Source organism: Natrinema halophilum (assembly GCF_013402815.2).
GTDB classification, from domain to species: Archaea; Halobacteriota; Halobacteria; order Halobacteriales; family Natrialbaceae; genus Natrinema; species Natrinema halophilum.
The window spans coordinates 3,085,910-3,141,364 of record NZ_CP058601.1 but is presented as its reverse complement, the minus strand read 5'-3'; the positions used below and the strand labels follow the sequence as shown (position 1 = coordinate 3,141,364).

The following is a 55,455-nucleotide window of genomic DNA, read 5'->3' as shown; positions in this document are numbered from 1 at the left end:
TCCTCGACCAGTGAGGCGACGTCGGCGAGTGCGCCTTCGGGATCGACGGCGCGAGCGCCACCGATCTTGACCACTGTCGTCATTTCAAGGTGCCCCCACGGGGTGCAGTCCCGTGAACTCGAGGCCGGCCGTCTCCTCGAAGCCGAGCGCGACGTTCGCGGCGTGGACCGCTTGCCCCGCCGAGCCCTTCATCATATTGTCGATGGCGGAGAAGACGACGACGCGCTTGTTCGACGGATCGAGTTCGAAGCCGACCTCGGCGATGTTGGTCCCGGCGACCGCCTTGGGCTCGGGGTAGCGGTAGACGCCGGAGCCGCCGGCAGCCATCCGGACGAACGGCTCGTCCTCGTAGCAGCCGCGGTACGCCTGCCAGAGGTCGCCTTTCGAGACTGGCCCCGATGGGAAGACGTGGTTGGTCGCACTGGCACCGCGAACCATATCGACGGCGTGGCAGGTAAACGACATGCTCGTGCCGAGGAACTGCTCGATCTCCGCCTCGTGGCGGTGTCCGGTCGGCGCGTACGGTCGGACGACGCCCGAGCGCTCGGGGTGACTCGAGGCTTCGCCGCCGCCCGCACCGCCTTCGGAGGAGCCGACTTTCACGTCGACGACGACTTGCTCGCCGCCGTCGAGAACGCCGTGTTCGAACAGCGGGTACAGTCCGAGGATCGTCGCAGTGGCGTTACAGCCGCCGCCCGCGATGAGGTCTGCACCCTCGAGGTTCTCGCGGTTGATTTCGGGAAGCGCGTACTCCGCGCGATCGAGGTACTCGGGCGCGTCGTGGCCGTCGTACCAGTCGTCGTATTGCGCTTCGCTTTCGAGGCGGAAGTCGGCCGAGAGATCCACGACGGTATCTGCGATGTCGAAAAAGTCGTCGATTCGGCCCATGGAGACGCCGTGTGGCGTCGCCGCGAACAACACGTCGACGGACTCGAGATCGTCCGGTTCGGTAAAGCGGAGGTCGGTCCCGCGAAGCGGTGGGTGGACGGAGCCGACGCTCTTGCCGGCCTTCGAGCGACTGGTGACCTGCGCGATCTCGACGTTCGGGTGGCCGGCGAGCAATCGCAGCAGTTCGCCGCCCGTAAAGCCGCTCCCGCCGATAACGGTCGCGGTCACCGTCTCGGCACGTTCGTCCGCGCCGGTTTCGGTGTCGACCGCCATCAGACGGTCACCTCGAGTTCCGGGTCGGCCGCCTCGGCTCTTGCTTCGAGCCAGTCGACGACGGTGGCAGCGACGTCGGTGTCGACGGCCCCGTCGAGCGCTTTGAATTCGACGGTATGGTTGACCTCGTGAACGGTGTAGGAATCACCGGTCTCCATGAGATCAACGCCGAGAAGCCCGCCACCGACGGCGTCGCTGGCCTTCCGGACGAGTTCTCTCGCTTCGTCGTCGACGTCGAAGACGTCCGTCTCGGCGCCCTTTGCTGCGTTCGTAATCCAGTGGTCAGACGAGCGGACCATCGCGGCGATAGGCTCGCCGTCGGTCGCAAGCACGCGGATGTCACGGCCCGGCTTCTCGACGAACTCCTGGACGTAGAACACCTTGTGTTCGTAGTGGCCGAGCGTCGCCTTGTGCTCGAGGATGGCTTCTGCAGCGTCGCGGGAGTCGATTTTGGCCATCAGGCGCCCCCACGAACCGACGACGGGTTTGAGGACGCACGGATAGCCGAAGTCCTCGATGGCTTCCATCGCGGTTTCCTTGGTGAAGGCGACCGTCGTCGCGGGCGTCGGCACGCCCGCAGCCTCGAGCGCGAGGCTGTTTTTCACTTTGTCCGCACAGACGTCCGCCGTTTCGTGGCTGTTGACGACAGGGATTCCGTACGCTTCGAGGAACTGCGTGGCGTACAGGCTCCGACTCGTCGCGAGACAGCGGTCGACGACGATGTCGAGATCGTCGAATTCCGCGGGCGCGCCCGAAATGTCGAACGTCTGCTTGCGGACGTCGATCTTCGTCACCTCGTGATCGCGCTCGCGAAGCTCATTTAAGAGGAGCTTCTCGTCCTTGCGAATCCGTGAATAGAGTATGCCTACGTTCACGCGAGCCACCTCCGGGTGGGTATGAAAGGCCCGTTACGAGCCACTCGAGTCGCGTCCGCAGCGCGGGCCGGTATCGTGCCCGACTGCAAGGTCACTCACCCCAGTCCTCTTCGAGCTCGGGGGCCCGCTCGAGGACTGGCGGCTCGGTGTCGACGACTTCCAGTTCGGCGCCACAGGTCGTACAGTCAACGATCTCTCCGACTTCCAGATCGTCGTGCAGGGACACCTCAGCCCCACACTCGACGCATTCGGTCATTGTATTCGCACGTGGGTGCCGCGCTCCCTTAAAGCCTTCGAACTTAACAGCAAAATTATACTATCTGCACTGCCCTCTAACGGGACGTAGATGCTATCTTACCGCAGTTTTACTTTGACATATCATGAAGTAGGTAATTTTTCCCCTCGCGGGGATCGCCGCCGAACCGTGCGGTAGACGACCCCCAGAAGCGCGGACAGCTCCGTTCTCGCTGATCGAGACACGAGGTCACACATAGTCGTTCACCTCCGACCGAAGCGACTCGTGTGCCGACTCGAGTGTCCCGATCAGTTCGTCGAGCGCGGTTTCATCCGCCACGAGTCGCTCGCGGGCCGGCTCGAGTTGTGCCTCAACCGCCTCGGGGGCGGGACCGCCCCGCGAATCGCGACTCGCCACGCTCCGAGCGGGGTCGAGCGCATCCTCGACGGCGGCGGGATCGACGTGTGCCTCGAGCGATTCGCCGAGTACCTCCTGTGCCGCGGACTCGAGTGCATCGTAATCTGCACCGTTCTCCGCCGCGATGGCGACCAGTTCGTGTGCCGTCCTGAAGGGGAGCCCGTTTGCGGCCAGCAGATCGGCGACGCCGGTCGCCGTCGAGAACCCCTCGCCGGCCTCCGCCGCCATAGTCCCCTCGTTCCAGTCCGCTGTCGCCACCGCTCCCGCCGCGACCTCACTCGCCTCGGTAACCGCATCGACGGTTTCCCAGGCGTGAGTCGTCGCCCGCTGGAGATCCCGGTTGTACGCGCGCGGAAGCCCCTTGAGCGTCGTCGCCAATCCCTGGACGCCGCCGGCCGCATCGCCCGCGACGGCACGGACGAGCTCCAGCGTGTCCGGGTTCTTCTTCTGGGGCATGATTGACGACGTCGAAGAGTAGTCGTCCGAAAGATCGACGAACCCGCGGTTCGCGAAGATGATCACGTCTTCGGCCAACCCGGACAGCGTCGTCGCGTGGATCGAAAGCGCTTGTACCGCCTCGAGCAGGAAATCCCGACCCGAGGAGGCGTCCATCGAGTTTTCCACGACCCCGTCGAAACCCAGCAGGTCGGCGACCTGCTCGCGATCGACGTCGAACGTGGTCCCCGCGAAGGCCGCACCTCCCAGCGGCGACTCGTTGATCCGCGCGTAGGTCTCGAGTAGTCGTTCGGTGTCGCGGCCGACGGCCCCCTCGTACGCTAACGCCCAGTGAGCTACCGTCGTCGGCTGTGCAGGCTGGAGGTGGGTGTAGCCGGGCATGATCGTCTCCGAGTGGTCGGTCGCTACGTCCACGAGCGACTCGCGCAGCGCGAGCGTCGTCTCAATGGCTTCGAGGATGTCCTCGCGCAGTCGGTAGCGGATACAGGCCGCGACCTCGTCGTTGCGCGACCGCGCGGTGTGCATCTTCCCGCCGTCCGCACCAATGCGTTGGATGACGGCCGTCTCGATGGCCTCGTGGACGTCCTCGCCGTCGGGCAGGGAATCGTGGCCGTCGACCTCGGTCGCGTCGAGCGCGGTCAGGATCTGACCGGCCACGTCGTCCGCGATGATACCTTGCTCGGCGAGCATAACCGTGTGTGCGCGGTCGACCGCCAGATCGGCCTCGAAAATGCGGTCGTCGGCCTCGAGCGAGGAGAGGAAGCTCCGAGCCGGGCCGCCGCTGAAGCGGTCCCGGCGGACGACGCTTTCGTCGTCAGCGCCACCGTCAGCGCGGACCGAATTCCCCTCGGCGTCACCGTCGCGAGCGCTCTCCTCGGACATGGTTACTCGTCTACGTCGGAGCGTAGCTCCGACGAGGATCCGCTCGCTTCGCTCGCGTTACCGCCGCTCCCGTCGGTCGCGAGTTCGACTTCCTCGTCCGCGGCGTTCGCGGCGATCGCCTCGTTTGCGAGACGGCGCTGGAACCCGTGATACTTCGCGACGCCGGTCGCGTCCTCCTGTTTGATCTTGCCGACCGTTTCGGTGTCGAACGATGCGTGTTCGGCGGAGTAGGCCGCGAACGAACTATCGCGAGCGACCGGGCGGGCCTGTCCGCCTTCGAAGCGGATCGTCACTGTTCCGGTGACGCGTTTCTGGGTCTCGGCGATGAAGCCCTCGAGTGCGCCCACGAGCGGTGCGTCGATCAGCCCCTCGTAGCCCTTCTGGGCCCACTGTTGATCGATCTGCTGTTTGAACTGGCGCTCCTCCTGAGTGAGGACGAGTCCCTCGAGGGCCTCGTGAGCGTTCAAAAGCGTCGTCGCGCCCGGGTGTTCGTAGTTTTCGCGCACCTTCAGCCCGAGCATGCGATCTTCCATCGTATCCGTCCGACCGACGCCGTATCCGCCCGCCAGGTCGTTCAAGTACTCGATCAGTTCGACCGGATCGTACTCCTCGCCATCGACAGCCACGGGATAACCCTGCTCGAAGGCGATCTCGATTTCCTCGGTCTCGCCGGACGGCTCGTCGGTCCACTCGTAGATGTCCCGCGGCGGGACGTAACTGGGGTCTTCGAGGTCGTCGCCCTCGACCGAGCGGCTCCAGATGTTGGTGTCGATCGACCAGTCGCCGCCGCTGCCGCCCTCGACGGGGAGGTCCTTCTCGTCGGCGTACTCCTGTTCCCACTCGCGGGTGAGACCGAGTTCGCGTACGGGTGCGATTACCTCAAGGTCGGAGTCACGCCAGACGGCCTCGAATCGAAGCTGGTCGTTGCCCTTGCCCGTACAGCCGTGGGCGATGCCGGTACAGTCCTGTTCCTCCGCGACCTCGAGGATCGCCTCGGCGATCACTGGACGGGCCAGCGCCGTTCCCAGCGGGTAGCCCTGGTACGTCGCGTTCGCGCGAACGCTCTCGAGACAGAGTTGCGCGAATTCCGCTCGCGCGTCGACGACGTAGTGGTCGAGGCCGAGTGCCTCAGCAGTCTCTTCAGCCTCGTCGAACTCCGAGGCCGGCTGGCCGACGTCGACGGTGACGCCGATTACGTCGTCGTATCCGTATTCTTCCTCGAGCAACGGAACACAGACAGTCGTGTCCAGGCCGCCCGAGAACGCAAGTGCCACGCGGGTCATATCGTACTCGAGTGAAATCCCAGGACGGACTTAAGCCCGTTGGTTTCATTTTCGAAAATAAGCGAGAGAGCATCTGCTATGTGGAAAAATGCTGTTTCCGAGATGTTGGAACGAACCAGGATCGATGGGTGAAGTAGAATGCGGGCTCAAAAGGCCCGTCGTGGTCGTCGTGGCCGCCGAGTGACGGTCCCGCCGGTAGCGAAATCGGCGAGCGTCGTGCCGACGGAGAGGCCCATTAGCCGAAGTATGTGATATCGCGCTACTAAAGCCTTTCTTAGTGAGATCGCGATAATACGCGGGCGACCCGGCGCAGCGACGAAGCCTGATCAGTTCGGTCGCCGCTCGACGTCACCGCGTCGTCAGTCATTCCTCGTCCGGCAATGCCAGCACGTTCTCCCGACCGATCCGGAAGACGTCGATCTCGTCGTCCTCGCGTAAGTCGCCGACCACCTGGCTCGTCTTCGCTTCCGTCCAGTCGAGTTCGGAGACGACCTCCTGTTGTTTGATCCGGCCGCCCCGATTCTCGAGCAGTCGAAGTACCCGTTCCTCGTTGCTCAACAGTTCCGGCGGTGGCCCGTCCGGCGCGTTCGACATGGTGTCGGCCGAGCCATCGGTCCGTCGCGCCGTTTCGGGTTTCGCACCCGCCCCCACGGCCCCATTTCGCTTGCGTCCGACCAGCCAACCGGCGATTCCGACGACCGCGAGCAGGGAGAGAGTTAGCAGAACGATCGCCCACGGCATCGCCGGCCCCTCGTTCGACGGGGTCGATTTCGCGCCCGTGTCACCGTCTTTGATCAGTTCGATCCGCGGTTGATCGTCGGTGAACGTGGTTTCGGAACCCTTCCAGGTGACCGAATCATCCGCCTCTCCGTCCGGGGATGGATCGATCTGACGTTCGCCGTCGTTCTCGTAGATGGTGTACTCTTCGGGCCAGCGGAGCTGCAGGGTCGTTCCGTCGTCGAGCGTAAACCCGGAGAGTGCAGAGCCCGCATCGATCCGATTCAATTCCACGTGCGCGAACGAAGACCACTGGAACGTGACCTTCGCGTGGCCGATCGGCCGCGGTGCGGAATTTTCTTCCGTCGTGATAGAAAGGTTCGACAGGGTCATGTCGCGGTCGGTCCTGTTTTCGCCCTGCGTGAGCGTCTCGCTCCATTTCGTTCGCTCGCCAGTGACGTATTCATCCGGATTCGACCGGATATCACTCCGCAGCGACTCCCACTGCGCCGCAGACCCGTTCTCGTCGTCGAGATGGAACTGATAGTCGACGGTCATCAGCGCCGTGCCGTTCTCGGCGATGAAGACGTCGACGTGGATCTGATCGGCGTCCTCGAGGCCGATACTCTCGTTTCCGTCCTCCTGTAGCGCCGCTCGTTGGGCCCCGTGGTCCGCCGCCACTGCGGCCGGACCGGGAACGAACGCAATCGTACAGGCAACCACCACGAGCACGCAAACAAGGGCCCGCAGCCCCCTCACGTCCATTATGGGGACATGTTGCGGCCGTCTAAATAGGTCTTTCCGACCGCGGTAGCGCTGCGTTTTTCTAATAGTCATGCAAACATGAACGTATGCGCGACAATAGTGGGGAACTCGAGGTCGAATTGCTGCTGAAGCTCGTCCTCGGACTGATCGCTGTATTACTCGTCCTCGAGATTCTCGAGGCCATACTCGGCAGTATCGCAACCCTCGTCGGCCTGTACACGCCGCTCTTGCAGCTCGCGATTGCCGTCCTGATCGTCCTCTGGCTTCTCGACCGAATCTGACGGGACCGTCCGGGCCCAGAAATCAGCAGACTGATAGCCGGGCCGATCCTACTTCGGGCGAAGTGTACAGCGTCAACGTTCCGGTTCCCGGTCGGGTCCGCCGGCTTGCAGACCGGCTCTATCCCGAGCTGGTCGGGTTCGAAACCGTCCGCGAAGACCACTCGTGCCTGCTCAAGCGCCTGGGCGAGGCAGACCACGTCGCACAGCTCCAGCATCGCGCCCACCGCGCGCTCGAGGGCGCCCCGGCCGTCGAAGCCGAAATCACGGGCATCGACTACTTCGCAGACCCGCCGCTTGGCTCCGCACCGGTCGTCTACCTGGCCGTCGAGAGTCCAGGCCTCGAGGAAATCCACGCTACTCTTACGGACGCCTTCGAGCCCGTCGACGGACTCGAGGGACGAGACTACGTCCCCCACGTGACGCTGGCCCGGGGTGGACACGCCGAGACCGCACAACGGCTCGCCGACCGCGAAATCGAGCCCGTTCGGTGGACCGTCAGCGAACTCGAGTTCTGGGACGGAACGTACAAGCTGCCGGTGAGTCGGATCTCGTTGCCAGCCTGATTTCGAAGGCGGGCCGGGCCCGCCGGCGGGCCCGGAAGCGCGTGCATCACGGGGACGGCGGTTCGCCGTCGTACGCGTCGTGATCGCCGTAAAAATTCATCATCGCGAACTTGAGCTTCTCCGGGTCGATGTCTATCAGCTCCTCGCGTTCTTCGTGGGGAAAGGTACCGTTGACGCTGTACTTGCCGAGGTCGGACTTCGCCCGCCTCGAGTAGCGTCGGTCGAGCAGTGCGCGGACGCCGACGTCGTCCGGTGATCGGATGACCCGGCCGAGCGCTTGCCTGGTCTTTCGGACCGTCGGAATCTCGACGGCGTACCGCCAGCCGGTATCGGTACCATCGAACGCCGTGTCGTAGGCGTCCTGTACCGCCTCCGCCCGGTCGTCCAGATGCGGATACGGAACGCCGACGACCAGCACGGTGTGGGCGTCGTCGCCATCGAAGCTCACCCCTTCCGAAAGGGTCCCCCACAGCGACGTACACAGCACCGCGTCGTCGTCCGCGACGAACTCCCGTCTGAGTTCCTCGACGGACGTGCCCGGCTCGTCGAGGTACACCGTTCGGTCGCCGCGAGCCTCGAGCCGATCTGCATACCGTCCGGCCTCACCGTAGTTGGGGAAGAACGCGAGCGTGTTACCAGGCGTCATGCGGACCGCATCGTGGATCGTTCCCGCCACCTCCTCCTGGACCGCAGGATCGTCGCGGTCCGACGCAAAAAGCGCCGGCGTCTCGACGGCGTACGTGCGACGGTTGTCGGCGGGGAACTGCAGTCCGTACGCCATCGTCACCGACTCCTCGAGCCCCAGTACGTCCTCGGTAACGTCGAAGGGCTGCAGCGTCGCGCTCATCAGCACCGTCGCGTAGACTTCGTCGAACAGGTGGCCGGTCACCTGCCGCGGCAAGCAGGTGTACAGCTCCGCGCGGCCGTAGACTTCGTCGGTACCGATATCCCGCGTCACGGCGACGACCGGATAGAGACCCTCTTTCGAACCCTCGTTCATCCACGCGCTGACGAAGGCCGCAGCCTGAAGCGTCTGGCATTCGGTGCGCGTGGCGGTTTCGCCCTCCCGATACGCGTCCTCGTACTGCTCGTCCAGTTCCTGGCCGAGTTTCATCGCGGCCTCGAGGTCGTCATCGATCCCCCGCCCGGAGTAGCGATGCAGGAACTCGAGCGTGAGGTCGTCCTTGCGGTCGTCGTTGGCGATGGAGATGTCCGACCAGTCGTCGCCGATCCGCTCGCGCTCGCCGAAGCCGAAGGAGTCCTCGTAGGTCTCGACGAGTGCGCGGTGAAACGCAGAAAGGACGTTCGCGGCGTCTTCGGAGCGCGGGTCCTCGGTGTCGGCGAGTTCGTCTAACGCCGATTCGACGGTCCGCTCGGAGCACGTCCGGGTCGCGTGTTCGCGGGCGGCGTCTTCGACGTTGTGTGCCTCGTCGAACACGGCGATCACGTCCTCCGGATCGCAGCCCAGCCATCGGAAGAACTGTTCCCGAATCGTCGAATCGAGCAGGTGATGATAGTTACAGACGACCAGATCGACCCCGTCGATTCCCTCCTTCAAGAGTTCGTACCCGCAGAAGCCGTGCTGTTCGGCGTACTCGTAGATCTCGTCGGGCGTTCGGATGTCCTCGTAGAGCCACGCGAAGAAGTCGTCCGTATCCCGGGTGAGATTGTTCCGATAGTAGTCGCAAACGTTCTGCTCTTCTAACTCCTCGAGGCGGTCCTCGATGGACTCGAGTTCGTCCATCACCGCCGAGCGAGCGTCTGCCGCCGATCCGTCGCCGTCCTGGCTTTCGGCGAGCAGTTCGCGCTGACGGCGCTCGAGTTGCTCGCGGTCGCGTTCGGCGTCGACGACCGCCCGGGTGTTGTCCCGCAGCGCCTGACACTCCTCGTAGCCAACGTCGATGTGACACATCGACGATTTACCTTTGAAAACGATCGCACGAATCTGCTCTTCACGCCTGATAGCGCGGGCTTCGGCGACGAACTGGCGCATCTGCTGGTGGACGTTCGTCGTGATGACGACCGTCTTGTCCTGCTCGCGGGCGATCTCGAGGGCGGGCGCGAGCGACGAGAGGGTTTTACCGGTCCCGCAGGCGCCCTCGAAGAGGACATTCTGGCCCCTGTAGAGGGAGTTGTGGATGCGGTCCATCGCCTCGCGCTGATTCTCGTACGGCTGGTCGTACGGGAAAAAGCGCATGTACCCGGCTGTCTCGGACACACTACGTGATAGGTTCGCGCTGCAATAAAAGGGTTCGTCTCGATTCAGTCGCCGCTCGGACACGGATTGACCGCCGGCCGCGATATTCACGGCCGGCGAACGCGCGCTACAGGGACATATATCTCCAGTACCTGATTCCGGTATGGCGATTCCCGGATACGATGCTAGCAACGTCGCCGAATACGCCCTCGAGAGCGCGGGGGCCCGCGTCGCCCTCGTCGCCGGCGTCGTCCCCGACGAGTTCGGCCTCGAGAAGAGCGTCAGCGAACCGCCGGCGGAGAGCCTCGCCGATCCCATCGACCTCGTCGACTCCGAGGACCTGAAAGCGGTCGAAGCGGTCCGCATCGCGCTCGTGTACGATCCGTCGAGGCTGCCGCCGGGGGCGAGCCCCACCGACGTTGCGGTGGCCGTCGAGACCGAAGACGGATGGGACCGACTCCTCTCGACGGTCGATCTCGAGGAGACGACGGTGACCGCGGTGTTGAACGACCGGCCCCCGGGCTCGACGGTCGTCGCCGCCTTCGACGGCAGCGATGAGACAACCGAGGGAACCGACCGCTCGGACGGAACCGAGTAACGCGACCGCAACGGTTACGTCTCCGGTTCGATGTAGACCTTCTGCACCTGATCGTCGTGGTCCATCAGGGCCAGTTCGATCTGGGTGATGCGCCGCTCGAGCGTTTCTGTGTCCAGATCGGGTTCGAACGCGACGTCGGCGGTGACGAGCAGTTCCTCGGCGCCGAAATAGACCGTCCGAAAGTCGACGAGTTCGGTGACGCCGTCCCAGTCGGAGATTATTCGTCTGAGGTCGTCTTCCGCGTCTTTCGACAGGCTCTCGCCGATGATGAGCCGCTTGTTTTCCCACGCGAGCGCGACCGCGAATCCCATGAGCATAATGCCGATAATGAGCGCAGCACCGGCATCGTACATCGAATTTCCGGTGATTCTCGTGAGGTAGATACCGAAAAGCGCGATTCCGGCCCCCGAAAGCGCGATGGTGTCCTCGGTAAGCGCGGTCAGCGTCGTCACGTCGCTGGTTTTCCGGAACGCCTCGCGGAAACTCGACCAGCCGTACTCGTCCATCTGACGGCGCATCCCCTGATAGGCCTTCCAGAGCGCGTACGACTCGAAGGCGATAGCGCCGAGCAACACCGCGTAGTTGACCAAGATGGGATCGAACGTCTGTCCCAGCAACGTGACGTCCTCGCTTGCCCGGTGGACGCCGCCGTGAGTCAGCGCGTCGTAGCCGTGTCGTGCGCTCTCCCAGCCGGCGATGCCAAAGAGCATGACGCTGACGAGCAGGCTGTAGAAGAACTGCGCCTTGCCGTGACCGAACGGGTGTTCTCGGGTCGCTTCCTGTGCGCCGTACTTGATTCCGACCAGTAGAAAGATCTGATTTCCCGTGTCCGAAATCGAGTGGTACGTCTCCGAGAGCATCGCGGGGCTTCCCGTGAGCAGAAACCCGCCGAATTTGAGAATCGCGATCGCGCCGTTCGCGAACAGTGCGGCGAGGACGACGGAGGTACTACTGGCCATCAGCGGCGACTACGAAGGGGCGCGTCAAAAGTATAAGCCGTTCTAGAGCAGGTCGACCGTTCGCCTTGCGCAGTCGGTGTCGTTCTCGATCGAGGACGAACGACGGAGGCGACCGCATCCGAAAGGGTCCTGACACCGGCAGCCGAACGGCGACCATGATCGCGATCTTCTCGGATACGCACAGCAATCGCGGCCACGAACTCGAGGGAGAAGCCCTGGCGGCTGCGCGAAACGCCGACGTCGTCCTTCACGCGGGCGATTTCACGAGCGAGGCGGCCCTCGAGGCCTTTCGGGGGGAGTGCGACCGGCTGTACGCGGTCCACGGAAACGCCGACGACCCGGCGGTGTGCGACCGCTTGCCGACGGCTCGCGTCGTCGAGGCGGCTGGCATTCGGATCGCCGTTACGCACCGGCGAGATGGCGGCGAGACGGGACTTGCGATGTTCGGCCGGTCGCGAGGGGCTAACGTCGTCATCTTCGGCCACAGCCACAGGCCAACGGTTATCGATGCCGACGACGTTACGCTGTTAAATCCCGGCAGCCACGCCGATCCGCGCGGGAACCGGCCGGGATTCGCCGTCCTCGAGCAAGCGGAGAACGATGGACACGAGAGCGCTGAGAGTACCGGCGGCGGCAGTCTCGAAGGGGCAATTCGCGAACCGGATGGGACGCTCATCGAGACGCTCGAGATTCGGCGAAGGTAACGGTTCCGGGCCGGCCGGAAGGGACGCCGGCTCTGATCGGTGAATAGGAGCGATAGATACGCGCGTGGGACCAGTACGCAGCGCCAGCGGGGACTGTGTAGCTGAGCGATATCGGGGGATAGCCGGTTGCCCGAGGTGGTTTCGATCTGTCAGATGGGATGGCGGGCGAACCGGCGTCGTCGGGAAGGGCGGCTGGCCTCGATCTCGAGGGCGAACCCCGGACAGGTCGGTGGCAGGTGGAGGGCCAACGACCGAGGCCTACGCATGGCTACGGCCCGCCACCCATTATAAACACCGCAAGCTAAAATGCCGATTTCAGTTAGTTTATTCGGGACGACAGGCTGTGAATCCAGGTCGAAACGATTAACCACGCTGACAGTGAATGCGTGCCATATGCTCGACCTCATCACCGATCTCCTTCCCGACGATCCCGTCATCATCGCGGTCGTCCTGATCCTGCTTTCGCTCGTGTTCTTCTCGTATCTCCTTTTACGGCGGACGGTCCTCGAGTTCCGCGACGGAATGCGCGGCGGCGAGCGTTAGGCCGTCGTCTCGCGATTGATCGGGTCCTCCGCGAGCCGATCGAGCACCCGAATAACGTCATCGCGAGTGACGTCGCGGTGCGTACAGAACCGTATCGTGGTCGGACCGAAGGCCGTCGTCAGCACGTTCCGGTCACGTAATCGGTCGACCACAGCTCCCGACTCGAGTCCCGTTCCCGAAACGTTCGCGAGAACGATGTTCGTCTCCGGCTGCCGGACGTCGAACCCGTCGACGTCGGCCAGTCCATCGCCAACAGGCGTGCGTTTTCGTGATCCGTTTCGAGATCGGAGACGGTCCCTCTGACCTCGAGTGCGGGGCCCGCGACGATTCCGACCTGACGCACCTCGCTGCCGGACAGCTTGCGAGTGCGACGGGCGCGCTCGATGAACGCCTCGTCGCCTGCGAGTACCGAGCCGACGGGGGGACCCAGTCCCTTCGAAAGTGAGATCATGACCGAATCGACGGGGTCGGTAAACGCTGTGATCGGCACGTCCAGGGCTGTCGCAGCGGTGAACAACCGTGCTCCGTCGAGATACACCGCGACGTCGCGGTCGCGGGCCGCTGCCGCCGCGGCATCGATTTTTTGGGTCGATCGCGAGTCCGTTTTGGGTCGATCGCGAGTCCGTTTTGGGTCGATCGCGAGTCCGCCACGGGCGTGTGCGTGTTCTCGAGGCATAACAATCCGGTTTCGGGACAGTGCACGTATTCCTCGACCGATGCGGTGGCGGTTTTTCCGGGCGAAGGCACTCCGCGGTCCGCGCCGGGAATCCGTACCTGCAGCCCCGAGTGCTGTGCAAGCCCCCGAGTTCGTCTTTCACGACGTGGCCCCGATGATTGGCGAGTGCCTCCTGTCCGTGCTCAGTATGAACGCGAGCGGCGGCCTGGTTCGCCATCGTTCCCGCCGGGAAGTACAAGGACGACTCCGTTCCGAGCCGGGTGGCAACGCGGGCCTCGAGTTCGTTTACGGTCGGGTCCTCCCCGTAGACGTCGTCGCCGACCGTGGCCGTCGATGCGGCCTCGCGCATCGCCTCGCCGGGTATCGCAACCGTATCCGAGCGCAGATCGATCACGGGTCGCCTTACAAGAGGGGAATCCAAATAGTCGATGTTCGGCCATTCAGAGACGGATCGCCGGAATGCACGAATTTAGGTTCACGTCATCCAACAGGAACGTATGGACGGTACTGGGACAGGCCGCGATCCGGCGACTACGGCGGCCGCCGGCGCAGTATACGACCTCGAGACGCCGTCCGGTCGGGCGACGGTGCGCACCACCCATCCCGGCGGGAACGGGCGCGTCCTCGGGGTCGACGGCGACACGATCCGAATCGAGCCCGAACAGCGAGATTCGACCACGCGCTGGTTCTACTGGAACATCGACGTAGAAAGCGACGTCGCCCAGACCCTCCGATTCGAGTTCCCAAACGACGAGGTAGTCGGGCCGCGCGGGCCGGCGGTTCGAACGGCGATGCCCTGTGGAGGGCCGATCCGGAACGGCGCGTGGGATGAGTGGCACTGGCTCGGGACCGCCGATCGCATCGATGTGTACGGGTTCCGATACGCGTTCGACGCAGGTGAGCAGGCACAGTTTTCCCTGTCGTTCCCCTACCAGCGTTCCGATTTCGACGCGTTCGCGTTCGAATACGAGTCCGACCCGCGACTAACCGTCGAGACGCTGACGACGACCGATTGCGGGAGAGCGGTTCCGGTCGTGCGGCTCGGCTCGTCCGACGCCGCCCCCGCCATCGCACTCGCGGCCCGTCACCACGCCTACGAATCGACGGCCTCGTACGTTCTCGAGGGCGTCCTGCGAGAGCTCCTCGAGGGCGCGGAGGCGAGCACGCTGCTCGAGTCGCACCGAATCACCGTCTACCCGTTCGGAGACGTAGACGGCGTCGAGCGCGGCGATCAGGGAAAACACCGCGGGCCCCACGATCACAATCGGGATTACGTCGACGCGAACGCGATCGCCGAGCTCTCACCACTGTACCGGACGACAGCGGCTATCACCCGCGATCTGCGCTCGATCGAGTCTCTCGCGCTCGCGCTGGATTTCCACTGTCCGTTCAAATGGGGCGGGGATATCAACGACCGGCCGTTCTTCGCCACCGAACCCGCGGGGGCGAGCGACGCAGTACAGCGGCTCGCAACGCGTCTCGAGTCCGTGACGCGAGCACGCTCGAGCACGGACGGACCGACGCTCACCTTCGATGCGAGCCCGGGCACCGGGCTGGCGAGTTTCGACGGCCAGTCGGGCCTGCTTCACACGTTCAGCCGGTATTGTTCGCGACGGGGTGCCGAGCCGGCGGCCACGCTCGAAGTGCCCTACGTCGGGACGGAGACGGACCCCGTGACGCCGGCGAGTGCACGCCGGTTCGGGCGGGATCTCGCCGTCGCGCTCGAGCGAGTGATGCGTGTCGACGGTGGGTGAGACGAACGATATCGTCGGAGTTCCTCCCGATGCCGTTGGCGACTCGGTTTCGACAATCGAGTGTGGACGTTCCGTTTGTCCGGAACATTCACCAGTTTGATATGCGTGGTGACACGTATGGATTCTGCTCCGTCACCGGGATCGTATCCGGGCGATAGCGGTCCGACGGTGGCTGATGGATCTGAGGACGGCGGATCGAGGCCGTTCATCCGCCACGTTTCTCGCGTCATCGACCGATTCGACGATCTCCTGGCATTCGCCCTGGTGCCCCTGTTCGCCACGTTACTCGACGTGGAGAAGGTCCGCCGCGCGCTCGCCCCCGCCGGTCGCGGGGCTTCCATCAATCTCGAGTTCGCCTTTCCATCGTCGCTCGTGACGCTGTGGCGGTTCGCCACCCCGCAGCCTCCGCCGGCAGCGACCACGCAACCGTCTCGCGAAGAGCTGTTTGGCTCCCCGTCGTTCGGCGACACACCCGGCGAATCGGCCCCGACTGGCGGATCGCCGCCCGCTAGATATTCGGACACCGGCGGCACCGACGTGACGATCGAAACGCCGGTGGAAACCATCCGCGTCCCGCTCGAAGCGATCGGCGCGGAGATGCTGGGCTGGATCGCACTCGCGCTCGTCGCGTACGCCGTTCTACAGGGGCTACTGATGGCGGGATACGTTGGCGGCATCGACCGACGGCTCCGGGGCGAACCGGTCGCCATCGCATCGTGTCTCGTCACCTACGCACCGCGGTTCATTCTGTACAACCTCGTCGGTTTCGGCGCATTTCTGGTGGTCCTTCCGGTCTTCATTCTCGTTCCGCCGCTCGTTTTGCTCGCAGTTCCGGTGATTTTCCTGATCAGTTACGTCTTCTATCCCGTCCCGTTTCTGTTCGTCGTCGACGATACACCCTTCATCGACGCGTTTCGCCAGTCGGCACGACTCACGACCGCTGGCGGGCCCGTCCTCAGGTTTGGCGTCGGTCACCTCCTTACGGCGGTCGTCTCGTCGGTAATTCTGTCACTGGTGTTGCGCCTCGGCGGACTCGGATTCCTCCTCGCGTTGCTCCTTTCGACCCCGCTCGCGCTCGTTCTGACGGCGGCGACGGTCTCGTTCTTTCAGGAGGCGATCGACGGGGGGATTCGAAACCGCCCGGCATGCCCATAGAGTCACAATAGCGGAACAGCCGAGCCGAACGCGGGCGGGTGGGCCACAGACTGCGGTCGTGACAGTGGTCGGTCGAAGCCCCACCCGAGATTCCTCATCACGAACCGTTTTTCCCTCCCCCGATCAATACCGGGACATGGACCCGCGAATCCGCGAACACGCCGAGATTATCGCGACCCATTCGGTTGATCTGGCGGAAGGCGACAACGTCGTCGTCGACGCACATCCCGTCGCCGAGGACCTCGTCGTCGCACTACACGAAGTGATCGGCGACCGGGGCGCAAATCCGGTCACCACGAGTCAGCGGACCGGCAAGCGCAGCCAACGCGCGTACCTGCGCGCTGCGGAGGGCGACTTCGATACGCCCGAACACGAACTCGCACTCATCCAGAACACCGACGTCTACATCGCTATCCGGGCCAGCGACAACGTCACCCAGACCAGCGACGTCGACCCCGAAATCAGCGCGGCCCACCAACAGGCCCACCGACCGATCTTAGAGGAGCGGCTCTCGAAGCGGTGGTGTCTCACGCAGTTCCCTGCGCCTGCAAACGCCCAGCTTGCCGAAATGAGCACCGAGGGCTACGAGAACTTCGTCTGGGACGCCGTCAACAAAGACTGGGAGGAACAACGCGAACACCAGGAGAACATGGTCGAGATCATGGATCCCGCCGAGGAGATCCGGATCAAAAGCGGCGACACGACCGACGTCACAATGTCCATCGCGGGCAACCCGACGCTGAACGACCACGGCGAGCACAACCTCCCCGGCGGCGAAGTGTTCACCGCACCCCAGCCCGAGAGCGTCGAGGGCGAGGTGCTGTTCGACATGCCGCTGTACCACCAGGGCCGCGAGATCACCGACGTCTCCCTCGAGTTCGAGGGCGGCGAGGTCGTCTCGCACTCGGCAGGGAAAAACGAGGACGTCCTGACCGAGGTGCTCGACACGGACGACGGCGCGCGCCGCCTTGGCGAACTCGGTATCGGGATGAATCGCGACATCGACCGGTTCACCTACAACATGCTCTTCGACGAGAAGATGGGCGATACGGTCCACATGGCAGTCGGTCGGGCCTACGACGATACCGTCGGCGAGGGCAACGAAGCCAACGACTCTGCGGTCCACGTCGATATGATCGTCGACATGAGCGAGGACTCGGTCATCGAAGTCGACGGCGAAGTGGTCCAGCGAGACGGGACGTTCGTGTTCGAGGACGGATTCGAAGCGTAGCAGGCTGAGTCTGCCGAGAGCCGCGGTTCGAGCCGAGTCGCGACGCGAGCGGTGGCAGACGGCGTGGTCCGACGGCCGCGACCCACTCGAGACGAGGTAGCGAGCGGAACGGGGAGTATCACGGTCGATAAAGCGGCCACGGTGCTCGGTTGTGATACGGTCGGAGGGAACCGCTCGTGAGGACGACATGGTGAACCGAGAGGGGGCGAGACAGTTTCTGGGGTGGTTTTCAACGAGCGGTGGGACGCGGCGGTGGGAACCGCTCGACAATATGAACGCGAACACATCATCCGGGGTGTAACTATGAAAATATGAGATGTAGTTAGATCTGGTAGCGTGGCCGAAAGAGTTATTGCTGCCGGAGAGCGGCGAGAATCGCCCGACTGAGTGGCTTCAAGGCCTCACTGTAAGGTTTCCGCCGGTCGCTGATTATCAGTCTTGAAAGTCTTATCAAGTTCAGTGACCTACACTATCCAGTATATATTTATGGGTCGAGTGTAGTCCCAGTATTAGCATCGGTAAGACGGCTCGAGAAAGCGGGGACACGAGGTTGAATCCAATCCCCTTGGTCCGCAAGTGTCCGTTCGGGAAAGTGATAGATAAGCTTTCTCACCGTTCACGCCAGATGTGTCAGAACAATGATGGACTTGAAACAATACAGCAACAAACTGGTTGGGACCGACGACGAACGCGCGGTGTCACCCGTGATCGGTGTGATACTGATGGTCGCCATCACGGTCATTCTGGCGGCCGTGATCGCGGCGTTCGTGATGGACATGGGCAGTAATCAAAGCGCGCCCGCGCAAGCCGGGTTTGATATCAACGAATCCTCAAACCAGGTGACTGTTACCTCAATGGGTGAGAATACGCAAGAGGTAACATGTGAGGGAGGTGGTAGTGGTTCCGCAACGAGTGTAGGAGGGACCTTTACTTGCCCGACAGGGAGTGGGAATAGTATTGTTGGAATCAATGAAGAAGGGGAGAAAACTGTTCTCCAATCGGATGTGTGAATTGATATACAATGGATTTGAAATTTATCAGACCAAAACTGGTTGGAGACGATAATGAACGTGCGGTATCCCCAGTCATCGGGGTTATACTCATGGTTGCCATCACTGTCATTTTGGCTGCTGTGATCGCCGCGTTCGTGATGGATATGGGTAGTAATCAGAGTGCACCCGCACAGGCTGGTCTCGATATCTCTAACAACACGCAAAACACCACCTCCCCAGGAGGCTACAACGTGACCGTCACATCGATGGGAGATAACACGAAGACTGTCAAATGTTCGTCCAAGCCATCTGAAAAAGCGACTAGTGTTGGCGGCAAATTCAAATGTCCAGATGGTTCGAGTATCATCGGTGTGAATGACGAGGACAAGGAAACGGTCCTTCAGTCGGACCTCTAAATAGAACGGCAGGTATCCGGCCTATTTAGCCAATTTTCTGCTAATTTGACTGTCAGTGATGTGTACTGAACAATTAGATGGAGTGTAATCCAGACAGTTCAGATAAGGCAACTCGTTTTCCGGTATATTTCAAAACTCGCACTGTTCGTTGGGTATTATATCAGTCGCTTTGTTGTATTGGCGAGCGGATATACAGTCCAAAAATGGGACGAGCCAACGACTAATAAATTCATTTATCAGCCTTCATCTCCACTCCGAATCGATATCCGAACTATATCTTATTGCTTGTGGCCGTCCATGAGAATTCCTGATATGATTTGCAGGATTTCGACCGACAATTTCAGACCGGTCTCCGGTATCAATTCGGTAATCCCGATGCTAGCGCCTAGCGACAGAACATCGGCAATCGGTAAGGACGTGCGGCTACCGATGCAAGGAAAATAATGAGCGAACCCCTTGTACTCGAGAGAGTAGCATTTTGCGGACGTTTTATTCATAGAGAGTACGTGACTAGCACGACCCCCCTGTCGGTGAGGAGGGAATAGCAGATAACAAGGTGCGGGACTGATCGCATCTTCCAGTAAATGCCGAGAGATCACTTTCTGTCACATCCGCAGGTTTGTGTAGCAGAGTAGAAGTCGCAGTAGCGGCGACCAAAGTCAACAATCGCCCACCAGTATGGCTTCAAGAACCCGCTGTAACACTTCTGTCAGCCGCTGATTATCACCTTTGAATGCCATCACAACGGCGATTACATACACGATCTAGTATGTATTTATGAACTGAACAGAGTCGCTCTTTTAGCATCGGAACGGCTACTCGAGAAAGCAACGGGACGAAGTTGCAATCGACCGAGGTCTGCAATCGCCCGACGTGATCGGGGATGGGTGCGCTTTCTCGCCGTTCACACCCGGTGTGTCAGAACAATGATGGACACGAAGCAGAACGATACGAAGCAGAGTGGAACCGAAGACGAACGCGCAGTGTCGCCCGTGATCAGTGTCGTACTGATGGTCGTAATAACGGTCATTCTGGCGGCCGCAGCCGCGTCACTCGCACTCAACACGGCGGAAGACCAAAGCGCGCCCGCGACGGCAGGCGTCAGCATAGAGAACGAGACCGGAACTCCGGGACTACAGGTCACGCTCACCGCGTTGGGTGACAAAACGAACGCGGTCGAGTGTGTCGGACCATCCACACCGAAAGAAACGGCGAGCAGCATCGGAACGACGTTCAACTGTTCCGCCGGAAATACCATCGTCGCGGTCGACACGGACGGGAAACAGACCACCATCAGGTCGGATATCGACACCTAGGCATATCCTCACGGCCGAGGCCAGCCGGTTCCGTCGACGATCGAACCACATTTACGGACCCGTCTCTCGCCGCCGACGCGGTGGTTTCGGTGGTGGCGTCGGACGACGACGGACCGGCTGTCCGCCGGGACTCGAGTCGACCATCGACGAAAGGGGCCCGGCGGGGAAATCACTCGCGGTCGTTCTCGAGGGGGCCCGGCGGGGAAATCACTCGCAGTCGTTCTCGAGGGCGCCCGGCGAGGAAATTACTCGCAGTCGTTTTCGAGGGCGCCCGGCAGGACGGAACAGCCACAGGGGCGAACGGACCCGGAGAGTGGACCGGTCAGGATCGTCCGGACGACCGGATCGCCGCACCGTGGACACGGCGGGAACGACGATTCGGCGGATTCGGTGCTGGTTCGCCGGGTTCGCTCCGCAGCACCCGCGCTCGACTCGAGCCCATCAATCTCGAGACGGTCATTTCGGTCGTCCGTATCGTCGTTCGAGAACGACGAATCTGTCTCGTCGCGCACGGCTGACTGGGTCGGTTCGTCGCGCTCGAGTGACCCGTCTGGCTCGTCACTCGAGTCGAAATCACCGCTCATGTTCCACCTCGCGTCTCGAACCGGCGATATCCGAACGCCGGCGGTATCGCTGGTCGTGGCGGGCGATTCGACGATCGTGCGGGACGTTTATATCCCGTCAGAAGCAACGTAATCATGGCTTTCGAAGCCGGTGTCGGCTTGGAAGCCACGTCTCGGGTGACTCTACCACCCGGGGCATTTCCGCGTATGCCCCCTGCCTCCGTTGGAGCGGGCTTCCACTTTGGTTGTCTCCCCAGCATAACTTATATCTACTGCTAATACGTGAGAATATATCGAATAGTGGGTGCCAGCGTATCCGGAAGAGCCACGGAGAGAGCTCCGATCCTGGTCCGAATCGACGCCACACCGAACGCGAACGAGAGCGCGTTTGCACTCCGCCAAATGCAAGAATTGGCTGACGCCACACTGTTCCGAACCTGGAACCCGACCCCGAGCTGGAGCGGTATATAAGCGATATTATATATAACGAGTGAGGATGACTCGAGAGCGAGCGCAAAGGCGAGAGCGGTCATCGGAAACTCCCCGCTGACGGATGAATAATCCGTTTCGGCCAAAAGCCTATCAGGGGTGGATAGAGACGGCCCAAGGGAGACCAGCGAAGATGGAAAGTTCAATTTACGAACACATATTCGAGAATACTGCAGCACGCATTGCAGTACACGAGCCCGATGACGCTCGTTTTACGCGGGTCAACCGGGCGTACGCCGACGCACTCGGGTACGCCCCATCGGTACTCGAGGGGCGGTCGCTTGCCGAGTTGGCAAGCCAGGAGGCGACCGCCCTCACGGCGGCAATTGAACGTGCCCTCGACGGCGAAAGCGAACAAATAGAGACCGGCTTGATAGCGGATGACGGTTCGACACTGCGGGTGACGTTCGAACTGGAAACGATCGCGGTCGACGGCCAGAGGCGTCTCCTTTCGACGCTCCGTTCTGTCGCGGACCGAGACGGAAAGGTCAAACCCACGCCTTCGGATCGACGGCTCGAAATCGCTCTCTCCGGGACGAACACCGGCATCTGGGAGTGGGATATGGAGACGGATGAGGTGATCTGGACCCCGAGCATGGAACGGCTGTTCAGGGTCGAACCCGGAACGTTCGAAGGAACCTTCGAGGGGTTTGCCAAACGAGTCCATCCCGACGATCTTTCGGACGTGCAAGGGGCTATCGAGACCGCGATCGAACGCGATGAGATGTTCCAGACTGAATATCGAATCCAGCGCGACGACGGGGTCCAACGGTGGGTGCACGCGCGCGGCGAACTGAAGGACGCAGCGGACGGACCTGGACGGATAGTCGGCATCGTGACCGACATCACCGAGCAAAAGGAGACCCAGCAGGAACTTCGCAAGCAGGAACGTCGGTATCGGCAACTCGTCGAACGGCTTCCGGACGCACACTACACGATGGACAGCGAGTACCGAATCACCTTCTGTAACGAGGCTCTGGCGAATCGACTCGGACTGACGGTCGAGGAGACCCAGGGCGAAGTAATCTGGGACCTCCTTCCGGAAGCGGAGGGGACCGTCGCCGAGCGAACGTTCCAGGAGGTGATGGAGACGGGCACCCCACAGAACTTCGAATACCAGTACGAATCCGGTGAATGGGTCAGCGTTCAGGTGTACCCGTACGAAAACGGTATCGCGGCTGTGTCGACGGACATCACCGATCAGCGAGAAGCGCTGGTAAGCATTCTCGACACCACACCCATCGTCCTCTATCGATTCGACAGTGACGGCATCTTTCAGGAGGCACGTGGCGATATGCTGGAAGAACTGGGACTCGAACCAGACGACCTGATCGGCGAATCGATTTTCGAGTTCTACGGCGACAACGAGCACGTCACAGCGGCGGCCAGACGTGCACTCGAGGGAGAGTCGTTCCGGTACACGCTAACGCTCGGGGATATCACGCTCGAAACCAAATACAAACCAGTCTACGCAGATGGCGAGGTGACGAGCGTGATCGGCGTTTCGACGGACGTCACGGAACTTCACCGGCAACGCGAGCGAATGGAGTTTTTCAATTCGATCCTCCGTCACGACGTCCTCAACGGGATGACCGTCATCAAGATGCGTGCGGAGTTGCTCGCTGATGAACTCGACAGCGACCTCGAACAGTACGCACAGACGATCATCGACTGGTGTGATACGACGACGGAGGTAACCAGACGTGTCCGGAAAGTCATCGAAACCCTCACGACACCTGATGAAGAACACGACCTCGAACCGGTCGACGTATCGTCGATCCTCGAGCGAAAGCTGGGGAAACTGGACAACGCGTACCCTTCGGTCGAATTCGAATCGGCAGTCCCGGCTGACGTCCGTGTCCGGGCGGATTCGTTGCTCACGGACGTTCTGGGTAACGTCCTGTCCAACAGCATCGAACACAACGACGAGACCGATCTTCGGATCACGACCACTGTCGAACCTGACGACGACATCGTCCGAATCCGTATCGCCGACAACGGACGGGGGATCGCAGACGACCGAAAGCAATCCGTCTTTCGACGCGGCGAGACGTCCCACGCGAAGGAAACCGGCTCCGGATTCGGGCTCTTCTTCGTCGACGTGATGATCGAGAAATACGGCGGCGAGGTCTGGATCGAGGACAGCGACACCGGCGGCGCTCGATTCGTAATCGAATTAACTCGAGACTGGGCAGAACAATGACGCGAACGCTAATCAGTCGACCGACCGAACGGGGAACGAAACGATGACAGACCAGCGGCCAGATCAACGAAAGCCAGTAATCCTCATCGCAGAGGACGAACGATCCGTCGCCGAGGGGTACGAACTCTGGCTTGCAGATCAGTACGAGGTCAGACTGGTATCCGACGGACAGGAGGCACTCGATGCAATCGACGAGACAGTAGATGTCGCGTTGCTGGACCGGATGATGCCGCAGGTATCCGGAAGACAGGTGCTTCGGGAGATTCGCGAGCGCGAAATGGACTGTCGGGTCGCGATGGTAACGGCGGTCGAACCGGATTTCGACGTCATCGAGATGGGGTTCGACGCGTACGTCACCAAACCCCCGGAACGACAAGAGTTAATCGAGACGATCGAACAGTTGCTCGATAGAGCGTCGGTCGACGATGCACTGCAGGAGTATCATTCACTGATGGCGCGCAAAGGGACACTTCAGACCCAAAAAACCGAGCTGGAACTGGCAGAGAGCGAGGAGTACCAGGAGTTACTCGACCGCATCGAGATGAAACGAGAGGAAGTCGACGAGGACCTCGGTGATATGGATTCAGAAATCGATTTCGTCAGCGCGGTTCGCGAAGTCGACGCCAGCGACGGCGACCTCGAGACCACCGAACTGGATGGTGTCGATGCGTTCGAGACAGAAGAGGAAGAAACCGATGAATGACTCGTACGACGTAAGCGGCCTCCTCCCGAACGATGGCGTCGGAGAATTGCCAGCCGGGACGAACGTTGCGATCGTCGGCCCATCGATGAGCGGGAAGCGGGAGTTGGCGCTGCAGTTGCTCGCAACGGAGTACGAGCCAGGAGAGGGCATCCTCTGTATCACGACCGACGGCGCAGAGACGATGTACAACGCCCTCGAGCGCTACGTCGATTCGCTCTATCGAAACTGCGTTGGCATCGTCGACACGTCGGGCCACGATGGTCAGGCCGTTCTCGATGCGATGGTAGAGAACGTGTCTTCACCGAGTGACCTTACCGGAATCAGCATCGGGATGGCGAAGCTCTTTAAAAAGTTCAAGAGTTACGGTATCACCGATATCCGATCCGGACTGATTTCGATTTCGACCCTGTTACAGCATCTGAGCAGTCAGAAGGTGTTCAAATTTCTCCACATATACACCAAACGTGTCAGCCAAACGTGTGGCCTCGGCATCTACACCCTCGACGACGATAGCCACGATCAGCAGGTCGTAAACACGATTACCGGGCAGTTCGACGGCGTGATCCAACTCCGGGAAACTGACACCGGCGAACGCGAATGCCGCGTCCGCGGATTCGGCCAGCGGGGGACGTCGTGGGCCACGTTCTGAGAAGGGCCACCACCGTGGTGTCCTATGGTCCGGCCGCTCGTATCGCCCCTCGGCCGTCTCACCGTATTGCTGGGACGACGAACCACGACGGAACCGCGCTTCGGTGATCGCGAACCTCGGCACCCGAAGTCGTCGATCGCTGGGGGCCCACTGACAGCGGATCGGGTATCGACACCGGGATGAAAGCCCAGCAGGCGTTCCGCCGTCCACCCGACCTATGACCGCCGTCGTAGTTCGATGAGTGCACTCCAGTTCGTACTGGGCGACAGTCAGGAATCGCCACTGCGGACTCCACTCGAGATGTCCGAACGGATGCGCAACGGTCGATGACTCCTGTCACCCGTCGGTCCAGATAAGCGAGCCTGATAGCCGTCGATCGGCCGAGTTTATGGTCCTCTCCGAACGACTATGCCGTATGGTAGTCCTCGTCGCCTACGACAGCTCGGAACCAGCACAGAAAGCGGTCGAACACGCGTTTGTCACGTATCCAGATCGGGAGATCGTTCTGCTGCGCGTCATCGAAGCAGCCGACGGGTTCACCGGAGCCGGCATCAAGCTCACACAGGAAGCGATTCGAGAGCGAACGGAGGAGGTTTCCGCCGAGTTCCCCGACGAGATTCGGGACATCGTCAGCGATCCCGACGTCGAGTTTCGGACCGAACTCGTCGTCGGGAAGCCCGCACGCGAAATCGTCTCCTACGCTGAGGAACACGACGTCGACCACATCATCATCGGCAGCCACGGGCGATCCGGCCTCACCCGCGTCTTGCTCGGCAGCGTCGCGGAAACGGTCGTCCGTCGAGCGCCTGTCCCGGTTACCGTCATGCGCTGACTCGGCGCTCGAGCAGCACCAGCCGCGGATTCGGTTCGGTACCCGGTGGTCACGAGACCCGGGAGAATTACTTACAAGTAACCCCGTTACTTACAGTAATCGTCATAAAGAGTTAATTCCAAATTACAATAATTTATACCAAGTCAGTCAAACCACTTTCTATGGAGAATCTCAAGAGACGATCCGTGTTATCTCTCGGAGCGACACTGACAGCAGGCGGAATGCTTTCCGCAGCCGTGGCGGGCGGTACACGCGAGGACTGTGACTGTCCGCCGTCGCTCTCGGAATCGGACGGCTGGTCCTCGTATGGTGGGAATGCCGGCAATACCAAAAATTTGCCCGGAGACGATGCTGTTCCGAAACCGGAGGAAGTCGCCTGGGAGTACGACGAAACGGGGGAGATTGCCGTCGTCGACGGAACGGTCTATCTCAACGCCGATGGCGTCCACGCCCTCGACGCTGCTGACGGCGAAGTACTGTGGAAAACCGACGTGTCCGGAGCCCGCGGAACGCCCGGAGTTATCGGGAACACAGTCGTCGTCGGTGGCGAACAGCTCACCGCGTTGAACGCCGAAACCGGTGCCGTCCGCTGGACCAAAGAATTCGAAACTGACGAACACGTTGCGGACCCGGCCGTTGCAGACGGATCTGTCTTCGTCGCGGCCGAAACGAGCCTCTTCGCGTTCAATGCGACGGATGGCTCCCTCGAGTGGCGTCGCGAATCGACCGAGTTCGATACCAAAGACGGGGTGGACAGCAGCGACAGCGTCGAATCGGTCTCGTACGCCATGATCCCGCTTGCCGTCGCCTACGAGTCAGTCTTCGGGGCCCTTCGCGGGACGACAGACGATGGAGAGAGCTTCGGTGGCTTCGTCGCACTCGATACATCGTCGGGCGAGACACACTGGACGAGATGGGTGTCGCTTTGGGAAGGGAAATCACATAGTAATCTCATCGCGACTGAAGACCGGCTGTACACGGGTTCGTACTCTGATACGGTGTTTTACCCCATTTACGATCCGCAAACGGGGGAAGAGATCGGAGATACCATGTATATGACACCGCCCGTATCGACCGGGAAATACCGTATTAGCTCGGGTCGATACGGCTTCGATGTCTACAATACCGAAACGGAGGAGAGCTGGAACGTCTCAGGAAAAACCGTCGATGAATGGGGGGCTCCGAAGATCATCGGAGAGACGGTGATCGCACCGTATGGGCCTCGAGAACCCATCGGGGGCGGCGACGTCGAGCCGTGGGTGTACGGATACGACCTCGAAGACGGGAGCGAGCAGTGGAAATTCTCGTTGGCTAACATCGGAGTCGAATACGCGAATTCTGCACGCAGCTTCGACCCCATCGCCGTCGACGACACCATCTTCTTCAGGCCGAGCGGGAAACTCGTGGCGATGCGGCCGGCGTCGAGCGACGAGGATACTCGAGGCGACACAGATAGTGACGCCGGCGACGGGCCGGAAAGCGGTGAGTCGAACGGCGAAGACGAGTCGCCGGAAAAAGACGACGATAGCGGTGACGGCGATACCGACGGGTCCCGGGACGGCGAATCGGACGGCAACGACCAGTCGTCAGGGAAAGACGGCGATGGAGCCGACGGGACCGAAAGCGATCCGCAAGATGGTGCGCCGGGCGATTCGGGAGACGGAAACCAAACTACCGGCACCGGCGGAGACGGTGACACGGCCACCGGAAACGACAGTTCCAGTGGCACCGACGGGGCCGATTCGGAGACAGGCGGCTCCGACAGCACGCCCGGCTTCACCACCGGTGCTGGCCTCGTCGGCGGCGGGATCACGCTCGAGTGGCTCCGCCGTCGGGCGACCGATGACGAACCCGAAGAATAGTCGAGGAACGCGGACCCCGATCAGGCGACGAGATCGACGACCATCTTCGAGACGAACTCGAGTTCGTCGTCGTTGACGCCGTGGGCCATCCCCTCGTACAGTCGTTTCGTCACGTCTGCGCCCATGGAATCGAAAACCGCGGCCGTCTCGTGAACTCGCACTTCCGGAATGTGGGGATCGACGTCGCTACAGCCGAGGAAGATCGGCGTCCCCTCGAGGTCGCCCGGGTACTCGTCGTCCAGTTCCTCGCCGATCAGCCCGCCGCTCAGGGCGGCGAGGCCGCCGTACCGTCGCGGGTTCCGAGCGAGGTACTCGCTGGCGAGACAGCCGCCCTGCGAGAAGCCGATCAGCATGATCCGGCCGGTTGGAATGCCGGCATCGTTCGCCCGCTCAATCGCGTCGCTAATCGCCTGCAATCCGGACTGCCTGCCGGGCTCGTTGCGCTCGGCGGGTGCGAGAAACGAGTTCGGATACCAGGTCTGGCGGGCCGCCTGCGGCGCAAGGAAGGCAATTCCTTCCCGATGGAATTCGTCGGCCATCTGGAGCATTCCCCCTGCGGTCGCTCCGCGGCCGTGGGCGAGTACGAGCGCCGCCTCGGCGTCCGCGAGATCCGTTCCGCCAATCGCGAGTTGCTGCCCCTGGTGGGGACCGTCCACGTCGGCGCCGGCGCTCATTCGACACCACCGACGCCGGCGCTGGCGTCGGGCAGGTCGTGTTCGACGACCTCGAGGCCGAGGGCCTCGATAGCGCTCCGGAGGTGTTCGTCTTTCGCGTACTCCGCACCGTCTTCCTCACGGAGTTCCTGGGCCTTTGCCAGCACCTCACCGCGGCGTTCGTCGGGGAACTCGTACTTATCAGTCGAGAGTTCGATGACGAGGCCGTTGTTGTCGCGGGTGTAAATCGAGTGGAAGATGCCCCGGTCGAAGACGTTGTACTGGTGGCCGGCTTCCTCCAGGGCGTCCATCGTGTCCTCGTACTCGTCGGGGGCGACGCTGAAACAGAGGTGGTGGACGGCGCCGATGCCGCTCCCGGGCTGGCCGCGCTGGTTCGATGGGCGGTCGTCGCTGACGAAGAACGTCAGGATGCGACCGTCACCCGTGTCGAAGAACAGGTGCGTCTGCGACGGGTCATCGAGGTTCGGCTGGCGAAGGACCAGCGGCATCCCGAGGAGGTCGCGGTAGAACTCGATCGTGTCCGCTTCGTTGCTCCCCCAGATGGTGATGTGGTCCGTTCCCGTCATGTGGACGGGACTGTCTGGCAGTTCTGGCGTGACTGGGTTTGGTGGTTCGGATGACATGGTGAATCTGATCGATCGTGGGTTGGCGCTTCTGTGATTTTCCCGCTGCGATTACTCCGCGACATGACCCGCAAAGATCCGCGATGCATCGTCGGGAACGTCGAAGTCGTGGAAGTGATCACCCTGTACGGCCGAGAGGATGTTCAGTGCTGCGGCGGCCCCGTCGCCGACCGCAATCGCGGCCTGCCACTCTTCTGTACGGACCATGGCGCCGGTCGCGTACACGCCCTCGACGCTCGTCTCCATCTCGACGCCGACGTCGACGGTGTCCTCAGAGGAGAAGTCACAGCCGATATCCTCGGCGAGGTCGCGGGTCGCACCCGTCGCGAGAACGACGAAATCAGCCTCGTAACGGTCCTCCTCGGTCTCGACCGCGAATCCGTCTTTGGTCTCGCTGACCGCAGTCACGGCTTCACCCTGCCGGCGGTCGACGCCGAAATCGTCGACCTGCTGACGGGCCGTCGCCATGAATTCGCTTCCGCCGACCGAGCCGATCCCGAGGTAATTGAAGAGGTGAGCTTTGTGCATCCACGTCTCGTCGGTATCGAACACCGTCGTCTTGAGCCCATTTTTCTCGGTAAAGAGGGCTGCACTCAATCCGGCCGGGCCGCCGCCAACAACGATCACTGATACATCGTCTGCAGTCGTCTCGTCACTCATCTGTAGTTACCTTATGTTACCGGAAAGGTATCAATCCAGTAGCAACCCCCGAACAACCACGTAACATCGATGTCAGTGGCCTCGGCGAACGAGATGGTCACGCTAGCACTGAGGATGATACCGACCGGTCCACCGATCACCTCGAGTTCGGCCTCGAACAGCACTGAATTCGCGTTCAGTCGGAACAGCGACTCGAAGCAAGCGCTCGTCCCCCCATCGCCACCGGAGTCCGGCTCGTGGCCCTTCTGCGGTGTCAGTCCCGCGTCTGCAGGCGCCAGTCCCGCGTCTAAATGTGCCAGTCCCGCGTCTGCAGGGCCAGTTCCGCGTCTACAGCCGTGTACACTCTTTGCGAGTGACACGCTTTCGATCACTGGCTCGACCGAACCGAGGGCGTGATCTGCTCGAATTTATAGGCACCCTAACGGTCCCGTCATTCCACGCGATGACGGAACTGCGCCTATATTGGACCGAGAACGAGCACAGTCGGGACGGCAACGACGGTGGCCCCCTGGCGAAGCGTCAGCCCGCGAGCGGCTGCGACCGCGTGAGCCCAGAGATACCCCGACCAGAGCGTACAGACGATTCCGACGGCGCTCACCGCGGCGGCTAGCGGACCAACCGTCGGCGGCGAGACGTAGATCCGTGCCGGTATCGTCACCCCGATACCCCAGATTTCGGTCGGTGTCGACGGGAACGTGGCGAACAGGACGACGAGAGCGAGGACGTTCGCGACGAACTGTGGAACGAATCCCCAGGCGACGCACCTGGCAGTTCGACAGAATCCGCGCTCGTTCGCGACCGGCCACGAGAGGGTATAAAACAGGACCGAGAACGCGACCCAAGCGACGAGCGGCTCTGCGATCAGGGCACCACCAAGTATGCCAACGATTCCAGGAATCGACGCTTCCCAGCCGAACGTGACGTACCTGATCGGAGGAAACGCGCCGAAGACCACTTCGTCGGGAATCACCGGCGATTCCAACAACGAGATAGTCGGTGGGAGCACGCCAAGACACAGCACACCGATCGCCACGAGGAAGCCGACAGACTGCGATAGGGTGAGCGAGTCGGATTCGAAAAACGTCGACGGATCAACAAGCAGCCGCCATACGTGTCCGTCCATACATTGGTGTCGTTGCTCCGATTATTCAGGGTTTCCGGCTCGAGATCACCGGCATCGGTACGCCCGGCAACGGTCAGCGATGCCCGATTGAGTTCGTCGACGGTGGGTCGGAATCCGCACCGGCATGCGGAGACAGGGCAGAACGGCTCGCATCGACGGTCAGATGGGACGGTGATCGTCGGTGTCCGCTGGCCGAATCCGACGGGAGAGGTCGAATGCAGTCGAGCAACCGCGAGAAGGATCACCGGCGAGCGGGCTGGTGCAGTAGAAAGGGTGTACACGTCGGCAGTGGGATGGTAATCGCCATGCATGAATCACGATGACCTGCGTATCCCCGGTATCCCCTGTGGGACCATCACTGACGCTGCCGACGTCCTATTTAATAGGAGTGGCTATCTTTAATGTATCGAAAGTAATCAAATTCCCAATATATTTTCACGTAGCCATACGGTTTCGTCGTCGACCGTTCATACTGGTCGGCCTCGAAAAGTGGCTTACTGCGTCTTACCGCCCTCCAGCTCAGACACCGCGATTAGAGTAGTCGCTGAACGTCATTACACACCCCGATCGCGAATTCGCGGCCAACGAGTGCACGCTGGCCGCAGCAGTGCGAGCGGTGGGTACATCGTTTCAACGACTGCTATATTAATCGGCGGTGAAAAACCTCGGCCCGGAGGTATGCGACGCCGAGTGCCAGATAGAAGAGGCCTAGAGCGGTGGGTATCCACTCTGCTTGGCCCGCATACAGGCCCGCCTGCACGACACCCAGTATCACCATCCCCAGACCGACGAGCGCCCCGAGTCGGCGTCGCTCCATAGCGACCGATGGCACACCGAGATGATAGATATCACGCATCCTGTTTGTGTGTGGATCTAACACATTCGCCGGATGAATTGTACAGGTACACTGTTAGACACGATGTGAAAAACCAGCTACTGTGATAATATATTCTTCCGATAATCACGAGTCTGGTATCTTCCTTCCGTACAATCTGAGAGACAGAACTTTAACGGCAACGGAATGTCTCTCTCACGCCTGAGGTAAGAACTTGGAAAATAGATTTTCGTCACTCGACGTGACAGTTCGAGGCCCGAGAGAGCCAGAGGTAGTGGTTGTCGGGGGGGTCCACGGCGACGAGACGGGTGGCGTCCGTGCAGTACGCCGTTTGCGGGAGGCAGACCTCGACCTGAAGCGGGGTGTCGCGTTCGTAGTTGCCAATTCAGCCGCAGTCGATGCGGGTAAACGGTATCTGGATTCGGACCTCAATCGCGCGTTCCCCGGCAACCGGGCCGGAAATCACGAAGAGCAACTCGCCGCCCAACTCAGCGAGTTAATTCAGAACTGCCCGACGCTCTCACTACATGGTACTCATTCTCGCCCCACGCCATTTGCGCTCATTCACCGTTCTCGACCCCAGCAACTCGATCTTGCTGCGCAGATGCCCGTGCCATACGTCGTTGACCACTGGGGAGTAAACGAGGGCGCGATCACTGCATGCGGGATCTCCGTCGAGATAGAAGTCGGACCACAGGGAACAGAGGAAGCGGCTGGAGCTGCCGAAAAACAGGCCTACGCGTTCCTCAAGTTGACGGGTGCGCTCCCCGGAGAGTCGCCCCCTGGAGATCCGGATTACTTCCATATGGCCGACCCAATTCGAAAGCCTCCCGGTAGATCCTACGAGGTTTACGTCAAGAATTTCGAATATGTCCCAACGGGAACGGCCTATGCAAGCGTCGACGGAGAAGAACTGGTCGCGGATGACCCGTTCAATCCGATCTTGATGTCAGAGGACGGGTACTCGGACATCCTCGGCTACAGGGGGACCAAAATAGCGGAGTCGCTTGAAAAAGCACGAGAGGCCTTACTCAATAAGAAAGGAGGATAGGAGCACTATGAGTCACAATGAGGAAGATAACAAATTAATGCAAAAGAGTATCGAAGTAGAGTACTGGGTCGTCGATCAGGACGGCGCCCTCACGAAACCGGGAGAACTCACAAATTACTCGGAGTTCGTGGAAGAAGAGTTCGTGTATCCCCTCCTCGAACTAAAAACCCCTCCGTGTGAGTCGTATGCGGCCCTCAGATCGACGTTCGTAGAGCTACTAGATGAACTGCTCTCCAAGGCTGATGAACTCGACAAGACGCTCGTCCCGCTCGGGACTCCGCTCAATAGTGGGCCGATCGAGGTGCGACCCAGCAAGCGAAGTCGGATACAAAAACGCGTTCTCGGCGACAACTTTGCCTATGCGAAGTATTGTGCCGGGACCCATCTACATTTCGAGAAGCGAAACGTCACAGACCAACTTAACGTTCTTACCAGCCTCGACCCGGCACTGGCACTGCTCAATTCATCGCCATACTTCCGTGGTGAGCGAACTGCGAACAGCGCACGAGCGTATATTTATAGGCAGAAATGTTACGAATACTTTCCACTGCACGGTCAACTCTGGGATTACGTCAATACCGTCGGGCAGTGGGAGAGACAACTTGATCGGCTCTTCGACTCGTTCAAAGAAGCGTCCATGAACGAGGGAGTCAACGAAGTCGATATCGATGCGAGTTTCTCGCCACAAGATATCGTTTGGACACCGGTTCGGTTACGTGACGAGATGCCAACTGTCGAGTGGCGAGCACCTGACACATCACTCCCAAGTCAGATCCTCCAGCTAACCAAGGAGGTAGATAGCGTGATGAAACAGCTCTACCACGCAGAAGTTCGTATAGAGGGCGACACTGGAGAAGTGACAGATGACGGAATAACGCTTCCCGAGTTCGATACTGTACTCGACTATGTTCAGGAAGCTATACACGACGGCCTGGAGTCGGAACAGCTAGCTGCCTACCTCGAGCGGATGGGATTCTCCGTTCAGGAATACGAACCACTCACACGAGAAATAGACGGACACGATCACGTCAGTCTAGACGAAGCCCGGGAAATCCGTCTTCGATACGGGGAGCGACTCAGGCGAGATGTGGACCAGCTGCTTCGAAAATGATCGCTCCGCTCTCGTGTGGTCACAATCCGGTCGGAGTGGTCGCTCGTTTCCACCCGCTGGTCTACGAGAACCAGGAGTACGATAGCTTCCCCTCGGCGTCCCACCACCGCAGACGAAGAACAGGAAGGTCGCGGTCTAACCCGCCATTCACAACCATCCTGGTCGTGACTGCGGTTATCCATGTTGGTGCCGGAGGCCCGCGACGGCTGGACCGTCGCCCGCGGCAACGCGACCGACAACGGAACGATAGACGTACTGATCGGTATCCCCGGCAGCCACATCGCCGGCGACGACGCCGGCGCAGCATACCCGTTCCACGGAACGCCCGGAAAGCGGGTCGATTCCGACATCAGCATCACGAAAAACGATATCCGCCGCTCCAGACCGAAAGCGTCAGTACGTCTACGACGGCACAAAGAAACTGCCGCCGTCGCTCTGGCTGGCGGCCTCGACGCTCATAGCGGCCCTTCCCGTGCGTCGCGAACCGCGCGGGTACAGTCCGGACACAGCCGTCGGAGCGCGTCGACGCGGTCGCCGCAACGCTCACACTCGTCAAATTCGTCGAAGCGGCTCACCGAGAATCACCCTCCTCGTGGCCGATGTCCGAATCAGGTGACCGTTCGATCGGGAATAGTCTTCTTTCGGGTCCAACAGGATTTGGAGAGACAGTGATGACGATGCGGGCCCCGTGGACAGTTACGATGACGACCCACAGTGTGCGGAAGAGAACCGCTGCGAGGTGTGTGAACTGTCGGTCGATCTTCGCTTCAGAAGTGGATGAAGACGGAGAAATCCGCCCAATTGGGGTCAGAGACAACTGCACCTGCGGGAACGGTGATTTTCGGACACTGGTGTGAGCAGTAGCGCTCAGTGATCGCCCGCCGTCGATCCGGAACTCTCGCCCTTCGACCACCCGCCGAACGCCCTCGTCGGTCGCTTGATGGGCCGGATGAGCGACCGGCGTCCGACTCTCGACATTATAGAGCCGATTCGGCGGAACGAACCCGTTACGCATTGGCCCCACCCCCGTGGCGACCGGGCGGCGTTTCCGGCTCGGGATCGCCACGTCAACGGCAGCAGCGGAGCCGCGGCTCAGTCGTGCGTAGGATCACAGTCATCACACCGGTTAGTTCCATCGTCGTCGTCACCGAAGACACGACGGAATCGGTCAGTGACGTAAGCGCCACAGAGCCGGCAGATCGAGTTGACGACCGACGGCCAGGGCGCGACCGTCACGCCGACCACCTCACGGCCTGCCCGACAACGAAAAACGAAGGCGGGCGAAGAGGGGTGTTCAACTGCTGAACGAAGTTCGGACACTCACCACGAATACCGCATCGGAAATACCTCGAATTCGAACCGTATCGGGCCTCTATCTCACCTTTTAGTAGATATCCTAAACCGACGGTTCTGGAGCGGGCACGATGGGATTTGAACCCACGACCGTCGGATTAGAAGTCCGACGCTCTTTCCGGACTGAGCTACGTGCCCTCGAGTCCGAATCCTCGGCGGAACGGTATAAGCAGTTGGGATTTCAGGTCGCAATCGAGGCCGATCTGCGAGGAGGGGGGCGTGGCCGAAGACGTGATTGGAACCGATGCTGTCTCGGTATACGCAAAAAGAAAACCGGTCCTACGACGACGTGTGCATCGTCACCGACGTCAGTACTCTACCTCTGAATCCTCGCTGGACTCGTTTTCGGACATCCCGGTGTCGGATTCGTTGCTCGAGTTGCCGTCCGTCTCGTTGGACTCGTTGCCGAGCCCATCGTCTTCGGATTCGTTGCCGAGTCCGTCGTCGGACTCGGTATCTTCGGGCTCGTCGGAATCCGAGCCGTCGGTCCCGTCGGCTCCATCGCTCGAGTCGCCGGAATCGTCGCTCGACTCGTTGCTGGATTCGCTGCTGTCCATACAACCTGCGACTGCTGCGACCAGTCCGACGCCGAGTCCGGCCGTGAATCGACGCCGATTGATGCGCTTTTCTGTCATAGTGCGGCACCTGTTTGCGGGACGGACAGCAATATAACAGCGAGACTTCGTTTCGCAAATTAGTTGGAATTTGAATTAATCGACTCGAATTCGAACGATTGAGTCAGCCGATATCGTAGAGTGCGGCCGTTCGGTGAGAAATTGAAATCCGATAGCGACCGACTAAGGCGTACTGGATCGAGCGGATCCGAAACCACATCTGTAACATCTGTATCGTCTCGATTGGGTTCGATCGGAACAGTTTCGTCGCGAATCACGCACCCGTGGCTGATGAAACGCGGCACATATCGGCCCTAAAATCGTTGCAGCGAAACAACGGCGTCAGACAAACTGACGGGAATGAGGCGATGAAACGGCTACAATCCAACCCGTGGATCGTGTCGGCTCGGTCGGAGGGCGGGAACACAGCGCTTATACACGTCTCGCCGGTACGTGAGTCCGATGCATGTCATCGGAACGGTGGGACTTCCCGGAAGCGGCAAGGGCGAAGCCGCCACCGTCGCACGCGAAGACGGGATCCCAGTGGTGACGATGGGCGACGTCGTCCGCCAGGAGACGGCCGACCGCGGACTGGACCCCACGAAAGATCACGGGACGGTCGCGCAGGCACTGCGCGAAGAAAACGGCCCGACGGCGATCGCCGAACGGTCACTGCCGATGATCGAGGATCGCCTCGAGAATCACGAGACGGTACTGGTCGATGGCATACGATCGGGCGTCGAGGTCGACGTCTTCGAAGCGGAGTTCGGCGACGCGTTTACGCTCGTCAGTATCGAGGCCCCCTACGAGGTCCGGGCAGACCGGATCGACGAGCGGGGGCGGGACGCGGACGAGGCAGACGGCGGCGAAGGCCTGGCCGCACGCGACGATCGCGAACGAAGCTTCGGAATGGACGACGCGATGGAGCGAGCCGACGTGGTCGTCGAGAACGCCGACTCGCTCGAGGCGTTTCACGACCGGATTCGGTCGGTCATTCGAACGGGAATCGACGGTGAAAAGCGCACCGACCCGGAACTGGAATCATGAGCGACATCTACCGCGTCGACGTCGAGATAACGGCACCGATCTACGACACCGAAGTCACGAGTCGCGTTGTCGATGCCGTGGCGAATATCTTTCCGACCGCCGACCTCGAGGAGGGGTTCGGCGAGGTGCGAGGTGAGGCCCACGCGCTCGATCACTTCTCGGACCTGCTTCATCGACAGGAGATCCTCGATACTGCCCGCGGCGAGTTCTTCTCGAACCGCGAGGGCGACACCGTCACCTTCGCTCTGAAGAAGCAGGCAGCCTTCGAGGACCGGGTGAATTTCTCGGTCGGTGAACCGGACGAACTCGGAGAAATTAGCGTTCGCGTGCGCGTTGAAGACCCAAGTCTCGAGGAATACGTCGATCACATCGCGCCGCCGACCGAGGACGGCCGGCCGGTTGACACCTGATTCAGTCCGGTTTCATTGGGACATCGCGGCGGCGCGTCCGTCTCGATTCCCGTTTTCAGTCGTCGACGGTCGAATCAGTCGTCGCGGATCAGTTGACGGTGATTCGAAGTGGACCGCGGTCGTCGGTGATGTGCCGTGCTCGCGTGGCCGCATCTGTCCTACTGGTATTCGCTCACGCAGAACCTGTTGCCTTCCGGGTCTTCCATGACCGTCCACGTCGCTGTCTGCGTGTCGACCGTCTCGGTCTTCGTCTCGCGGACGGCGGCACCGAGATCGCAGAGCCGTTCGACGGTCGCCTCGCGATCCGACGTCGACAGGTCGAGGTGGATCGGTAAGTCGCGTGTCGTCCCTTTCGGTAGCTCCTTGAAGAGGAGAGCCGGCCCGTCTCCGGAACGCTCGACGATCACCGGGTCGATTGTCGGTGGGAGTTCTCGCAGGTCTCCGTCTAGCGCCGCGGCCCAGAAGGCCGCCAGTTTCCGCGGGCCCTCACAAGCTACAGTAATAAATTTAATTCCAATCATGCATTACAATCATAGTTCGGCCAGAAAACCGCTAGCGGTGACGGAAGAACTGCCTCATCCGAGGCCTGCCCCTCCTCGTCAATTCCGCCGGAGTCTATCGCGAGAAGCCGTTCAGACACGCGACGCGTCCTCGAGTAGAGATAAACGATCGGTCGCACCAGCCCACCCACGACTGATAGGGCCTGGCAACGTAGGACCGTCAAATGCACGACACGATATCCGTCGCGGAGATCATGATCGAAGACGTGGTCACAGCTCCACCCGATGCAACCGCAACCGAGGCGGCGACGCTCTTGCGCGACGAACACGTGAGTTCGGTGCTCGTCGTTCGAGACGAGACACCCGTCGGTATCGTTACCGAAGGCGACTTTGCGACGTGTCTTTGCGAACGGGAAGACCTCGGTCACCTCGAGCTAGCGGCGGTCATGTCGAAGCCGCTGACGACGGTTGCACCGACCGCCTCCATCGTCGATGCCGTCGAACTGTTGCGGATGGCGGACGTCGAGCACCTGCCAGTCGTCGACGAGGATGACAGGACGCTCGTGGGGATCCTCACGACGACGGAACTGTCCTACTACGTCCCGCATCTGGCCCGCGAAACGGGACGACTCGAAACCCACCCGACGCGGAGACAGGTGCGAACGGACACGATGTACGAGCGCGACGACTGGGAATTCGAGTATCGCGGCGAGGCTCAGTCGACCGTCTCGGTGGGCGACACCGCTCGGTTCACGAAGACCATCTCCGAGGACGACGTCGAAGCGTTCGCGGAGGTGACCGGTGATACCAACCGGCTCCACCTCGACGCGGACTACGCCGCCGAAACCCGGTTCGGCGAGCAAATCGTCCACGGCGTCCTCGCAAACGGCCTCATCAGTGCGGCCCTCGCCCGACTGCCGGGACTGACGATTTACCTCTCACAGGAAAGTAGCTTCCGCGCGCCGCTCCCGATCGGCGGGCGAGTCACCGCCATCTGCGAAGTCGTAGAAGATCTCGGCCGGTCGAAGTACCGGATCAAGACGACCGTCGTGGACAGCGACGAAGCCGCGGTTCTCGAGGGGGATGCGGTCGTCCTCGTCGATGACCTTCCGCCGATGGCGGCCCGCGAGGGCGACGCGACGATGACCGGGGATAGTTAACTCGTACAGTTTCTGACGTCGTCGAGGGCGGCCTCGCCGTCCTCTTTCCGATTTCTGGCGGCGAACGGATCGCCGTCCGTCGCGGCCCCCGCAGCCGCGGCGAACTCCCCCGCTGCCGTTGCGAGGTGGCGGTTCTGGCACTCCGCCGTCTCGAAGTACTGGACGAGCCCGTCGGGGGCGTTCCCCATCCCGTTCTCGAGGTTCTGGCGCGCGTTCGCGAACGTCGACTCTGCAGTCTCGAACTCGCTCTTTGCGGTCTCGTACGCTTCGTTCTCGAAGTCCGTCCGGCCCTGCTCGAGTGCACCGTATCCGGCGTCCGTATCCAGCGTCGAGTCGTATGCAGCCGCCAGCGTCTCGAGCGAGCCAACGGCCGAGCCGAGGGCGTCCGCTCCATCCTCGAGATCGGTAAGTTCGATGCCGGCCAGTTCCGTGAGTCGGTCGGCGTCGATGTTCTGGATGGTTTCGTCCGCCGCCTCGAAGCGCTTGTGGGCGGCGGAGATTTCCCCGTACCGGCCGTGGACGGTTTCGCTCGCCGTCTCGATATCGCCTTCCTCTTCGATCGCCGTCGTGACGGTGTCGATGTCGTCGGAGATCGTATCGTCGGTGACGGTCACCGTTACCTCGATCAGCCCCTCGAGCGCGTCCGCATACGACCGGAGCATCTCGACGTCAGCTTGCCGGTCCTCCCCCAGTTCGGCTTCGGCGGTCTCGAGGTGATCGCGCGCCGCCGAGATCTTGTTACGTGGCTCCGAAGGGTCGAATTCGACGTTCTCAGGGTCCTCAAGGTTCCCGAGTTCGGAAAGCGACTGCGCGGCTTTGTTGAGTTTGCCGGCGGCGCGAGCGATCGCGCGTTCGCCTGCCCGACTAGCGACGTCGGTATTGTCGTCGTTCGTGTCGGATGCCCCGTTGAGGTCGCCGAGACAGCCGGCGACCGAAGCGAGAAGACCAGTGGCCGCACACGTGCGAGTGAGATACTGTCGACGGTTCATTACTACCCGAAGGTACGTCTAGAGGTGCATTAACGTAGTGGCACAGAGAGTGTCACCGAAATTGAAAAACGAGGTCGTTCGAGTGGCAATCGGGACAACGGAATACTGATCATCCGGCCCTATCCGAACGGACCCATACCGCCCATACCGCCGCCCCCGCCACCCTGTTGCATCTGCTTCATCATGCGTTGCATCTCCTGTTCGGAGCCCATTCCCTGGAACTGCTTGATGGTACGTTCCATCATCTTGTACTGCTGGAGGAGTTCTCGGACCTCTTCCTCGCTCGTCCCCGAACCGCGGGCGATGCGCTCGATCTGGCTCGCGCCGATAGCCTTGGGATACTCCTTTTCGGCGTCGGTCATCGAGTCCATGATCACGCTAAACGTACGCATCCGTTCCTGAGTGACGTCCATCGCGTCGTCCGGCAATTGGTCTTTGATCCCGCCGCCAAAGCCCGGGATCATGTCCATCACCTGATCGAGCGGCCCCATGTTGTTCATCGCCTCCATCTGTTTTTGCATGTCGTTCAGGGTGAACTGCCCCTGTAACATGTCCTCGGGGTCCCACTCCTCTTCTTCCTCCCCGGTCTGCTGCATGGCGCGTTCGACGCGCTCGGCGAGCTGGCCGAGATCGCCCATCCCGAGCAGCCGCGAGATGAATCCGTCTGGCTCGAAGCGTTCCACGTCCTGAACTTCTTCTCCGGTCCCGAGGAAGGCGATCGACGAGTCGGTCTGGTCGACCGCGGTCAGTGCGCCGCCACCTTTCGCCGTCCCGTCGAGTTTCGTGATGACGACGCCGTCGATCCCGATGGATTCGTCGAATTGCTGGGCCTGATCTTTCGCCCCCTGGCCGATCGCGGCGTCGAGGACGAGCAGCGACGTATCCGGATCGACGACGTCTTCGATCTGCTCGATCTCGTCGATCAGATCGTCTTCGAGAGCGTGGCGTCCCGCCGTGTCCACGATGTGAACGTCGGCATCGCTGGTTTCCTCGAGTCCGTTCCGGGCGATCTCGACAGGATCGTCGTTGTCCGGATTCCCATAGAAATCGACTTCGGCTCGCTCGGCCATCTCTTCGGCCTGGTCGTACGCGCCGGGCCGGAAGGTGTCGGTCTGGATAACTGCCGGTCGAAGCCCCTTCGTCGAGAACCACCAGGCCATCTTCGCGGCGGAAGTCGTCTTCCCCGACCCCTGCAGGCCCGCCAGCAGGATGGTCTGTTCTTCGAGCGGGAGATCGGTCGACTCGCCGATGAGATCGACCAGTTCCTCGTAGACGATACGGAGGACGAAGTCCCGCGCGGGGGTTCCGGCGGGGGGCTCTTCCTCGAGTGCGCGCTCTTTGATATTGTCCGAAAGCTCCATTACGAGCGAGACGTCGACATCGGCGGAGAGCAAGGACCGCTGGATCTCCTTGACGATCTCCTCGACGTCTTCCTCGCTGAGTCGCGACTTTCCGCGGAGTGTATCGAGGGTGCCCCGCAGAGAACTCCCGAGATCGTCGAGTACCATTTGCTTCGTCTACGGGGCGATGGCGTTAAAGGCTTTTTCTACGACCGACAGGTCGGATTTGGGGTGCGGCGTCGGTGGGTATTTCACTCGACCGCGACAATCAGTGGATATGAGTTCCGATGCGGACGTCGATCCTTCGGAGTACGAGGCCCTCGAGGATGCGGACGTAACCATGCGTGAAAACGACCACGGACTTCACATCGCCGACGACGAGGTAACCGGCGTCTCGAGCCAGGGGCAGACGCCCGAGGAGGCGCTCGCGAACCTGGCGGCGGCGGTCGAGTCGTACAGGGAAGCGACGGACGACGACCCAGGCGACGACTGGCTGTAGACGGGCTATGGACGGGCGGTAGCTGCGTTGAAGCTGCGGCAGCGAGTTCGATCGACGGAGGAAACGCGCAGTTCGGATAGCAGGCTCCAATTTTAGGCCGTCGTCCGTGGTCGAAGCCGGCATGGACGAATACGACATCGTCGTTATCGGCGGGGGATCGGGAAGTCAGGTCGCCACGGCAGCCGCTCGGCAGGGCCTCGAGGCGGCCGTAATCGAGCGCGGGCCGCTCGGCGGAGCCTGTGTGACGAGGGGGTGTGTGCCGTCAAAAGCGCTTATTCATCGGGCAGATATCGTGGACGAACTGCGACGTGCCGACGAGTTCGGCATCGACGCGGAGACACAAGCGATCGACTACGCGGGGATCACGTCGTCGATCCACGACACGGTCTACGAGAAGGCCGATCGACAGGCCTCGAGCCTCCGAGACAACGACAACGTCGTCCTCTACCGGGGAGAGGGCGCGTTCGTCGACGAGCGCGCCCTCGAAATCGACTCGACCGAGGCCGGGGCAGACGGCGAACGAATTCGCGGTGAAAGCGTCGTCATTGCCGTCGGGAGCCAGCCGCTGGTCCCGCCGATCGACGGCATCGAAGACGTCGCGTTTCTCACGAGCGACGACGCGCTCTACCTCGACGAACGGCCCGACGAACTCGTGATCGTCGGCGGAGGCTACATCGGTACCGAGCTCGGCTACTTTTTCGGCGCGCTCGGGGCCGACGTCTCGATCGTCGGCCGCAGCGATCGGCTCGTCCCCCGAGAAGACGACGACGTGAGCGCGGTCGTAACCGAGTCACTCGAGACGTACTGCACCGTCCACACTGGATACGAAGCCGCATCGGTCGACGAGGCGGACGATCGCGTAACAGTGACAGCGACGGTCGCAGATGACGATGGCAGCGCGGGCGATTCGATCGAACTGACCGCTGACGAGTTGCTGCTCGCCACCGGGCGACGGCCCAGCACCGACGCTCTCGACCTCGAGACGACGGGCGTCGAAGTCGACGAGAAGGGGTACGTCGAGACCGACGAAACCCTCGAAACGACCGCAGACGGGATCTGGGCGCTCGGCGACGTACTCGGCGTGCAACCGTACAAGCATGCGGCCGATTACGAGACGAAACTCGTCGCGGCGAACGTTCTGGACGACGCCGGCGAGACGGTCGACTACGAGGCGATGCCACACGCGATATTCACCTCCCCCCAGGTCGCAAGCGTCGGGCAGACCGAAGGCGAACTCGAGGACGATGGCCGCGAGTACGAGGCGGTGAAAACACCCTACGAAGCCGCACCGCTGGGGCTCGTATTCGGCGCTGACGACGGATTCGTAAAGGCGATCGCCTCCCCGGACGGCGAGATTCTGGGCTGTCACATCGTCGGCCCGCAGGCGTCGACGCTGCTCCACGAGGTCGTCGTCGCGATGGACAGCGCCGAGGGGGCCGTCGACGACGTCGCCGAGCCGGTCCACGTCCATCCGGCGCTGAACGAGGTGCTCTATTCCGCGTTCGACGAACTCGCCGACGCGAAATATTCGACGGCTCCGGACTGGCGAGACGTAACGACCCGATAGGTGGCCGGCAGGTAACTGCCGACGGATAGCTTTTCCGTCGCAGAACCCGTATCAGACCAAATGACCGAGCGAAGGTACTCTCCCGATCCGCGCGACGGTGACGATCCGGCGGCGGCCTACGGACGCATCACCGATGCCGTCTTCGCACTCGACGAGGAGTGGCAGGTCGCCTTTTGCAACGAGCAGGCCGAGCGATTGCTCGACCGACCCGAGTCGGAGTTGCGTGGGACGGTCGTCTGGGATGAGATTCCAGATGCGATCGGATCGAGGAGACGAGACGAGTACGAGTTGGCGATGGAGACACAGGAATCGGTCGCGTTCGAGACGTTCGCCGAGTCGCTCGGCGGACACCTCGAGGGACGTGCGTATCCCTCCGAGACGGGACTCACGGTGACCGTCCGCATCGACAGCGATCGCGCTCGACGAACGGAGCATCTCCGAGATCGTGAACGGGCGCTACAGGACGCCTATGAAGTGATCGCCGATCCCAACCGACCGTTTAGCGAACGGATCGACTCGCTTCTGGGCGTCGTCCGGCGAACGATCGACACGGACTACGCGACGCTCTCGCGCGTCCACGAAGACGCTGGAGAGTACATTTTCGAGGCCGTCGACGCCCCGGCCGACGCCGACCTCGAGGCGGGCGACACCACGCCGCTTTCAGCGACGAACTGCGAACACGTCGTCAACACCGAACAGACGCTAGTCCTCGAGGACGTCGAAAGGGACGCACCGGAATTTGCCGACCGCGCCGGAAACGCCGACTGGGGAATCTCCTGTTATCTCGGGACGCCGGTCTCGGTCGGCGGCGAGGTGTACGGAACCTTCTGTTTCTACGACATGGATGCACGCGTCGAGGAATTCACCGACTGGGAGGTCACGTTCGTCGAACTGCTCGGCAACTGGGTGAGTTCCGAACTCGAGCGCCAACAGTCCGAACGGGAACTCGAAGCGTCGAACGAACGATTGGAGCAGTTCGCCAACGCCGCCTCTCACGACCTCAAAGAGCCCCTGCGGATGGTCTCGAGTTACCTCACGCTACTCGAAGACCGGTACAGCGGCGAACTCGATACCGATGGCCGCGAATTCGTCGAATTCGCCGTCGACGGAGCCGATCGGATGCAAGCGATGATCGACGGCCTCCTCGCGTACTCGCGAGTCGAAACGCGGGGCAATCCGCTCGAACCCGTCGATCTGGACGCCGTACTCGCCGACGTGCGGAGCGATCTGGAACTCAGACTCGAGGAGACCGATGCGTGCCTCTCGAGCGAGTCGTTACCCCGCGTCGAGGGCGATGTCGACCAGTTACGACAACTATTCCAGAACTTGCTGTCCAACGCGATCGAATACAGCGGCGACGAGCCCCCGCGAGTCAGCGTCGAGGCTCGACGGGAGGGCAGCGACTGGCTCGTCTCGGTCAGCGACGACGGGATCGGGATCGCTCCCGACGACGAGGAACGCGTCTTCGAGGTGTTTCAGCGACTCCATACCCGCGAGGAACACGCCGGAACGGGGATCGGCCTCACGCTCTGTCGGCGTATCGTCGAGCGCCACGGCGGCGAGATCTGGCTCGACTCCGACTCAGCCGAGGGAGCGACGTTTCAGTTTACGCTGCCAGCCATCGCGGCGGATGAATCGTAACGCGATAGTCGTACGCCCACGACACCGCGCCGGCTCTCGACGTCAGTTCCCGGCCGGCGAAACGATCGTGTACGGAACTGTGTACCGCTCGAATCCGGTGTCGAAAACCGCCGTTCGGCCACCCGATTCCGCGTCGTCGTCGATCGTCACGTGTGTCGTGTAGCCCGCGAACGTACCGCTGTCGACCTGCTCCGAGAACACCGACGGCTGCGCGTCCGGAACGTCGAAGACGGCCGTGAACGGGCCTGGTCCACCCCTGTTCCAGATCCGAACGTCGAGTCCCATGATCGCACCGGGTCGGATCTCCGCTCGAGCGTCGAACGAGACGTTGGTAAATCGGGGCGGGTCCGCCAGTCGATCGAGGACGTCCCGGTAGATCGGGTGCCTTGCCTCGCCGACCAGTGCGGTGCCGTTCTCCGCCGCCACGTCTTGGGGGACTTCGAATCCGACGTGCAGCCGTCCGTCTCGGTTCGCGGTGAACGTATCGGTGTACTCCGTGTCGTCCAGTCGAAGGACGACGTCGCTCGCGTCGATCGTCCGTTCGCCGACCGTGACGATGACGTACTGGCCGCCATCGGTCGCGAGGACCTCGGGCCGCCGTTCGGAGCGTGTAGGGCGCACGTACTGAAGCGCCGCCGACACCCGCCCGATCTCCGTCGAAACGGATGCGTCCGACGTCTCCGGCGTCTCGTTCGACGGCGATTCAGCGAGGTCCGACGACGTACAGCCGGCGATCGTCCCCGCGCCGGCAGTTGCGAAGAGAAATCGACGCCGGCCGACTGGCTCGTTCATGGCCCTTGCTGTGTGCCGATCGTTGGTACCGGTTTGGGAGAGTTAGTTCCCACCGCACAGTATTCGTTCGAGGCCGGCCACACGCCTCGTATTGGTCGCACCCACCCACAGCGATCGAGAAAGTGGGGGATCAGCAGTTACGTGTCCACGGGCCCGGTTTCGACCTCGCCATCGTGGGCGAGCCACTCGGTGAGACTCCCCTCGTAGAACCGGACGTTCTCGTAACCGAGCGCCGTGAGGACGACGTAGGTGTGGCTGATCCGCCGCGCGGTGTTACAGTAGAGGACGATCTCGCGGTCCGGGGTGATCCCGTAGTCTTCGAGCAAGTCCTCGAGTTCGGCCGGCGGTTTCAGGCGCCGCGTCTCCTCGTCGACGACCTCTCGCCAGTCGAATCGGAGGGCGCCAGGCAGGCGAGCCTCTTCGAACTCGTCTTTCTCGCGCGTGTCGACGAACACGGCGTCTCGCTCGAGTGCGTCTTCGACGGCTTCGTAGCCCACGAGCGGGGTCTCGTCGGGCGAAAGCGGATCGGGCTCGTAGGTCGTCCGTTCGATGTCGGGCTCGTCGCTCGTGGTCTCGTACTCCCGGTTCCAGGCACTGTAGTCGCCGTCGAGTAGACGGACGTCGTCGTGGCCGTATTCGATGGCCGTGAGCACGAACCGGGCGGCGAAGACGCCGTGAGTGTCGTCGTACGCGACGATCGTGTCGTCGGGTTCGATACCGGCATCGCCGAGCAAGTCCGCGAAGGCATCGGCACCGGGAAGGGTCCCGCGGTCGACGTCGCTCTCGTCGCGATAGCTGTCGAACGGGACGTTCACTGCACCGGGGACGTGCCCGATGCCGTCGTATTCCCAGGCGTCCCGTACGTCGACGATGCGGACGGCGGGTTCGTCCAGTCGCGATGCGAGCCAGTCGGGGGAAACGACGACTGTTTCGTCCATTAGTCTCCGTATACTCGCGCAGACTCGAGAACGCACCGGTTTCGACGTCAGTTTCGAGTACCGGGACAGTGGCAATTTTTGCTTATTTCAGCTGCGGAATACGATGTGTTTCATCCGAAAAATGAAACGCGGGACTCGAAACCATCGAAATTGGCAGCTATAACGAGCGTTTCGTCGATACGCGCTGACAGAATAGGCAAATATAACCGGAAGGGTCGATAGGTGACCGAATTGACCGGTTAAGTAGTCCCTTTGTGTGTCGCCATCGAACGCCTGGCTATGGCAACCGACTACGCCAACGACGTACTCGTCACGGCCGACTGGGTCGAAAATCGACTCGAGGACTTTCAGGACGACGACTCCGACCTGCGACTGGTCGAAGTCGACGTCGACACGGAAGCCTACGAGGAGGAACACGCGCCCGGTGCGATCGGGTTCAACTGGGAAACCCAGCTGCAGGATCAGACTACCCGCGATATCCTCTCGAAAGACGATTTCGAGGATCTACTCGGCAGTCACGGCATCAGTGAGGATTCCACGGTCGTCCTCTACGGCGACAACTCCAACTGGTTCGCCGCCTACACCTACTGGCAGTTCAAGTACTACGGTCACGACGAGGTCTACCTTCTCGACGGCGGCCGCGAGTACTGGCTCGAAAACGACTATCCGACCACCGACGAGGAACCCGACTTCTCCGAAACCGAGTACGACGCCGCTGGCCCGCGCGAGAGCATCCGTGCCTACCGCCAAGACGTCGAGAACGCAATCGAACGCGGCGTTCCGCTCGTCGACGTTCGCTCGCCCGAGGAGTTCTCCGGCGAAGTGCTCGCCCCGCCAGGACTCCAGGAAACCGCCCAGCGCGGCGGTCACATCCCCGGCGCGAGCAACATCTCGTGGGCCGCCGTAACGAACGACGACGGCACCTTCAAGGACCGCGATGAACTCGAGGAACTCTACGCCGACGAAGGCATCGACGGCAACGAGACGACCGTCGCCTACTGCCGCATCGGCGAGCGCTCGTCCGTCGCGTGGTTCGCGCTGCACGAGCTGCTCGGCTACGACGATACCGTCAACTACGACGGGTCCTGGACCGAGTGGGGCAACTTGATCAACGCGCCGGTCGAAAAGGGCAACTGACGCGACGTCGGCCTCAGAGACGGCTCGTTTTGTGCGCACGGCACGTACCGAAGGCGGGACGGTATGAACGAGGGTCCGCGACATCAGACCCGCCCCGCCGTTCGGGATAGAACGCAATCAACGCCGTAATTACAGGCTTTTCTCGTTGCCTACCGCTAGAGGCCGAGGGAGATAGTAGGCATCGTCGATAGTCACGCTGCCGAAAAATCGTCGAACTCCGTCGGGCGAAGTCGCCATTTTCCATTCGACTACGCGTCGTAGATGTGATTCGACGCGACGTCGTCAGGCCCGACGACCTCGAGGTCCCCGGCCGACTCGAGGTCGCTGAGATACGACATCGTCTCTTCGAACGCCGACCCCGTCTCGCCGGAGAGGTCGCCGTAGCTCAGCGTGGCGATCGTCCGGTACCGCGCCGTCCGATCGAGCAGCGATCGGGCCTGGTCGGCCGTCGGACTGACCGCCCGCGGCGCGAGCGCGGGGTTCAACAGGTCCGCGTGACCGGCGTGACCGGCGATGAAACCGATATCGTGGTGCTCGTCGACGACGTTCATCGCGGACACGTCGTATCGATTGAGGGGGTAGGCGAAGTAGCCGGCGCCGTCTTCGAACCCGTTGTTCTCGAGCCAGTCGATGGCGCCCTGGATTTCGTCCTGCAGTGCCGACTCGCTCAGACCGACGAGGCCGCGTCCGGTTTTGCCCCGGCTGGCGATCGTCCAGCCGTCGTTCTGAAGGGTCTCGAGGTGGTCGCTGCTGAGATACCCCGAACCGCCGACGTCGTCGGTCGAGACGAACGCAGTCGCGGGGAATCCGTAACTCGCGAGGGTCGAGCGGGCCCGGGTATACGCTGACCTGGTACCGTCGTCGAACTGGATGAGGACTTTCCCGGTGTCCGGCCGCGAAACGAAATGGAGGTCGTCACACCAGACCCTCGCCTCGCTGTCACCCGCCCACGATGAGATTTTCACGTGTGCGATCGAACTCAGATCCGGATCTCCGTCGGTGCCGACCACGCCGAGGTCGTGGTGTGTAAGCGGGAGACCGGGCTTGACTTTCGCTTGCATGATCAGCCGGTTCCCGTCGGTGTCCGAAAGCTGGACGAACGGATCGGTCGACTGGTCGGTTGCAAGCGCCAGCGCGGGGAATTCGTTCGAGAGATCACGCGGCTGATCGAACCATCGCTTGATCATGACTCGTTTTTCGTTCAGAGAGGCCGACATACGGCCGGACTGGTCGCCGACGTACGCCCGCTCCGAGTCGAGTTCCAGCGTCCCTTCCATCACCGTCCACATGGAAAGGTCGTCGAACCGGTCGAACGAACCGGGTTCTTCGTCGACTGTCTCATCCGGGGAGTCAGATGGATCGCCACCGTCGTCTGACGGTTCGCTCGTTTCCGAATCGGTCAGGGCGGAACAGCCGCCAAGCGTCGCTGCAGCGGCCGTCACGAGATACGCTCGTCGTTTCATTCCGTTCGATGACTTTCCGGGTTCGGTAATTGTTATGACGCCGTTGGAGTTCAGATTTCGAACAGTAATTGATGCCTATCACCAACCGCCGCGGAGACGGCGGGGTACGCCGATGCCGACGGTCGGGTTCCGAGGGCGACGGCTCGATAGACATAACTCGAGCGCACACGAAACACCCTCCATGACCGATCCGGATACGTTCGTCGAGACTGTCAGCGAGGAAAACCAGACCGCGCTCTCACGACTCGGCTCATCGAAGTCACTCTACGCCGACACCGGTGGCGACATCGACACTGAACCCGTCCTCGAGGCCACCGCCGACGCCGAGTACGCCGCCTGGCAGACGTTCCTCGAGTGGGCCGACGACGAGGCCACAGACGAGGTGCGTGCGGCCTTCAAGACCACCGCCGAAGAAGAGCAAGACCACTACGAGACTGTCGACGAGAAACTCAGCGACGACGAATACGAGCCGACCGACGTCCCCACCCTACACGAATACCTCCGCGACCGAGAGGAGACCATCGAACGCGTCGGTGCGTTCGTCGGCCGCAACCTCGCGAGCAAGCGCTCGAAAGACCAGGTCGTCGGCTACTTCGTCGGCGACGCTGATCCCCAGACCGCGAGCCTGTTCCGTGGGTTCGGTGACGACCTGGAGGACCAACTCGAACGGGCGAAAGAACTCCTCGAAACGGTCTGCGAGAGCGACGAGGACTGGGATCGCGCCGAGAAGGCAGCGACGGGCGCGATCCAGGCCGCCTACGACGAATACGTCGACACGCTCGAGGAGATGGGAGCGAACCCCAAACCCGTCTGCTGAACCCAGCGGTCGGACGGGTTCCGTACTCGAGATCGAGCAGAGTTCGACAGGAGTTCAATCCTTGTTATTTTAATACAACCGACCTCGGGACACCAAATATGGGTGATTCGCGGTCGAAGCATGCGGTAAAACAGGGAGCGAATATCACCGTCGGAGCGCTCTGGATGGCATACGGAGTTGCCACGATACGCCAGCCATCAGAGCCGCCGTTGTGGACGGTTCTGTTCGTCAGTTCGCTCGTACTCGGATCGATCTATACCGGTCTCGTCTACTTCGAGGTGGGCCCGATTCGAGTCGACAGCTGATGATCCACGTACCGAGACGGAAGTCGACCGGTCGACTTCGCCGCTACTCGGATGCTGAGATTTCATCGAAAGGCCGTTGAGGCGACGGCCGACGAAAACGTAACCCGCCGTCTCCCGTCGACCGACCAACTCTCGGCGACCGACCCGGTAGCCGACGATCCTCGAGACACCGAACCGTGACCGTGATCGGACCGCTAGACGCCCTCGACCGTCTCGCGGAATGCGCTGATCGATTCGAGTGCGTCCTCGATGTTCGATGCAACGTTGCCGCCTTCGTCGTCGGCGATTTCGTTCAGAATGTGTTCGTGGCGTGCGAGTTGACCGTGATCGGGACCGCGGTCGGCCGTAGCGTACTCCGCGAACTTTTCCGATTGGGTCTGGAGCCGGTCCGCTGCCGTGTCATCTGACGTTTCGTCTGCCGCCCGTTCGATCGACTCAGCCGCGTTTTCGAGTTCGTCTCGTGCCATAGTTTCCAGTTCGGCCGGCCATACTAAAATAGTTTCAGTACAGTTCGTCTTTCGTGACGGTGGGCAGCGACGCTCGGAGCCGATTCGGTCGATTCAGTGGACCGTCTCGACGCGATCCTCGAGGTCGAGAGCGGCGGCGACGTCGCTCGTAATCCCCGAAACCGCATCACGAAAGTTCGTCCGATAGCTCCCCGGCCCCGCGTACTCGAGGTCGGCCGCGCGCTCGCCGGCGATGCCGAATCCGAGCGTGCCGTGAACGGCGGCCGTCGAGGCATCGTCGATAGCACCGCAGAACGTTGCGATGGTCCCGCCGAGCATACAACCGGTACCGACGACTTCGCCCAGCATCTCGTGGCCGGCGGTGAGTCGGACTGCGCCGTCGGCGTCCGCAACGATGTCGTCGATGCCCGAGGCGACGACGATCGCATCGGTCGACTCGGCGAGCGAGTGCGCCGTCCGGTCGATCGCGTCGTAGTCGCCGACGGATTCGACCCCCTTGACTTCCGCTTCGACGCCCGCAAGCGCGCTAATCTCGCCGTAGTTTCCATTGATCACAGTGAAGTCGATGTCGGAGAGGAGGCTTTCGGCGACTGCCTGACGTGAGGGTGTCGACCCCACACCGACGGGGTCGAGGACGACCGGGATACCGCGCTCGTTTGCCTTCCGACCAGCTTCGTGCATGGCCTCGACACGGCCGTCGGGTACCTGGCCGGTGTTGATCAGCACAGCGCGTGCGAGTTCGGCCATCTCACCGGCGTCACCGAACGAGTCGGCCATTACCGGCAATCCGCCCCAGTGGAGCGTCACGTTCGCCACGTCGTTGATCGTCACCGTGTTGGTCAGCGACTGCACGAGCGGCTCCGTCTGTCGGACGATCCGGACCGAGTCCGCAAGGTCGGCGGCGGCGATGTCTGTCACACTCATTCTGGTCTAGCTCCGGTATCGACTGCCTTCGGCGTTTCGACGGCCCCAACGAGCGATTCGGTTGCGGCCCGTGGCTCCGCAGCCGCCGTAATCTCGCTGATGACCGCCACACCGACAGCACCTGCCGTTACGACCCGACTGGCGTTGTCGGCAGTAATGCCGCCAATCGCAACGAGCGGAATCGAGACTGCGTCGGCGACCGCGGCGATCCGCTCTGGACCGACCCCGTCTTTTTCGTCGGCGACGTTCTTCGAGGACGTTCCGTAGACGGCACCAACGCCGAGGTAATCGGCTCCCTCGGCTTCAGCTTTCCTGGCCTCCGCAGCCGTTGACGCCGAGCAACCGACGATAGCGTCCGAGCCGAGCAAGTTCCGGGCGGCCGCGACCGGCAGATCCGACTGGCCGACGTGAACGCCATCCGCATCGATCGCACGTGCGATATCGATCCGGTCGTTGACGATGAGGTCGACGCCCGCCTCGGCGGTCAGTTCGCGCAGTTCGTGGCCGAGTTCGTACCGTGATCGAGCACTCGAGTCTTTCTCACGCAGTTGGACGGCGTCGACGCCGCCGTCGATGGCTTTGCGGACGATTTCGGGCGTCGATCGATCGCCGGAAAGCGACGCCTGTGTGACGAGATATGTCCGCCAGCTCGAGGGATTCATGTGGAATACCAGTCGGTAGTCGCACAAAGCGCCTTCGGTCGAACGAAACCGAATAGTTGGCGCTTCCGTTCGCATTCATAGCCGCCACGGTCGAGACCGTTCGAACGTATTGTGTTACGAGGATGGAACGGGAAACTCGCGAGCCGAAAGACGGGCCGAAATCCCACAGTACTCCCGTTACGTGCCGCGTTCCGTTACACTGAGCCGGAAGGAACCGGCTCCACTATAGGAGTCGACGAGGATGCCGAACTGCTGGCCCGGGGTTACGTTGCTGACCGTAACCGACTCCCGACTGTTCGGATCGTCCGATTTTTCGTCGTAGTTGTTGGACCGTGGCGTCCGCCCATCGGTCGTGACGTACAGATCGAAGTCGGCGTCGCCTGGCCCCTCCATCGTGATCGTCACCTCGCATGGATTCGCGAGCGCGCTCGCGTACTGATACTTGTTCCCGTCCCACCAGCCGGCGAGACGGCCGGTTACTTCGCCCCCAGTGCTCACGTCACCGCAGTTTCCGGCCGTCCTGCTGCCCTGGACGGTGATCGAAAACGATCCCGTGTCGGTGAATCCGTCGTCGTCCGTAACAGTGAGCGAAGCCTGAAAGTCGCCCGGCGATTCGTAGGCGTGCTGAACAGTCCCTCCCGTTGCAGTCGAACCATCGCCGAACGACCACTCGTAGGACTGGATCGAACCGTCGGGATCAGACGATCTGCGGCCGTCGAACTGGATCGTTTCGCCGACGTCCACTTCTGTGGCGCTGACCCTGACGTCCACGGAGGGGCCCCGGGTTCCGTCGCCGCCTTCATCGTTGCCGCCCCTGTCATTGCCGCCTCCGTCGCCACCGTCGCGGCCGCCGGTGCGATCGATCCAGGTGTATTCCACGGCGTCCGCAGAACACGGGGACGTATTCGTGGTCCGCTGGCCCGCATTCAGGTTATTTCTACAGGTCCCCGAATTCCCGAGTCCCCGCCGCACGTATCCGGTGACCATCGGAGAAACGGACCGATCCTGATAAATCATTCCCAGGGTGTGTTCGTCGTTCTGCCCGATCATCTGAGAAACCTGTGGAAGGCCGGGATCGATCAACGTATGCAACGTCTCCTGAATCGCGGCGTTTTTGAAGAAACTTCCGCCGCCGGATCGGCCACCAACGACGCAGTTGGCGTCCCCGTTAAACGCGTTCGAATACTGCCCGTTATCTGCGAGGCCGCCGCCAAAGCCGCTACCGATGCCGAGGTGACAGCCGGTACCGGTAAACCCGTTCCGTTCCCGCCAGGTTCGAAAAGCGTCGAAGAAGCCACGCAAACTCCCTGCCCGCTGGTTCGGATACCTGTTACGGATCTCGACGTCGTACCCGCCGATCCTCGAGTCCGAAGTAATACCCTCGAGACCGGCCTCCACTGCGTTCTTTGCGATCCTCGCGAGATCGTCTTCGGATCGCGTGTTTGGATACACGTAGACGGAAATAGCACTCATTCCTCGCACCTCGCGAGCATCCGTGCTTGCTCGACTGGGGGCAAGTCGGCGTGTTGGGTTTCCACGCGGGTCTCGCCCGAGTGGATCGTGATCTGGATTCCGTGTCGGAACCGTTCGGGACGGAGTGCAGCCAGTTCCTGAACGACCGTCTCGTCTTCGTCGACCATCGCATGGACGCGGTCTTCTTCGACCGCCGACGAGATGGCGTCGATCGTCCGAGTGTCGCCCGGTTCGATCCGCATCGTCCGATGACCGTGCATCGGTGCCGCATCGTCGTTTTCCGTCGCCACTTCGACGGAACGGGGCTGGTCGTCCCGATTGACGATTGCGAGGTCCGGTACCACCTGTTCGCACGGGTCTGAGCCCCCGTGTGCGCTCGCATTGCTGGCGATCCCTACTCCGCCGATCGTCGTCGTGCTCGCCTGTAACATTCGGCGGCGTGAAACCGAGACCTGGCTCACTTCCTCGATACCGGTAACTTGAGCGTCATCCTCTACCATGCTACGGCATTACACTACAAAATGTTTTAATATTTGTGTATGAAACTACAATAACATTATTTAATAATGAAAATAATAATGGATATATATGTGAAACTACCGTCCGTTCGATTCGGTATCCCTCGAAAACGCAGTCCGAATCGGCCGGCGTCGGCGCTGTGCTCGATGAGTGACGTTGCTGAGACGGGCCGAGAGCGATTCGAATCTGGGCGATGGACTCCGCATTGGTAAATCCCAGACTCGGAATCGGTCCACTAACCGCTGACGACGAACCACATGCGTCGCCAGAGTCGACGATACGGGCGAAACCCGCCGCTGGTCGACTGAAACCGACTCGAGACGTGACCGCTCTCCCGTCGTCGCTGCACTTTGTGACCAGAAGCACGTAAAGAGGGATCGCCGTTTCGGCAGCCGACCCGCCATCCCCGACTAACCCGGTTGAGTTTGCTGGCGTTCGTTCGTTCGACGGGACATACAGCCCCTTCAGATATCGAAAGCTCCATATCGGGCGCAGAGAATACCTGGCCGCAAATGCACCAACTCACCGCCGTTCTGCCGACTCCCTCGTATATCGAATGCGTCCAGACGAGCGCAGGCGCCGACCCATGACCGGCCTCCTCGGTATTTTCGCCTCCGCTATCGGACCGATCGTCGCTATCGCAGGCGTGGGCTACGTTCTGGCCACTGTCAAGGATATCGACCCAGAGCCGTTGAACACGGCCGTCATTTACGTCCTGGCCCCTGCGCTGGTGTTCCATAGCCTCGCCGTCACGGAACTCGAGGCGGCGACGCTCCTGCGGATCGCGGTCGGGATCGCCGCATTCACGGCGGCGATGTGGGCAATCGCCGAGGTCGTCGGACGTGCCGTTGATGAGCAAGAACCGGCGTTGAGCGGGTTGGTGCTGGTCACGATTTTTTGCAACTCGGGAAATCTCGGCGTTCCCGTCTCGGATTTCGCGTTCGGCGACGTCGGCCGCCAGACTGCCGTCCTCTTTCTCTCAGTTCAGTCCGTCTTGATGTACACCATCGGCGTCTACGTCGCCTCCCGGAGTAGCGGCTCCGCCGGCCTCGAGGGCGTCCGGCGAGTGTTCTACATTCCGCTGGTGTATGCGGTCGTCGCGGCGCTGGGCGTCCGAGCACTTGATCTCGTTCCAGCCGCCGAAACCGCGAGCATGGAAACGCTCAAGCTCGTCGGCGACGCCTCGATTCCGCTAATGTTGCTCATTCTCGGGATCCAGCTCGCGCGTACGGATACGGCCGCCGCAGTCTCGCGGGCGTGGCCCGCGACCGCTCTCAAGCTGGG

At 61.6% G+C, this 55,455-nt stretch carries 57 protein-coding genes, 1 tRNA gene and 2 pseudogenes (2 of these 60 only partly in view); 28 read left to right on the top strand and 32 right to left on the bottom strand.

Annotated features, from left to right (window positions below):
- From HYG82_RS35890 to HYG82_RS35860, 7 genes are all read right to left on the bottom strand, one after another.
- Positions 1-83, bottom strand: the 5' portion of a protein-coding gene (locus tag HYG82_RS35890; RefSeq protein WP_179262203.1) for an acetylglutamate/acetylaminoadipate kinase. Its footprint begins 787 nt before the window's first position; only the first 83 of its 870 coding nucleotides appear in the window; the start codon lies at positions 81-83; its stop codon lies off the left edge, out of view.
- 1 nt (position 84) lies between these two features.
- On the bottom strand, positions 85-1,161 hold the full coding sequence (gene argC, locus HYG82_RS35885; protein WP_179262201.1) for an N-acetyl-gamma-glutamyl-phosphate reductase: 1,077 nt from the start codon (positions 1,159-1,161) through the stop codon (positions 85-87).
- Positions 1,161-2,036 (bottom strand): lysine biosynthesis protein LysX, encoded by an 876-nt coding sequence (gene lysX, locus HYG82_RS35880; RefSeq protein ID WP_179262199.1) that lies wholly within the window; start codon positions 2,034-2,036, stop codon positions 1,161-1,163. The genes argC and lysX overlap by 1 nt, the downstream gene beginning before the upstream one ends.
- Before the next feature lie 91 nt (positions 2,037-2,127).
- Entirely contained in the window at positions 2,128-2,292 is a 165-nt protein-coding gene (lysW, locus tag HYG82_RS35875; RefSeq protein WP_005554620.1) for a lysine biosynthesis protein LysW, read from the bottom strand.
- Positions 2,293-2,520: 228 nt separating this feature from the next.
- Entirely contained in the window at positions 2,521-4,026 is a 1,506-nt protein-coding gene (argH, locus tag HYG82_RS35870; RefSeq protein WP_179262197.1) for an argininosuccinate lyase, read from the bottom strand.
- A 2-nt stretch (positions 4,027-4,028) separates the two neighbouring features.
- Positions 4,029-5,309, bottom strand: a complete 1,281-nt coding sequence (locus tag HYG82_RS35865) for an argininosuccinate synthase (protein ID WP_179262195.1) — start codon at positions 5,307-5,309, stop codon at positions 4,029-4,031.
- Between the two features lie 363 nt (positions 5,310-5,672).
- A complete protein-coding gene (locus tag HYG82_RS35860) occupies positions 5,673-6,791 on the bottom strand; it encodes a helix-turn-helix transcriptional regulator (protein ID WP_179262193.1) in 1,119 nt (372 codons plus the stop codon).
- A gap of 86 nt (positions 6,792-6,877) precedes the next feature.
- Here HYG82_RS35860 and HYG82_RS35855 point away from each other — a divergent pair, with 86 nt between their 5' ends.
- Together HYG82_RS35855 and HYG82_RS35850 are read left to right on the top strand one after the other, a co-directional pair.
- Positions 6,878-7,072 (top strand): DUF7554 family protein, encoded by a 195-nt coding sequence (locus HYG82_RS35855; RefSeq protein WP_179262191.1) that lies wholly within the window; start codon positions 6,878-6,880, stop codon positions 7,070-7,072.
- Positions 7,073-7,134: 62 nt separating this feature from the next.
- Complete coding sequence (locus HYG82_RS35850; protein WP_179262189.1) at positions 7,135-7,635, top strand: 2'-5' RNA ligase family protein; 501 nt, start codon at positions 7,135-7,137, stop codon at positions 7,633-7,635.
- Positions 7,636-7,681: 46 nt separating this feature from the next.
- On the opposite strand, the gene HYG82_RS35845 is transcribed toward HYG82_RS35850, so the two are convergent.
- The gene (locus HYG82_RS35845; protein ID WP_235217718.1) at positions 7,682-9,853 is read right to left on the bottom strand and encodes an ATP-dependent DNA helicase; all 2,172 of its coding nucleotides are present in this window, start codon (positions 9,851-9,853) and stop codon (positions 7,682-7,684) included.
- A gap of 142 nt (positions 9,854-9,995) precedes the next feature.
- On the opposite strand from HYG82_RS35845, the gene HYG82_RS35840 reads away from it, so the two are divergent.
- On the top strand, positions 9,996-10,430 hold the full coding sequence (locus HYG82_RS35840) for a hypothetical protein (RefSeq protein WP_179262187.1): 435 nt from the start codon (positions 9,996-9,998) through the stop codon (positions 10,428-10,430).
- A gap of 14 nt (positions 10,431-10,444) precedes the next feature.
- Here the strand turns inward: HYG82_RS35840 and HYG82_RS35835 are convergent, their stop codons facing one another.
- A complete protein-coding gene (locus HYG82_RS35835; protein ID WP_179262185.1) occupies positions 10,445-11,389 on the bottom strand; it encodes a cation diffusion facilitator family transporter in 945 nt (314 codons plus the stop codon).
- Between the two features lie 155 nt (positions 11,390-11,544).
- On the opposite strand from HYG82_RS35835, the gene HYG82_RS35830 reads away from it, so the two are divergent.
- Positions 11,545-12,093, top strand: coding sequence for a metallophosphoesterase (locus tag HYG82_RS35830; protein ID WP_179262183.1), 549 nt, complete (start codon positions 11,545-11,547; stop codon positions 12,091-12,093).
- A gap of 393 nt (positions 12,094-12,486) precedes the next feature.
- A complete protein-coding gene (locus tag HYG82_RS35825; protein WP_179262181.1) occupies positions 12,487-12,636 on the top strand; it encodes a DUF7859 family protein in 150 nt (49 codons plus the stop codon).
- Here the strand turns inward: HYG82_RS35825 and HYG82_RS35820 are convergent.
- Positions 12,633-13,706: pseudogene (locus tag HYG82_RS35820) on the bottom strand (threonine aldolase family protein). The gene HYG82_RS35825 and the pseudogene HYG82_RS35820 sit on opposite strands and share 4 nt — an antisense overlap.
- A gap of 103 nt (positions 13,707-13,809) precedes the next feature.
- Here HYG82_RS35820 and HYG82_RS35815 point away from each other — a divergent pair.
- From HYG82_RS35815 to HYG82_RS35790, 6 genes are all read left to right on the top strand, one after another.
- Complete coding sequence (locus tag HYG82_RS35815) at positions 13,810-15,066, top strand: M14 family zinc carboxypeptidase (protein ID WP_179262179.1); 1,257 nt, start codon at positions 13,810-13,812, stop codon at positions 15,064-15,066.
- Between the two features lie 117 nt (positions 15,067-15,183).
- A complete protein-coding gene (locus tag HYG82_RS35810) occupies positions 15,184-16,221 on the top strand; it encodes a hypothetical protein (RefSeq protein WP_179262177.1) in 1,038 nt (345 codons plus the stop codon).
- Positions 16,222-16,357: 136 nt separating this feature from the next.
- Complete coding sequence (locus HYG82_RS35805; protein ID WP_179262175.1) at positions 16,358-17,452, top strand: aminopeptidase; 1,095 nt, start codon at positions 16,358-16,360, stop codon at positions 17,450-17,452.
- A 641-nt stretch (positions 17,453-18,093) separates the two neighbouring features.
- The gene (locus tag HYG82_RS35800) at positions 18,094-18,462 is read left to right on the top strand and encodes a type IV pilin domain-containing protein (RefSeq protein ID WP_179264560.1); all 369 of its coding nucleotides are present in this window, start codon (positions 18,094-18,096) and stop codon (positions 18,460-18,462) included.
- 11 nt (positions 18,463-18,473) lie between these two features.
- Positions 18,474-18,860, top strand: coding sequence for a type IV pilin domain-containing protein (locus HYG82_RS35795; protein ID WP_179262173.1), 387 nt, complete (start codon positions 18,474-18,476; stop codon positions 18,858-18,860).
- Between the two features lie 926 nt (positions 18,861-19,786).
- Entirely contained in the window at positions 19,787-20,176 is a 390-nt protein-coding gene (locus HYG82_RS35790) for a type IV pilin domain-containing protein (protein WP_179262171.1), read from the top strand.
- 245 nt (positions 20,177-20,421) lie between these two features.
- Here HYG82_RS35790 and HYG82_RS35785 read toward each other — a convergent pair whose 3' ends face one another.
- Positions 20,422-20,760 (bottom strand): hypothetical protein, encoded by a 339-nt coding sequence (locus HYG82_RS35785; RefSeq protein WP_179262169.1) that lies wholly within the window; start codon positions 20,758-20,760, stop codon positions 20,422-20,424.
- A gap of 601 nt (positions 20,761-21,361) precedes the next feature.
- Here HYG82_RS35785 and HYG82_RS35780 point away from each other — a divergent pair.
- From HYG82_RS35780 to HYG82_RS35760, 5 genes are all read left to right on the top strand, one after another.
- The gene (locus tag HYG82_RS35780; RefSeq protein ID WP_179262167.1) at positions 21,362-23,431 is read left to right on the top strand and encodes a PAS domain-containing sensor histidine kinase; all 2,070 of its coding nucleotides are present in this window, start codon (positions 21,362-21,364) and stop codon (positions 23,429-23,431) included.
- Between the two features lie 43 nt (positions 23,432-23,474).
- Complete coding sequence (locus HYG82_RS35775; RefSeq protein WP_179262165.1) at positions 23,475-24,134, top strand: response regulator transcription factor; 660 nt, start codon at positions 23,475-23,477, stop codon at positions 24,132-24,134.
- Positions 24,127-24,783, top strand: coding sequence for a DUF7504 family protein (locus tag HYG82_RS35770; protein WP_179262163.1), 657 nt, complete (start codon positions 24,127-24,129; stop codon positions 24,781-24,783). The genes HYG82_RS35775 and HYG82_RS35770 overlap by 8 nt, the downstream gene beginning before the upstream one ends.
- 415 nt (positions 24,784-25,198) lie before the next feature.
- Positions 25,199-25,615 carry a universal stress protein gene (locus tag HYG82_RS35765; RefSeq protein ID WP_179262161.1) on the top strand — a complete coding sequence of 139 codons (417 nt, stop codon included), beginning with the start codon at positions 25,199-25,201 and terminating at the stop codon, positions 25,613-25,615.
- A gap of 161 nt (positions 25,616-25,776) precedes the next feature.
- Complete coding sequence (locus HYG82_RS35760) at positions 25,777-27,477, top strand: outer membrane protein assembly factor BamB family protein (protein WP_179262159.1); 1,701 nt, start codon at positions 25,777-25,779, stop codon at positions 27,475-27,477.
- A 20-nt stretch (positions 27,478-27,497) separates the two neighbouring features.
- On the opposite strand, the gene HYG82_RS35755 is transcribed toward HYG82_RS35760, so the two are convergent.
- The 6 genes from HYG82_RS35755 to HYG82_RS35730 all read right to left on the bottom strand — a co-directional run bounded on the left by HYG82_RS35755 (position 27,498) and on the right by HYG82_RS35730 (position 31,374).
- Positions 27,498-28,151 (bottom strand): alpha/beta hydrolase, encoded by a 654-nt coding sequence (locus HYG82_RS35755; RefSeq protein WP_179262157.1) that lies wholly within the window; start codon positions 28,149-28,151, stop codon positions 27,498-27,500.
- Positions 28,148-28,774 (bottom strand): VOC family protein, encoded by a 627-nt coding sequence (locus tag HYG82_RS35750; protein WP_179262155.1) that lies wholly within the window; start codon positions 28,772-28,774, stop codon positions 28,148-28,150. The genes HYG82_RS35755 and HYG82_RS35750 overlap by 4 nt, the downstream gene beginning before the upstream one ends.
- A gap of 51 nt (positions 28,775-28,825) precedes the next feature.
- Positions 28,826-29,434: an NAD(P)/FAD-dependent oxidoreductase gene (locus HYG82_RS35745; RefSeq protein WP_179262153.1), complete on the bottom strand. Its 609-nt coding sequence runs from the start codon at positions 29,432-29,434 to the stop codon at positions 28,826-28,828.
- 11 nt (positions 29,435-29,445) lie between these two features.
- Complete coding sequence (locus HYG82_RS35740; protein WP_179262151.1) at positions 29,446-29,793, bottom strand: hypothetical protein; 348 nt, start codon at positions 29,791-29,793, stop codon at positions 29,446-29,448.
- A gap of 98 nt (positions 29,794-29,891) precedes the next feature.
- Complete coding sequence (locus HYG82_RS35735) at positions 29,892-30,557, bottom strand: YIP1 family protein (protein WP_179262149.1); 666 nt, start codon at positions 30,555-30,557, stop codon at positions 29,892-29,894.
- Positions 30,558-31,197: 640 nt separating this feature from the next.
- Positions 31,198-31,374: a hypothetical protein gene (locus HYG82_RS35730; protein WP_179262147.1), complete on the bottom strand. Its 177-nt coding sequence runs from the start codon at positions 31,372-31,374 to the stop codon at positions 31,198-31,200.
- A 292-nt stretch (positions 31,375-31,666) separates the two neighbouring features.
- Here HYG82_RS35730 and HYG82_RS35725 point away from each other — a divergent pair, with 292 nt between their 5' ends.
- Entirely contained in the window at positions 31,667-32,443 is a 777-nt protein-coding gene (locus HYG82_RS35725; protein WP_235217717.1) for a succinylglutamate desuccinylase/aspartoacylase family protein, read from the top strand.
- A 37-nt stretch (positions 32,444-32,480) separates the two neighbouring features.
- On the top strand, positions 32,481-33,554 hold the full coding sequence (locus HYG82_RS35720) for a glutamate-cysteine ligase family protein (RefSeq protein ID WP_179264558.1): 1,074 nt from the start codon (positions 32,481-32,483) through the stop codon (positions 33,552-33,554).
- A 571-nt stretch (positions 33,555-34,125) separates the two neighbouring features.
- On the opposite strand, the gene HYG82_RS35715 is transcribed toward HYG82_RS35720, so the two are convergent.
- The 4 genes and pseudogenes from HYG82_RS35715 to HYG82_RS35700 all read right to left on the bottom strand — a co-directional run bounded on the left by HYG82_RS35715 (position 34,126) and on the right by HYG82_RS35700 (position 35,542).
- The gene (locus HYG82_RS35715; RefSeq protein WP_235217716.1) at positions 34,126-34,569 is read right to left on the bottom strand and encodes a hypothetical protein; all 444 of its coding nucleotides are present in this window, start codon (positions 34,567-34,569) and stop codon (positions 34,126-34,128) included.
- Positions 34,562-34,754 (bottom strand): annotated as a pseudogene (locus HYG82_RS35710) (DUF7563 family protein). Before HYG82_RS35710 ends, HYG82_RS35715 begins: the two are co-directional and overlap by 8 nt.
- A 216-nt stretch (positions 34,755-34,970) precedes the next feature.
- A tRNA-Arg gene (locus HYG82_RS35705) sits at positions 34,971-35,045 on the bottom strand.
- Between the two features lie 170 nt (positions 35,046-35,215).
- Positions 35,216-35,542, bottom strand: a complete 327-nt coding sequence (locus HYG82_RS35700; RefSeq protein WP_179262143.1) for a hypothetical protein — start codon at positions 35,540-35,542, stop codon at positions 35,216-35,218.
- A 441-nt stretch (positions 35,543-35,983) separates the two neighbouring features.
- Between HYG82_RS35700 and HYG82_RS35695 the strand changes: the two genes are divergently transcribed.
- Together HYG82_RS35695 and HYG82_RS35690 are read left to right on the top strand one after the other, a co-directional pair.
- A complete protein-coding gene (locus tag HYG82_RS35695; RefSeq protein WP_179262141.1) occupies positions 35,984-36,568 on the top strand; it encodes an AAA family ATPase in 585 nt (194 codons plus the stop codon).
- Entirely contained in the window at positions 36,565-36,978 is a 414-nt protein-coding gene (locus tag HYG82_RS35690) for an RNA-binding domain-containing protein (protein WP_179262139.1), read from the top strand. The genes HYG82_RS35695 and HYG82_RS35690 overlap by 4 nt, the downstream gene beginning before the upstream one ends.
- Before the next feature lie 158 nt (positions 36,979-37,136).
- On the opposite strand, the gene HYG82_RS35685 is transcribed toward HYG82_RS35690, so the two are convergent.
- The gene (locus tag HYG82_RS35685; RefSeq protein WP_179262137.1) at positions 37,137-37,499 is read right to left on the bottom strand and encodes a VOC family protein; all 363 of its coding nucleotides are present in this window, start codon (positions 37,497-37,499) and stop codon (positions 37,137-37,139) included.
- Between the two features lie 203 nt (positions 37,500-37,702).
- Between HYG82_RS35685 and HYG82_RS35680 the strand changes: the two genes are divergently transcribed.
- A complete protein-coding gene (locus HYG82_RS35680) occupies positions 37,703-38,638 on the top strand; it encodes a CBS domain-containing protein (RefSeq protein ID WP_179262135.1) in 936 nt (311 codons plus the stop codon).
- Here HYG82_RS35680 and HYG82_RS35675 read toward each other — a convergent pair.
- Positions 38,635-39,627 carry a hypothetical protein gene (locus HYG82_RS35675; protein WP_179262133.1) on the bottom strand — a complete coding sequence of 331 codons (993 nt, stop codon included), beginning with the start codon at positions 39,625-39,627 and terminating at the stop codon, positions 38,635-38,637. The genes HYG82_RS35680 and HYG82_RS35675 overlap by 4 nt on opposite strands.
- 119 nt (positions 39,628-39,746) lie before the next feature.
- The gene (locus HYG82_RS35670; protein WP_179262131.1) at positions 39,747-41,135 is read right to left on the bottom strand and encodes a signal recognition particle protein Srp54; all 1,389 of its coding nucleotides are present in this window, start codon (positions 41,133-41,135) and stop codon (positions 39,747-39,749) included.
- 109 nt (positions 41,136-41,244) lie between these two features.
- Here HYG82_RS35670 and HYG82_RS35665 point away from each other — a divergent pair, with 109 nt between their 5' ends.
- The 3 genes from HYG82_RS35665 (at position 41,245) to HYG82_RS35655 (ending at position 44,674) form a co-directional block, all read left to right on the top strand.
- Positions 41,245-41,466: a type II toxin-antitoxin system HicB family antitoxin gene (locus HYG82_RS35665; RefSeq protein ID WP_179262129.1), complete on the top strand. Its 222-nt coding sequence runs from the start codon at positions 41,245-41,247 to the stop codon at positions 41,464-41,466.
- Positions 41,467-41,587: 121 nt separating this feature from the next.
- The gene (locus HYG82_RS35660) at positions 41,588-43,033 is read left to right on the top strand and encodes a dihydrolipoyl dehydrogenase (protein ID WP_179262127.1); all 1,446 of its coding nucleotides are present in this window, start codon (positions 41,588-41,590) and stop codon (positions 43,031-43,033) included.
- Between the two features lie 60 nt (positions 43,034-43,093).
- Positions 43,094-44,674: a sensor histidine kinase gene (locus HYG82_RS35655; RefSeq protein ID WP_179262125.1), complete on the top strand. Its 1,581-nt coding sequence runs from the start codon at positions 43,094-43,096 to the stop codon at positions 44,672-44,674.
- 42 nt (positions 44,675-44,716) lie between these two features.
- Here the strand turns inward: HYG82_RS35655 and HYG82_RS35650 are convergent, their stop codons facing one another.
- Positions 44,717-45,466, bottom strand: coding sequence for a hypothetical protein (locus HYG82_RS35650; protein ID WP_179262123.1), 750 nt, complete (start codon positions 45,464-45,466; stop codon positions 44,717-44,719).
- Between the two features lie 137 nt (positions 45,467-45,603).
- On the bottom strand, positions 45,604-46,404 hold the full coding sequence (locus HYG82_RS35645) for a sulfurtransferase (RefSeq protein WP_179262121.1): 801 nt from the start codon (positions 46,402-46,404) through the stop codon (positions 45,604-45,606).
- A 279-nt stretch (positions 46,405-46,683) separates the two neighbouring features.
- Here HYG82_RS35645 and HYG82_RS35640 point away from each other — a divergent pair, with 279 nt between their 5' ends.
- A complete protein-coding gene (locus HYG82_RS35640; protein ID WP_179262119.1) occupies positions 46,684-47,541 on the top strand; it encodes a sulfurtransferase in 858 nt (285 codons plus the stop codon).
- A gap of 248 nt (positions 47,542-47,789) precedes the next feature.
- Here HYG82_RS35640 and HYG82_RS35635 read toward each other — a convergent pair whose 3' ends face one another.
- A complete protein-coding gene (locus tag HYG82_RS35635) occupies positions 47,790-49,004 on the bottom strand; it encodes a polysaccharide deacetylase family protein (protein ID WP_179262117.1) in 1,215 nt (404 codons plus the stop codon).
- A gap of 181 nt (positions 49,005-49,185) precedes the next feature.
- On the opposite strand from HYG82_RS35635, the gene HYG82_RS35630 reads away from it, so the two are divergent.
- A complete protein-coding gene (locus HYG82_RS35630; RefSeq protein WP_179262115.1) occupies positions 49,186-49,821 on the top strand; it encodes a rubrerythrin family protein in 636 nt (211 codons plus the stop codon).
- A 98-nt stretch (positions 49,822-49,919) separates the two neighbouring features.
- Entirely contained in the window at positions 49,920-50,126 is a 207-nt protein-coding gene (locus HYG82_RS35625) for a hypothetical protein (protein WP_179262113.1), read from the top strand.
- Positions 50,127-50,320: 194 nt separating this feature from the next.
- Here the strand turns inward: HYG82_RS35625 and HYG82_RS35620 are convergent, their stop codons facing one another.
- The 5 genes from HYG82_RS35620 to HYG82_RS35600 all read right to left on the bottom strand — a co-directional run bounded on the left by HYG82_RS35620 (position 50,321) and on the right by HYG82_RS35600 (position 54,152).
- Positions 50,321-50,593, bottom strand: coding sequence for a DUF7553 family protein (locus tag HYG82_RS35620; protein ID WP_179262111.1), 273 nt, complete (start codon positions 50,591-50,593; stop codon positions 50,321-50,323).
- A 93-nt stretch (positions 50,594-50,686) separates the two neighbouring features.
- The gene (thiM, locus tag HYG82_RS35615) at positions 50,687-51,517 is read right to left on the bottom strand and encodes a hydroxyethylthiazole kinase (protein WP_179262109.1); all 831 of its coding nucleotides are present in this window, start codon (positions 51,515-51,517) and stop codon (positions 50,687-50,689) included.
- Positions 51,514-52,179 carry a thiamine phosphate synthase gene (gene thiE / locus HYG82_RS35610; RefSeq protein WP_179262107.1) on the bottom strand — a complete coding sequence of 222 codons (666 nt, stop codon included), beginning with the start codon at positions 52,177-52,179 and terminating at the stop codon, positions 51,514-51,516. The genes thiM and thiE overlap by 4 nt, the downstream gene beginning before the upstream one ends.
- Positions 52,180-52,356: 177 nt before the next feature.
- On the bottom strand, positions 52,357-53,652 hold the full coding sequence (locus tag HYG82_RS35605; protein WP_179262105.1) for a PKD domain-containing protein: 1,296 nt from the start codon (positions 53,650-53,652) through the stop codon (positions 52,357-52,359).
- The gene (locus HYG82_RS35600; RefSeq protein WP_179262103.1) at positions 53,649-54,152 is read right to left on the bottom strand and encodes a hypothetical protein; all 504 of its coding nucleotides are present in this window, start codon (positions 54,150-54,152) and stop codon (positions 53,649-53,651) included. The genes HYG82_RS35605 and HYG82_RS35600 overlap by 4 nt, the downstream gene beginning before the upstream one ends.
- 605 nt (positions 54,153-54,757) lie before the next feature.
- Here HYG82_RS35600 and HYG82_RS35595 point away from each other — a divergent pair.
- A protein-coding gene (locus HYG82_RS35595) for an AEC family transporter (RefSeq protein WP_179262101.1) crosses the window boundary here: on the top strand, positions 54,758-55,455 show its 5' portion. 262 nt of this gene lie beyond the right edge of the window; only the first 698 of its 960 coding nucleotides appear in the window; its start codon is at positions 54,758-54,760; its stop codon lies off the right edge, out of view.

What these genes read in the sequence shown, in the direction of transcription:
- HYG82_RS35730 (WP_179262147.1), bottom strand. Translation starts at nt 31,374, where the DNA reads ATGGAGCGACGCCGACTCGGGGCGCTCGTCGGTCTGGGGATGGTGATA.
- HYG82_RS35685 (WP_179262137.1), bottom strand. Translation starts at nt 37,499, where the DNA reads ATGATTGGAATTAAATTTATTACTGTAGCTTGTGAGGGCCCGCGGAAA.
- HYG82_RS35785 (WP_179262169.1), bottom strand. Translation starts at nt 20,760, where the DNA reads ATGAGCGGTGATTTCGACTCGAGTGACGAGCCAGACGGGTCACTCGAG.
- HYG82_RS35680 (WP_179262135.1), top strand. Translation starts at nt 37,703, where the DNA reads ATGCACGACACGATATCCGTCGCGGAGATCATGATCGAAGACGTGGTC.
- HYG82_RS35645 (WP_179262121.1), bottom strand. Translation starts at nt 46,404, where the DNA reads ATGGACGAAACAGTCGTCGTTTCCCCCGACTGGCTCGCATCGCGACTG.
- HYG82_RS35715 (WP_235217716.1), bottom strand. Translation starts at nt 34,569, where the DNA reads ATGCGTAACGGGTTCGTTCCGCCGAATCGGCTCTATAATGTCGAGAGT.
- HYG82_RS35810 (WP_179262177.1), top strand. Translation starts at nt 15,184, where the DNA reads ATGGATTCTGCTCCGTCACCGGGATCGTATCCGGGCGATAGCGGTCCG.
- HYG82_RS35660 (WP_179262127.1), top strand. Translation starts at nt 41,588, where the DNA reads ATGGACGAATACGACATCGTCGTTATCGGCGGGGGATCGGGAAGTCAG.
- HYG82_RS35625 (WP_179262113.1), top strand. Translation starts at nt 49,920, where the DNA reads ATGGGTGATTCGCGGTCGAAGCATGCGGTAAAACAGGGAGCGAATATC.
- HYG82_RS35855 (WP_179262191.1), top strand. Translation starts at nt 6,878, where the DNA reads ATGCGCGACAATAGTGGGGAACTCGAGGTCGAATTGCTGCTGAAGCTC.
- HYG82_RS35860 (WP_179262193.1), bottom strand. Translation starts at nt 6,791, where the DNA reads ATGGACGTGAGGGGGCTGCGGGCCCTTGTTTGCGTGCTCGTGGTGGTT.
- HYG82_RS35825 (WP_179262181.1), top strand. Translation starts at nt 12,487, where the DNA reads ATGCTCGACCTCATCACCGATCTCCTTCCCGACGATCCCGTCATCATC.
- HYG82_RS35755 (WP_179262157.1), bottom strand. Translation starts at nt 28,151, where the DNA reads ATGAGCGCCGGCGCCGACGTGGACGGTCCCCACCAGGGGCAGCAACTC.
- HYG82_RS35640 (WP_179262119.1), top strand. Translation starts at nt 46,684, where the DNA reads ATGGCAACCGACTACGCCAACGACGTACTCGTCACGGCCGACTGGGTC.
- HYG82_RS35795 (WP_179262173.1), top strand. Translation starts at nt 18,474, where the DNA reads ATGGATTTGAAATTTATCAGACCAAAACTGGTTGGAGACGATAATGAA.
- HYG82_RS35600 (WP_179262103.1), bottom strand. Translation starts at nt 54,152, where the DNA reads ATGGTAGAGGATGACGCTCAAGTTACCGGTATCGAGGAAGTGAGCCAG.
- HYG82_RS35720 (WP_179264558.1), top strand. Translation starts at nt 32,481, where the DNA reads ATGCAAAAGAGTATCGAAGTAGAGTACTGGGTCGTCGATCAGGACGGC.
- HYG82_RS35800 (WP_179264560.1), top strand. Translation starts at nt 18,094, where the DNA reads ATGGACTTGAAACAATACAGCAACAAACTGGTTGGGACCGACGACGAA.
- HYG82_RS35775 (WP_179262165.1), top strand. Translation starts at nt 23,475, where the DNA reads ATGACAGACCAGCGGCCAGATCAACGAAAGCCAGTAATCCTCATCGCA.
- thiE (WP_179262107.1), bottom strand. Translation starts at nt 52,179, where the DNA reads ATGAATCCCTCGAGCTGGCGGACATATCTCGTCACACAGGCGTCGCTT.
- HYG82_RS35700 (WP_179262143.1), bottom strand. Translation starts at nt 35,542, where the DNA reads ATGACAGAAAAGCGCATCAATCGGCGTCGATTCACGGCCGGACTCGGC.
- HYG82_RS35745 (WP_179262153.1), bottom strand. Translation starts at nt 29,434, where the DNA reads ATGAGTGACGAGACGACTGCAGACGATGTATCAGTGATCGTTGTTGGC.
- argC (WP_179262201.1), bottom strand. Translation starts at nt 1,161, where the DNA reads ATGGCGGTCGACACCGAAACCGGCGCGGACGAACGTGCCGAGACGGTG.
- HYG82_RS35840 (WP_179262187.1), top strand. Translation starts at nt 9,996, where the DNA reads ATGGCGATTCCCGGATACGATGCTAGCAACGTCGCCGAATACGCCCTC.
- HYG82_RS35675 (WP_179262133.1), bottom strand. Translation starts at nt 39,627, where the DNA reads ATGAACCGTCGACAGTATCTCACTCGCACGTGTGCGGCCACTGGTCTT.
- HYG82_RS35750 (WP_179262155.1), bottom strand. Translation starts at nt 28,774, where the DNA reads ATGTCATCCGAACCACCAAACCCAGTCACGCCAGAACTGCCAGACAGT.
- HYG82_RS35830 (WP_179262183.1), top strand. Translation starts at nt 11,545, where the DNA reads ATGATCGCGATCTTCTCGGATACGCACAGCAATCGCGGCCACGAACTC.
- HYG82_RS35690 (WP_179262139.1), top strand. Translation starts at nt 36,565, where the DNA reads ATGAGCGACATCTACCGCGTCGACGTCGAGATAACGGCACCGATCTAC.
- HYG82_RS35655 (WP_179262125.1), top strand. Translation starts at nt 43,094, where the DNA reads ATGACCGAGCGAAGGTACTCTCCCGATCCGCGCGACGGTGACGATCCG.
- HYG82_RS35760 (WP_179262159.1), top strand. Translation starts at nt 25,777, where the DNA reads ATGGAGAATCTCAAGAGACGATCCGTGTTATCTCTCGGAGCGACACTG.
- HYG82_RS35695 (WP_179262141.1), top strand. Translation starts at nt 35,984, where the DNA reads ATGCATGTCATCGGAACGGTGGGACTTCCCGGAAGCGGCAAGGGCGAA.
- HYG82_RS35805 (WP_179262175.1), top strand. Translation starts at nt 16,358, where the DNA reads ATGGACCCGCGAATCCGCGAACACGCCGAGATTATCGCGACCCATTCG.
- HYG82_RS35815 (WP_179262179.1), top strand. Translation starts at nt 13,810, where the DNA reads ATGGACGGTACTGGGACAGGCCGCGATCCGGCGACTACGGCGGCCGCC.
- thiM (WP_179262109.1), bottom strand. Translation starts at nt 51,517, where the DNA reads ATGAGTGTGACAGACATCGCCGCCGCCGACCTTGCGGACTCGGTCCGG.
- HYG82_RS35620 (WP_179262111.1), bottom strand. Translation starts at nt 50,593, where the DNA reads ATGGCACGAGACGAACTCGAAAACGCGGCTGAGTCGATCGAACGGGCG.
- HYG82_RS35605 (WP_179262105.1), bottom strand. Translation starts at nt 53,652, where the DNA reads ATGAGTGCTATTTCCGTCTACGTGTATCCAAACACGCGATCCGAAGAC.
- HYG82_RS35670 (WP_179262131.1), bottom strand. Translation starts at nt 41,135, where the DNA reads ATGGTACTCGACGATCTCGGGAGTTCTCTGCGGGGCACCCTCGATACA.
- HYG82_RS35650 (WP_179262123.1), bottom strand. Translation starts at nt 45,466, where the DNA reads ATGAACGAGCCAGTCGGCCGGCGTCGATTTCTCTTCGCAACTGCCGGC.
- HYG82_RS35630 (WP_179262115.1), top strand. Translation starts at nt 49,186, where the DNA reads ATGACCGATCCGGATACGTTCGTCGAGACTGTCAGCGAGGAAAACCAG.
- lysW (WP_005554620.1), bottom strand. Translation starts at nt 2,292, where the DNA reads ATGACCGAATGCGTCGAGTGTGGGGCTGAGGTGTCCCTGCACGACGAT.
- HYG82_RS35765 (WP_179262161.1), top strand. Translation starts at nt 25,199, where the DNA reads ATGGTAGTCCTCGTCGCCTACGACAGCTCGGAACCAGCACAGAAAGCG.
- HYG82_RS35665 (WP_179262129.1), top strand. Translation starts at nt 41,245, where the DNA reads ATGAGTTCCGATGCGGACGTCGATCCTTCGGAGTACGAGGCCCTCGAG.
- HYG82_RS35780 (WP_179262167.1), top strand. Translation starts at nt 21,362, where the DNA reads ATGGAAAGTTCAATTTACGAACACATATTCGAGAATACTGCAGCACGC.
- HYG82_RS35770 (WP_179262163.1), top strand. Translation starts at nt 24,127, where the DNA reads ATGAATGACTCGTACGACGTAAGCGGCCTCCTCCCGAACGATGGCGTC.
- HYG82_RS35790 (WP_179262171.1), top strand. Translation starts at nt 19,787, where the DNA reads ATGATGGACACGAAGCAGAACGATACGAAGCAGAGTGGAACCGAAGAC.
- HYG82_RS35835 (WP_179262185.1), bottom strand. Translation starts at nt 11,389, where the DNA reads ATGGCCAGTAGTACCTCCGTCGTCCTCGCCGCACTGTTCGCGAACGGC.
- HYG82_RS35865 (WP_179262195.1), bottom strand. Translation starts at nt 5,309, where the DNA reads ATGACCCGCGTGGCACTTGCGTTCTCGGGCGGCCTGGACACGACTGTC.
- HYG82_RS35635 (WP_179262117.1), bottom strand. Translation starts at nt 49,004, where the DNA reads ATGAAACGACGAGCGTATCTCGTGACGGCCGCTGCAGCGACGCTTGGC.
- argH (WP_179262197.1), bottom strand. Translation starts at nt 4,026, where the DNA reads ATGTCCGAGGAGAGCGCTCGCGACGGTGACGCCGAGGGGAATTCGGTC.
- HYG82_RS35735 (WP_179262149.1), bottom strand. Translation starts at nt 30,557, where the DNA reads ATGGACGGACACGTATGGCGGCTGCTTGTTGATCCGTCGACGTTTTTC.